The organism is Amycolatopsis sp. NPDC031561, from assembly GCF_055580625.1.
The window spans coordinates 223367-279304 of record NZ_JBVILA010000004.1 but is presented as its reverse complement, the minus strand read 5'-3'; the positions used below and the strand labels follow the sequence as shown (position 1 = coordinate 279304).

The window sequence follows — 55938 nt, the reverse complement described above, 5'->3', positions numbered from 1 at the left end:
TGGACAACCGCGACTTCGGGATCACTCCGGCGAACCGGGACTTCTAGCCGGGAAGCCCGGCTCCCCTGCCATCCTCCGGGGAGCCGGGCTTTCGCACCGCAGCGACGATCATCACACGGCGCCGTGCGTTGGCCGTCCGGACACCGCCCGTTCAGCGAGGCTCTCTAGCGTCCCGCCGGTGAACAGCGAAAAACCGGGCGTGGACCGCCGCGGATTCCTCAAGCGCGCGGGCCTCGTGTCCGCCGCGGCCGCGGGCGCGCCGCTCGCCGCCGCCACCCCGGCGGAAGCCCTCGACCTGGACCTCGGCCTCGAGCTCGACCTCGGCAGGCTCTTCGGCCGGAACCGCTACCGGTGGCTGGTGGGCGATCACCACATCCACACCCAGTACTCGTACGACGCGATGTACACAGTGGACGGAATCGCCGGCGGCGCCCGGCGGCACGGGGCCGACTGGGCGGTGATCACCGATCACGGTCACGCCTCGCACGAGAAGTCGTCGGTGGAGCGCACGAACGCCGCGATCCGGGCGGCACAGCGCGAGCACCGCGATCTCCTGCTGTGGCAGGGCATGGAGTGGAACGTGCCGGGAGCCGAGCACGCGACGCTGTTCTTCCAGGCGGGCGCGAACCAGGCCGCGAAGCTGCGAGAGTTCGAGCGCGCCTTCGACTGGCGGCTGACCGGGACCGAACCGGGCACCCCCGACAACGAGGCGCTGGCCGTCAAGGCGATCCGCTGGCTCGCCACCGAAGAGCGGGCGCGCCGGATCCACGCGCCGGTGGTGGTGATCAACCATCCGCTGCGCAACGGCCGGATCGCCCCGCACGAGATCCGCGCGCTGCGCGACGCCGCGCCCGGCATCGTCATCGGCATGGAAGGCGCGCCGGGAGCGCAGGCCGACGGCTTCCCGAAACCGCTCGGGAGCGGCGGTGGCGCGCGCGGCGGATACGGCAACTCCCCCGGTTCGAACTCGTGGCCGGGTTTCCCGGAGTCGGCCTACCGGACCTACGGCGGGTTCGACTGGAGCACCGCGACCGTCGGCGGGCTGTGGGATTCACTGCTGGCCGAGGGAAGGCCGTGGTGGATCACCAGCAACTCCGACTCGCACTACAACCGGGGTGACACCCTTGTCCGGCCCGGCGTCCCCGACGGCTACTACGACGAGCACGGCGGCTACCCGGACCCGATCGACACCGGCGTCCCGCAGACTCTGCCCCCGTACGCGGACTTCGCCCCCGCCGAATTCAGCCGGACCGTGGTCGGTGTGACGAGCCGGAGCCACGAAGGCGTGCTGGAAGGCCTGCGCGCGGGACGCGTCTGGGTGGTTCACGGCGGGCTCGCGCAGGAGCTGGAATTCGGCGCGTACAGCGGTTGGAACTCGGCCACGATGGGCGGCAGGCTGCGGGTCCGGCGCGGGGACGACGTCACGGTCGTCGTCTCGGCGACGCTGGCGGCCCGGCCGAACGGCGGCGGCACGATCCCCCGGCTCGCGCGGCTGGACCTCGTCTCGGGGCCGGTCACCGGGCCTGCCACCGACCGTGATGCCCAGACAGCGCCGGGTACGAAGGTGGTGCGGTCGTTCGAACCGCGGTGGGCGCCGGGGCGGCGGGTCGCGTTCCGGCACACCTTCCGCAACGTGCGCGAGCCGTTCTTCGTGCGGACGCGCGGGACGGACGGCAGGAAGCACGTGCCCGGCGGGATCGAGCCGAGCGCGGACGTGATCGGGCAGTCGAATCCGTTCGAAGACCTGTGGCTCTACGGGAATCCGATCTTCGTCGACGTCCGGTAGGCGTAGGGTTCCGCCATGCTTTCCCTGAGCAGGCGACTGCTCGTGCGTTCACTCATGGCCGCCCTCCGGTTCCTGCTCGGTCTTCCGGAACCTTTGCTGCGCCTGGTCGCCGGCCGTCCCGTCCGCCTGGACGGTCAACGGCTGGCGACCAGTTCGCAGGTGCTGATCAAAATGTCCAGATTGGCGCCGTTCGACTACCCGCACCGCAACGGGAGTGTCGAAAAGGCACGCGCGGAGCTGAACCAGGCGGGGGAATTGGCGGGCGCGGGGATCGGCGGGGACATCCGCAGCGCGGACCACTCGTTCACCGGCCCCGCCGGGCCGGTGCGGATGCGGATCTATGAGCAGGAGGGGGCCGCTTCGCCGAGTCCGGCGCTGATGTTCTTCCACGGCGGCGGATTCGTGCTCGGCGGGATCGAAACGCACGAAGGCGCCTGCCGCTATCTCGCCGAGGAAGCCGGGATACGCGTGGTCTCGGTGGACTACCGACTGGCTCCGGAATGCCCGTTCCCCGCCGCCGTCGAGGACGGCATCGCCGCCTTCGCCCACGTGCACGCGAACGCCGCCCACTACGGCCTCGACCCGGCGCGGATCGCGGTCGGCGGGGACAGTTCCGGCGGCAACCTCGCCGCCGTCGTCGCGCACGCGGGCGCCCGCGGCGAAGTCGCGCGGCCCGCGTTCAGCCTTCTGCTGAACCCGGTGACCGACGCGTTCGGCACGCATCCGTCGCATGAGCTGTTCGGACTCGGTTTCCGGCTGGACACCGAGGAACGCGCTTGGTACCGCGACCGTTACCTCTCGGACGCGACGCTCTACCGCGACCCGCGCGCTTCGGTGCTGTACGACGATGTCGCGGGCCTGCCGCCGACCTACATCGCGACGTCGGGCTTCGACCCGCTGCGCGACGAAGGCGAGGCCTACGCGCGGAAACTGGCCGAGGCCGGGGTCCCGGTGATCCACCGGCGGCATCCCGGGCAGCTGCACGGGTTCGCCAGCAGGGTGGGAGTCGACCCGTCGGCACGGCAGGCACTCCTGCACGCGGCAGGTGTGCTTCGGGCGGGCCTGGCGCTGGCAGCTCGCAACTAGAGGACTACTTGCGGGGTCAGGCGCCCAGCGTGTCCGGGTCCGGTCCCAGCCGCTTTCCCTGCTCCAGCGTCGCGATCGCGGCACCGTCGTGCGCGTCGAGCGCGAAGTCGAAGACGTCCATGTTCGCCTTGATCCGTTCCGGCGTGACGGATTTCGGGATCACCAGGTGGTTCATCTCGATGTGCCAGCGCAGGACGACCTGCGCGGGCGTCTTGCCGTGTTTCTCAGCGATCGTGGTGATCTTCTCGTCGCTGAGCAGGTCGCCGCCGCGCGCAAGCGGACCCCACGCCTCGGTGACGATCTCGTGCTTCTCGTGGAAGTTCCGGAGCAACGGCTGCTGCAGCCACGGGTGGCACTCGATCTGGTTCACCGCGGGGACGGTCCCGGTCTCCTCGATCAGCCGTTCCAGATGCGGGATCTGGAAGTTCGAGACGCCGATCGCCTTCGCCCGGCCGTCGGAGGCGATCTTTTCCAGCGCCCGCCACGTTTCCACGTACTTGTCCTGTGACGGCAGCGGCCAGTGGATCAGGTACAGGTCGACATACTCGAGCCCGAGCTCGCTCAAACTGGTGTCGAAAGCGCGCAGAGCGGAGTCGTGGCCGTGCTCGGTGTTCCACAGTTTCGTGGTGACGAACAGTTCCTCGCGCGGCAGCCCGCTGGTGCGGACGGCCTCGCCGACACCGCGTTCGTTGGCGTACAGCGTCGCCGTGTCGATGGCGCGGTAACCCGCCTCGATGGCGGTGCGGACCGCGCCCTCGACCTCGTCGTCGCCGATCTTGTACACCCCGAACCCGAGCTGGGGAAGGGACGTTCCGTTGTTCAGCCTGATGCTGGGGACCATCCTCGAACCGTAACCCCCGCGACCGGTCAGGGCAGAGCGGGCAGGTGGACGGTCACCGAAAGACCGCCGCCCACAACGGGTTCCGCGGCCACCATGCCCCCGTGGGCCTGGACGGCGGCCCGCACGATCGAGAGTCCCAGCCCGGCACCGGTGCGGGCGGTCCTGGCGATGCCGGCGCGGCGGAACGGTTCGAACAGTTCGGGGACCGTGGCCGGGTCGAGCAGACCGCCGGACGACCGCACCCGCAGCACCGACCACTGTGGACCGGCTTGCGTGACGACGTCCAGCCAGCCGCCCTCGACGTTGTGCCGCACGGCGTTCTCCAGCAGGTTGCCCGCGATCCGTTCCAGCAGCGCCGGATCGCCGAACGTCGGCGCGCCCGGGGTCGCGAATTCGGTGCGAATGCCGCGTTTCTCCGCTTCCACCCGCACCGCGCGCCAGGCACTCCCGACGATCACCGCGAGATCGACCGGTTCCCTGGCCACCAGTCCGGCGCCGTCCGTGCGCGCGAGCAGCAGCAGCGAACCGACCAGCCGCTCGGCCCGTTCGGTCGCGTCGCGGACCACGCCCGCCATCCGCCGCAGTTCGGCTTCGTCGGCTTGCTCGTCGGCCAGGGTGACGTCGAGTTCGGTACGGATGACCGCGAGCGGCGTCCGCAGCTCGTGACTGGCGTTCGCGACGAAATGCCGCTGCGCGTCGAACGCGGCCTGCAGCCTGTCGAGCATGTCGTCGAAGGTCTCGGCCAGTTCGGCGAGTTCGTCCTTGGTGCGAACCTCACCGATCCGCTCCCCCATCGATTCGATCGACAGCCGTCGCGCCGTTCCGGTGATCTCACGCAGCGGCTGCAGGACCCGCGCGGTGAACGTCCACGCGAGGATCCCCGCCGCCAGCACGACGAAACAGAACGCGGCCGCGCCGAACAGCAGCACCCGGTTCCGGGCGTACACCCGCAAATGCTCGGTGACTGCGGAAGCGTCGACGTCCACGCCGTCGACGCGGACCGTGGTGCCCGGCGGAAGCTGCGGAACGGCGGAAACCGCGTCGCCGACCAGATTCCAGGTCAGCCAGAGCAACAGGAGGCTGACCAGTGCCACCAGCCCGGTCGCGAGCAGCGTGACCCGCGCGCGCAGGCTGCGGGCGTTCACCCGCGTGCGGTCCCCTGCTCCGGCACCCGGTAGCCGGAGCCGACGACGGTCTCGATGATCCCCGGCTCGCCCAGCTTCTTCCGCAACGTCATCACGGTGACCCGGACGGTGGTGGTGAACGGGTCGGCGTTCTCGTCCCACACGCGTTCGAGCAGTTCCTCACTGCTGACCACCGAACCGGCGGCCGACAGGAGCACCTCCAGCACGCCGAACTCCTTGCGGGTCAGCTCGACCGGACCGCTCGCACGGCGGACGGTCCGCCTCGCGGGATCCAGTTCGACGTCGCCCGAAGTCAGCAGCGGCGGCGCGGCCGGTGTCGCGCGGCGGCCCAGTGCCCGCACCCGCGCGACGAGTTCGGGGAAGGCGAACGGCTTGGCGAGGTAGTCGTCGGCGCCGAGGGAAAGGCCGTCCACGCGATCCGAAACGGAACTGCTCGCGGTGAGCATCAGCACGCGGGTCAGCTCCCCGGACGCGACGATCTCGCGGCACAGGTCGTCACCGGACATCCCGGGCAGGTCGCGGTCGAGCAACACGACGTCGTACCGGGTGACGGCGGCCTTCTCGTGCCCGTCGTCACCGGTGAGCGCGATGTCCACCGCCATGCCCTCGCGCCGCAGGCCGCGTGCGATCGCGTCGGCGAGGGGTTCTTCGTCTTCGACTACCAGAATCCGCACGACCCTACGTTGCCACACATTCCTGAGAGTGACCTTATTGGACCAACCGGCGGTGGCCGTTCGGTACAAGTGGTCGTGAGTGGCGTTTCAGGTTAGAGCGGACCGGTATCTGCCTACCTACGTGTGACCAGAAGGAATTGGGACGTCGAGTGTCCCGATTCCTTCATCGTCGAGGGGGGTCGGTCCGGTCTGGGTGCTTGATCGACGGAGGATCGGGGACACTCAACGTCCCCGATCCTCCGTTGATCAAGACCGTGCCATCCCCGTGACCTCGCGGACGGCAGCCGAGCGGGGAAGATTTGAGACGTTCAGCGTCCCCAATCCTCCCCACTCACCCAGGATCCAGTGGGTAGGCAAATACGGGTCCACTAGAACCCGAAACGCCACTCACGACCAGCGCAGGGCGAACCACAGCCGCATCCGGATCTCCGGATCCGCCAGGTCCACCTCCAGCGCCCGTTCGATCTGCCCGATCCGGTGCCGGACGCTGTTGCGGTGCACGCCGAGTTCGGCGGCCGTCCGGTCCCAGCCGCCGTGGTGCGCGAGCCAGGTGCGCAGCGTCTCGACGAGTTCGCGGTCGCCTTTCCGGTCGAGTTCGCGCAGCGGCGCCAGCGCTTGGGCGGCGAACCCGGCCGCCGCGTCCGGCGCGATCAGCGCGTCCAGCCCGGACCCCGCCACCTCCGCCACCACGGGCCGCCCCAGCGCGCGGGCGCGGGTCAGCAGCAGTTCCACCTCGGTGGCCGCCTCGGGGAGCCGATCGGGCGGAACGGGTGAGCTCACCACCGCGAGCCAGCCGTCGGCGCGGAGCCTGTCGAGGTCACCGATCTCCGGCGCCTCACCGACGATCGCGTCGAACCGCGGCCCCGGCGACAGTCGCACGAGCGGAGTGTCGAGCCGGGCGCGCAGCCAGTCGTAGCGCGCGGCGGCCTCGGCGGGGCCGCGGCGGTAGGCGATCCCGCCGACCAGGCGGCGTTCGTCCCCGCCGGCCACGCCGGTCTCCCCGAGCAGCAACGCGGTGGCGGTGGCACCCAGTCCCGCCGCGTCCGAACCCGCGCGGCCCGCCAGCCCGAGCAGCGCCGCCCCGACCGACAGGATCGAGCGGTCCGCGCCGTCGAACCGCGCGATCCGGCCGACCACGACCAGATGCGACGCCGTCGCCTGCGGGTACACCGGTTGCGCGACGACGTGCGTGCCGTCGGCCAGTTCCGTCGTCGCGCTGCGGATCCCCCGGCCCGCCCGCAGCGTGGCGACCAGTTCCCGGACCTCGTCGGGCAGGGGCGACGGGGCGCCGTGGTCGGCGGCGAGGACGTCGCCGACGCCGACCAGCGCCACCCACGCCCGCAGCCGCCCGGCCAGCGCACCCGCCAGTTCGCCGAGCCCGTCACCGGCCGCCCTGGTCAGTGCCTCGCGCGCGACCGCGATCCGCCGCTGTTCGCGCTGCCCGGCCTCGGCGAGCGCGACCGAAACCGCCCGGCTGATCGCCAGGAACGGCGTCCGCGGCTGGACGATCAGCAGGGGCAGGCCGTACCGGACGCAGGCCGCCCGCAGCGACGGCGGCAACGTCTCGTAGGCGCCGGGGGTCAGCCCGAACCCCAGCGCCGAGATCCCGCTGTCGGCCAGCCGCCGGACGTAGCGGTCGACCTCCGGCGGCTCCGACGGCAGGTTCACCCCGGCGGTGAGCAGCAGTTCCGCCCCGAGCAGGTACGGCGCGGGGTCCCGCAGCTCGCTGACGTGCGCCCAGCGCACCGGGGCGTCGAGCGCGCCCGGCCGCACCGTCTCCACGACCGGGTCGAGTGCCAGTTCCGGGTTGCCGACCACGGCCCGTAACGGGACATTCACATCCGAGTCGAGCGGATCGTGGGTTTGGGTCATTCCATCCTCGCTTCAAGGCAACCTTGGATGGATCATCCCATGTCGTTCAAGGTGCGAACGAACCTACGGTGACCCGAACGAAGCGAACAGCCCCAAGTCAAGGAGGACACCGTGGCCGGTGATTACGCGGTGATCGCGCTCTACATAGCGGGCATGATCGGGGTCGGCTGGTTCGGGCTGCGGCTCGCCAAGACCAAATCCGACTATCTCGTCGCGGGCCGTCGCCTCGGCTGGTTCATGTACTCGGGCACGATGTCCGCGGTCGTCCTCGGCGGCGCTTCGACGGTCGGCGGGGTGAAGCTCGGCTACACCTACGGTATCTCCGGCGCCTGGCTCGTCATCGCGATCGGCGTCGGCATCCTGGTCCTGCACACGCTGTTCGCGCGACGGCTGGTGAAACTGCGCGTCTACACCGTCGGCGAGATGCTCGACCTGCGCTACGGCGGCTCCACCAGCGCCATCTCCGGCGTCGTCATGTGGGGCTACACGCTGATGCTGACCGTCACCTCGACGCTGGCGTTCGCCACCATCTTCAAGGTCCTCTTCAACGTCCCGAGCTGGGTCGGCATCGCCATCGGCGGATCGATCGTGGTGCTCTACTCGGTGCTCGGCGGCATGTGGTCGATCACGCTGACCGACATCGTCCAGTTCGTCATCAAGACCATCGGCATCCTGTTCATCCTGCTGCCGGTCTCGATCGTCTCGGCGGGCGGTTTCGACGGGATGGCCGCGCGGCTGGACGAGAGCTACTTCGAACTGACCGCCATCGGCGGCGACACGATCTTCACCTACTTCCTCATCTACAGCTTCGGGCTGCTGATCGGCCAGGACATCTGGCAGCGCGTGTTCACCGCGAGGACGCCGGGCATCGCCACCGGCGGCGGCGTCATCTCCGGCGTCTACTGCCTGGTCTACGGCCTCGCCGGCGCGCTGATCGGCACCGCGGCCAAGGCGCTGTACCCCAACCTCGCCAGCGCGCAGGACGCGTTCGCGACCATCGTCGAGGAGCAGCTGCCCGCCGGGATCCGCGGCCTGGTGCTCGCGGCGGCGCTGTCGGCGATGATGTCGACCGCGAGCGGCGCGCTCATCGCCTGCTCGACGGTCAGCACCTCGGATCTGCTTTCCAAACTGGGCCTCAAGAAAGCCGTCGACGAAGTCCGCAGGAACCGGGTCACCACGCTGGTCCTCGGCATCGTCGCGATCGGCATCGCGATGGTCGTGGACGACGTCGTCAACGCGCTGACCATCGCCTACGACATCCTCGTCGGCGGCCTGCTGGTCGCGATCATCGGCGGGCTGGCGTGGAAGCGCGGCACACGCCAGGGCGCGCTCGCGTCGATGGTCGTCGGCACCGTCGTGGTCATCACGTTCATGTTCGTCGACGGCGTCGAGGCCAACAGCCCGATCTACTGGGGGCTCGGCTCCAGCCTGGCGGTGTACCTGCTGGTCAGCTTCTTCACCCCGCGGACCTCGGACGAGATCCTCACCGTGTGGACCCGCCGCCTGAACGGCAGCGCGGTCGCCGAAGAAGAAGAGGCGAAACTCGCCGCTTCGAAATCCTGAAAACCCTTACACCCAAGAAGGAGACACAGTGGCTGAGCAGAGCCCGATCGGACCCGTCGACTCGTCGAGGGTGCCCCGGTTCGCCGGTTTCGCGACCTTCGCGAGGCTGCCGCGGATCGATCAGGTCGAGCACGCCGACGTCGCCGTCGTCGGGGTGCCGTTCGACGCCGGGGTGTCCTACCGTCCCGGCGCGCGGTTCGGCCCCTCCGCGCTCCGTGAGGCCAGCAGGCTCCTTCGCCCGTATCACCCGGAACTCGACGTCTCCCCGTTCGCCGAAAAGCAGGTGGTCGACGCCGGTGACATCGCGCTCAACCCGTTCAACATCGGGGAGGCGATCGAGACCCTGCAGCAGGAGGCGGAGGCGCTGACCGCGGGCGGGACGCGGCTGGTGACCGTCGGCGGCGACCACACGATCGCGCTGCCGCTGCTGCGTGCGGCGGCGAAGAAGCACGGACCGGTGGCGCTGCTGCATTTCGACGCGCACCTCGACACCTGGGACACCTACTTCGGCGAGCCGTACACCCACGGCACCCCGTTCCGGCGGGCGTCCGAGGAAGGCCTACTCGACACCGAAGCGCTGTCCCACGTCGGCACGCGCGGCCCGCTGTACGGCAAGCGGGATCTGGAAGAGGATCGCCGCCTCGGATTCGGCATCGTCACCTCCGGCGACGTCATGCGCCGCGGGGTCGCCGAGACCGTCGACGCGCTGCGCCAGCGCATCGGCGGCCGCCCGCTCTACATCTCGGTCGACATCGACGTGCTCGACCCCGCGCACGCGCCGGGCACCGGCACCCCCGAGGCGGGCGGGATGACCAGCCGCGAACTGCTGGAGATCCTGCGCGGGCTGCGCGACTGCAACCTCGTCGGAGCGGATGTCGTCGAGCTGGCCCCGGCTTACGATCATGCCGAGATCACCGCCATCGCGGCTTCCCATGTCGCCTACGACCTGGTGAGCCTGCTCAGTTTGGGGAAGGGCGAATGACCAGCACTGAACGGATAGGCGGCGACGTAGTCGTCGAAACCCTCCGCGCGCTCGGCGCCGACACCGTGTTCGGCCTGCCCGGCCAGCACGCGCTCGGCCTGTTCGAAGCTCTCCGGCGCAGTTCCGAACTCCGCGTGATCAGCTCGCGGGTGGAGAACAACCTGGCGTTCGCGGCCGACGGGCACGCCCGTGCCCGGCTCGCGGCGGACCCCGAGGGCCCGGTCCCGGTGACCCCGATGATCGTGTCGACCGGTCCCGGCGCGCTGCTGACTTTGGCTTCACTGCAGGAATCCCGGGCCGCGTCGGTGCCGGTGCTCGGCATCTCCAGCCAGATCCCGGTCGCCGGTCTCGGCGGCGGACGGCACGGCTACCTGCACGAACTGCCCGACCAGCAGGCCAGCTTCCGCGATGTCGTGAAGTCCGTGCACGTGGTGCGGACCGTCAGCCAGATCCCGACGGCGCTGCGCGAGGCCTGGGAGTCCGCTGCGACGGCACCGTACGGCCCGGTGTGGGTCGAGATCCCGCAGGACATCCTGCTGGCGCCGACGGACCTGCCGCGGATCACGTCGGTGACGGCGAATCCCGCGCCGCTCGCGCCGTTGCCGGAACTGCTCGCCGAAGCCGCGGATCTCCTCGGTGCGGCGAAGAAGCCGGTGATCCTCGCCGGTGGTGGTGCCCTGCGCTCGGGTGCGCACGCGGAGCTCAAAGCGCTCGCGGAGGCCTTGCGCGCGCCGGTGTTGTCGACGTTCGGCGGCAAGGGTGTCTTCGGCTGGGACCACGAGCTTTCCGGGCAGTCGTGGCTGGAGGACTGGCACAGCACCGAGTTCCTGTCGGACGCGGACGTACTGCTGGTGCTGGGTTCCGGGCTCGGCGAGCTGTCCAGCAACTACCGCGAGTTCGCCCCGTGCGGCCGGATGATCCAGGTCGAGGCCGATCTCGGGAAACTGGAGTCGAACTATCCGGCACTGGGCATCCACGCCGACGTCCGTCTCACCCTGCAAGGACTTCTGGAGCAGGTTCCGTTCCGCCAGAGCGACGGTGTCGCCGAAAAGGCGGTCGCTGAGCTGCTGGGAAAGGTACGCGAACGGCTCGACGGCCAGGCGCTCGAAACCGAGCGCAAGCTGATCGACGACATCCGCGCGGCGGTCCCCGAGGGCACGCAGACGTTCTGGGACATGACGATCGCGGCCTACTGGGCCTGGTCGGCGTGGAACCCCGAGGGCGCGCCGATCCACACCGCGCAGGGCGCGGGCGGGCTCGGCTACGGCCTGCCCGGCGCGCTCGGCGGCGCGGCCGCCACCGGCGGTCCGGTGCTCGCGGTGTCCGGTGACGGCGGCGCGATGTACGGCGTCGCGGAGCTGGCCACCGCGGTCCAGCACCAACTGGACGTCACGTGGCTCGTCGTCGACGACGGCGGGTACGGCATCCTGCGCGAATACCTGACCGGCGCCTTCGGCCAGTCCACCGCCACCGAACTCGCGCGACCCGATTTCGCCGCGCTGGCGAAGTCTTTCGGTGTCTCCGCCACCGTGTCCTCTTTGGACACCGTCGGGAAGGACCTGGCCGACGCGCTGGGCACGCCCGGCCCGTCGGTGGTCGTCCTCCCCGCCCTGCTGAAGATGTTCGAGCCGACCCACCTGGAGAAGAAATGACTCAGGTCCTGAATTTCGTCGACGGCGCCGAGGTACCGGCGGCGGGCTCGCGGCCACTAGACCTGGTGGACCCCGCCACCGGTGAGGTCTTCGGCACCAGCGTGCTGTCCGAGCAGTCCGATGTGGACGCCGCGCTGGAGGCCGCCGAACGGGCGTTCAAGGTGTGGCGCAAGAGCACGCCCGCCCAGCGTCAGCTCGCGCTGCTGAAGATCGCCGACGCGGTGGAGGCGCGCGCGGAGGAGTTCGCCGAGCTCGAAATCCGCGAGACCGGCAAGATCCGGGCCGTCGTGCTGGAGGAGGAGATCCCGGAGTGCGTCAGCGCGCTGCGGTTCTTCGCCGGCGCGGCCCGGCAGCTCGAAGGCACCGCGTCCGGCGAGTACCTGCCGGGGCACTCCTCGGCGATCCGCCGTGAACCCGTCGGCGTCTGCGCGCAGATCGCGCCGTGGAACTACCCGCTGATGATGGGTGTCTGGAAGATCGCCCCGGCGCTGGCGGCGGGCAACACCGTCGTGCTGAAGCCCGCGGAGACCACGCCGTCGACGGCCGTGCTGCTGGCGAAGGTCGCGGCGGAGTTCCTGCCCCAGGGCGCCTTCAACGTGCTGTGCGGCGACCGCGACACCGGCCGCGCGCTGGTGAAGCACCCGATCACCGAACTGGTGTCAATCACCGGGTCGACCCGCGCGGGCATCGACGTCGCCACCGTCGCGGCGGCCGACCTCAAGCGCACGCACCTGGAACTCGGCGGGAACGCGCCGCTGCTGGTGTTCGGCGACGTGAACCTCGCCGAGGCGGCTGAGGGCATCGTCGGCGCGGCGTTCTACAACGCCGGGCAGGACTGCACCGCGGGCAGCCGGGTACTGGTGGACGCGGCGATCCACGACGAGTTCGTCGCGGAGCTGACCAAGGCCGCCGCCGCGCAGGCACCCGGCCGGGACTTCGGCCCGCTCAACAGCGAGGCGCAGTTCGGCCGGGTTCGCGGCCTCGTCGAGCGGCTTCCCGCCCACGCCCGCGTGGAGACCGGCGGCTCGCCCGCCGGTGACCGCGGTTTCTTCTTCTCCCCCACCGTGATCTCCGGCCTGAAGCAGGACGACGAGATCGTGCAGGAGGAGGTCTTCGGCCCGGTGATCACCGTCCAGTCCTTCGCGGACGAGGACGAGGCGGTGCGCCTGGCCAACGGCGTCCCCTACGGGCTGGCGTCGTCGATCTGGACCCACGACCTGGCACGCGCGACCCGCGTTTCGGGCGAACTCGACTTCGGCTGCGTCTGGGTCAACACCCACGGGCCGCTGGTCTCGGAAATGCCCCATGGCGGCTTTGGGCACTCGGGCCACGGAAAGGACCTCTCGTCCTACTCCTTCGCCGAGTACACCCGCGTCAAGCACGTCATGACCCGCTTCGCCTGAAGCAGCACCGGAGGTCCCTATGGGTGAGAAGATCACCGAAGTCGAACAGCACGGCATCGCGCCGATCCCGCCGGAAGAGCAGACCTCGCGTCCGCGCGACCTGTTCCGGATGGCGTTCGGCGGCGCGAACACCTTCGCCACCATCATCCTCGGGACCCTCCCGATCGCCTTCGGCCTGAGCTTCTGGGCGGCGGTGGCGGCCACGGTCGCCGGGGTGGTCGTCGGCGCGCTGGTGCTCTCGCCGATGTCGTTGTTCGGCCCGCTCACCCGGACCAACAACGCGGTCTCCTCCGGCGCGCACTTCGGCGTCGTCGGCCGTTGTGTCGGCTCCTTCCTCTCCCTGCTGACGGCGATCACCTTCTTCGCCATCTCGGTCTGGGTGAGCGGCGACGCCGTCGCCGGTGCGGCACAACGGCTTTTCGGCTTCGACGGCGGCGAAGTGCTGCGCGGCGTCGCGTACGGCGTCATCGCGATCGCCACACTGGTGGTCTGCATCTACGGCTACCGGTTCATGCTGCTGGTGAACCGGGTCGCGGTCACCCTGGGCACGGCGATCATGCTGCTCGGGATCGTGGCCTACGGCGGCACGTTCGACCCCGGGTTCGCCGGCACCGGCGTCTACGCGCTCGGGGACTTCTGGCCGACCTGGATCCTGGCCGCGCTCACCACGATGGCGAACCCGACCTCGTTCGGCGCCTTCCTCGGCGACTGGACGCGCTACATCCCCGCGCGCCACAGCCGCCGTTCCCTGCTGGCCGCGCCGTTCCTGGCGCAGGTGGCGACCCTGCTGCCATTCGGGTTCGGCATCGCCACCGCGACCCTGGTCGCGGATCCGGCCGACTACATCACCGGCCTGACCGCGATTTCCCCGCTCTGGTACGCGATCCCGCTGATCGTGGTCGCGCTGATCGGCGGGCTGTCCACCGGCACGACGTCGCTCTACGGGACCGGCCTCGACTTCAGCTCGATCTTCGTGAAGCTGAGCCGGGTCCAGGCGACACTGCTGATCGGCTCGCTCAGCGTCGTGTTCATCTTCGTCGGCAATTTCGTGCTGGACATGGTTTCGAGCATCAACGCCTTCGCCACGCTGATCGTGCTGTGCACGTCGCCGTGGATGGTGATCATGATGATCGGATTCGTGCTGCGGCGCGGGTTCTACGACCCGGACGACCTCCAGGTGTTCAACCAGGGCCGCAAGGGCGGGCGCTACTGGTTCACGCGCGGGGTGAACTGGCGCGCGATGGCCGCGTGGATCCCGGCGACGACGCTGGGCCTGCTGACCGCCAACACCCCGATGATCGCCGGGCCGTTCAAGGACATCGCGGGCGGCGTGGACGTCAGCATGGTGGTGACGCTCTGCACGGCGGCGATCGCGTATCCCGTGCTGGTCAAGCTCTTCCCCGAGCCGCCGGAGGTCTACTCGTACGCGGAGCCCGTCACGGAACCGGCTGTCGCGGTCTAGGCGAAGCGGCGCAGCGCACCGAGGAACAACGCGTCGAAGGCGCGGTCCGGGAGCACCCGGCGCACGAACAGGATCGGCTTCGCCCCGAGTCCCGCGGCGTAGCGGGTCTTCGGGCGCCGGGCCTGGACCGCCTTCAGGATGACGTCGGCGATCACCTTCGGGTGGGAGCCGCGCGCGGCCTGGTCGAAGAACTTGGCCAGCGCCTTGGCCTGCGGAGCGTAGGCGGTGTCGCCCGAGGTCTTGAGCAGGTTCTCGACCGCGATGCCGCCCCATTCGGTCTTGATGGCGCCGGGTTCGATCACCACGACGTCGATGCCGAACGGCTTGAGCTCCAGCCGCAGGGAGTCGCTCAGGCCTTCGACGGCGAACTTCGTCGAGTGGTACCAGCCGCCGAGCGGTTCGTAGATCTTGCCGCCGATCGACGAGATGTTCACGATCTTGCCCGAGCCCTGGGCCCGCATATGCGGCGTGGTCAGCTGGACGAGCCGCGCGAGGCCGAAGACGTTGACCTCGAACTGGTACTTCCCCTCCGAAAGCGGCACGTCTTCGAAGGCGCCGTACGAGCCGTAGCCCGCGTTGTTGACCAGGACGTCGATGCGGCCGGACTCCTCGATGATCCGCTCGACGCCGGCGACCATCGACGCGTCGTCGGTGACGTCCATCGCGAGGATCTTGATCCCGCGTTCGGCGAGCCCCGCCATCCGGTCGACGCGCCGCGCGGCGCCGTAGACCGTGTAGCCGGCTTCCTGCAGCGCGAGCGCGGTGGCTTCGCCGATGCCCGCGGAAGCGCCCGTGACCAGTGCGACCTTCATGTCGAACTCCCTAACTAACTGGTTGGTTGCTAAGTCAGGTTGCCACGGGACCGGACTGGCTGTCAACCAACCAGTTAGTTAGACTGGGTCACATGGTCAGGGACAAGGAAGCGACCAAGCGGAAGCTGCTGGACGCGGCGACGACCGAGTTCGCGACGTACGGCATCGCGGGCGCGCGGGTGGATCGCATCGCGAAGAACGCCGGTGCCAACAAGGCGCTGATCTATGCCTATTTCTGCAGCAAGGAATACCTTTTCGAGACCGTGGTGCAGGAACAGGTGGACGCCGCGATCAAGTCGGTCCCGATCACGCCCGACGATCTGCCCGGTTACGCGGGGCGGCTGTTCGACCGGTATCTGGAGCACCCCGAGGTCCTGAGGCTCATGGGCTGGCTCCGGCTGGAGCAGGGCTTCGACGCGGCACCGGAGGCCGAAGTCCGGGCGCACGCGGACAAGGTCGCCGCGATCCGGGAAGCCCAGCGCGCCGGGACCGTGCCGGACCACTTCGACGCCCAGGAACTGCTGAGCCTCGTCGTGCACCTGTCGATCCTGGGTTTCTCCTCCCCCGCCGCGACGCGTGATCTCGTCGTCCGCTCGGTCTCCCGGCTCACGGGAACCTGAGCCGGTTTCCACGCGACCACTGGGTAAATCACCTGGGAGGTCGTCTTGCAACGCCGAACTTTTCTGCGTGCTTCAGCCTTGTCCGCCGGTGTGGCCGCCGGAGTCACCGTGCCCGCCGCCACGGCCGCGTCACCTTTGCGCGTTCACATCCTGATGTTCGACGGCGTGGAGGAACAGGACTTCATCGCGCCCGTCGAAGTACTCGGACTGGCCGGGAAACTCACCGGCGGCGCTGTGGTCACCTCGCTGGTGAGCGCGGGACGGCCCGGACCCGTGCGCTGCACCTACGGCACCACCGTCGACGTCCCCCGGAGCTGGTCACCCGGCGAGGCCGACGTCCTCGTGGTGCCGGGTGGCGGTTACAAGGACCGGAACGGTCCGGGCGTGCACCGGCTCAACGCCGATCAGGGTTTCCTGCGTCGACTGAAGGCTTCGCGGGCGCTGCCGGTCGGGATCTGCACCGGGACGATGGTGCTGTCCGCGGCGGGCCTGACCAAGGGACGCAACGCGACGACACACAGCGGCGCGAAGGCGGATCTGGCCGCACAGGGCGCGAAGGTGATCGACGCGCGCGTCGTCGACGATGGCGACCTGATCACCGGCGGCGGGATCACCTCGGGACTCGAGGTTTCGCTCTGGCTCGTGGAACGGGTTCTGGGCGCGAAGGCGGCTCAGCGGGCGGAGGTCGTGCTGGAGTACGAGCGTCGTGGCACTGTCTGGCGGGCGTAAGGCGTGCTTTGCACAGCCACTCGCGCTGATAGCAGGGTAAGGGGATTTCGGGTCATCTAACGACCTCGAATCACGCACCCTTCCCGTCGACAACACGTGCTCGCGCGACGACCCGGCTCACGGTCGCCTGGTTCACCTGGCCGTACTTGGCGATTTCGCGCTGTGGCATCCCGTCAGCGAACAGCTCGCACATCAAGTCATTTCGCTGACGTGTCCGAGTCGCGATCTCGTCCGCCGCCAGCAGAAGCCGTCGCACCTTGTCATTCATTAGCCCATGATGCACCAAGCATCACAGTCGGCGTCCGGTGGATCTAGCGCGTGTCATGAAAGGGTCTTTCAAGACAGATTTCGTCTTGAAAGACCCTTTCATGACACAACTCAGCGGTGCGTGTCCTCCGGCGCGGGCGTCCGGCTCGCCAGGTTCGCGGACCACTCGGTGACCCGCCGCGCGACGTCCTGCGCGGTGAGCCCGACGCGGGCCAGCACCTCCTCGCGCGAGCCGTGGTCGTGGAACACCTGCGGCACGGCCAGATCCCGCAGCGGCACGTCGCATTCGGCGTCGCGGAACAGCGCGGCCAGCGCGGAACCGAAACCACCGTGGCGGCCGCTGTCCTCGACGCTCACGACCAGCTTGTGCTGCTCGGCCAGCGCCACCAGTTCGGCGGGCGCCGGGACGACCCAGCGCGGGTCCACCACGGTCACGCCGATGCCCTGGTCGGCCAGCCTGTCCGCGGCGGCGAGCCCGAGCATCGCGAACGCGCCCACCGCGACCAGCAGGACGTCGGCGTCGCCGGACGGCTTGCGCAGCACGTCCACCACCCCGACGCGTTCGACGGCGGGAACGGAGTCGATCACGCCGCCCTTGGAGAACCGCAGCGCCGTCGGCCCGTCCTCGACGGCGACGGCCTCGCGCAGTTCCTCGCGCAGCGTGCCGGCGTCACGCGGCGCGGCGACCCGCATGCCCGGCACCATGCCCAGCAGCGAGAGGTCCCACATGCCGTGGTGGCTCGGCCCGTCCGGCCCGGTGATCCCGGCGCGGTCCAGCACCAGCGTCACCGGCTGGCGGTGCAGCGCGACGTCCATCAGGACCTGGTCGAACGCGCGGTTCAGGAAGGTCGAGTAGACCGCGACGACGGGGTGCTTGCCGCCCATCGCGAGACCGGCGGCCGAGGTCACCGCGTGCTGCTCGGCGATGCCGACGTCGTACCAGCGGTCCGGGTACGCCTCGGCGAACTTGTGCAGCCCGGTCGAGCGCAGCATCGCCGCGGTGATCGCGACGACGTCCTCGCGGTCGGCACCGATCTTGACCAGTTCGTCGGCGAAGACACCGGTCCAGCTCGGGCCCTTGACCGGCGGCAGGCCGGTTTCCGGGTCGATCGGGTCGGTCTGGTGCATCTGGTCGGCCTGGTTGGTCACCGCGGGCTCGTAGCCGTGACCCTTTTCGGTGACCACGTGCACGATGACCGCGCCGCCGAAGTCACGGGCGCTCTGGAAAGCCTTCTCCAGCGCGCCGAGGTCGTGCCCGTCGACCGGCCCGAGGTACTTGAGGCCGAGGTCGGAGAACATCATCTGCGGGCTCAGCGCGTCCTTGAGCCCCGCCTTCGCCGCGTGCAGCGCCGCGTAGATCGGCTTGCCGACGATGGGCGTGTGCCGCAGCAGTTCCTTGCCGCGGTCCAGAACGCGCTCGTAACCCGGCTTGAGCCGCAGCGCCGCGAGGTGATCCGCGACGCCGCCGATGGTCGGCGAGTACGAGCGGCCGTTGTCGTTGATGACGATGACGACCGGGCGCCGCGGGTTCGCGGCGATGTTGTTGAGCGCCTCCCAGCACATGCCGCCGGTCAGCGCGCCGTCGCCGACGACCGCGATCGCGTGCCTGCCGCCACCGCCGAGTTCGAACGCCTTCGCCAGACCATCCACATAGGACAGAGCGGTCGACGCGTGACTGTTCTCGACGAGGTCGTGCTCGCTCTCGCAGCGCGCCGGGTAGCCGGTGAGGCCGCCGAGCTGGCGCAGCTTGCCGAAGCCGTCGTGCCTGCCGGTGACGATCTTGTGCACGTAGGCCTGGTGACCCACGTCCCACACGATGGCGTCGTTCGGCGAGTCGAAGACCCGGTGCAGCGCCATGGTCAGCTCGACCACACCCAGGTTCGGGCCGAGGTGACCACCGGCGAGCCGCACCTTCTCGACCAGGAAGTCGCGGATCTCCGCGGCCAGCTCGCCGAGCTGTTCCTGGTCCATCCGCTTCAAGTCGGCCGGTCCGTGCACGGACTCGAGCAACGTCACTCTCCCACCTCGCCTGGTTCCTCATTCCGCCGTTCCAGCCAGTCTACGGAGGGCGCCTGAGAGTCTTCCGTCCCCCGCGTCACGGGTCACATGTCAGAAAATCACCACACGGCACCCGACGGTGTGAACATGGTCTCGTTTGCCAAGTAGCGGTCACGTCGGGTGGCCGCGATAATCGCTGATCAACGGTTGAGCAGGAGCCGGTTTCGGAGGGCTTGATGGCGGACTTTTTCATCGGTGGCGAGTGGGTCGACGCGATCGGCGGTGGTCGCAGGGAGATCCGCTGCCCCGCTGACGGGTCGCTGGTCGCGGAAGTCGCCGAAGGCACCCGTGAGGACACCGAAGCGGCCATCGCCGCCGCGAGGAAGGCCTTCGACACCGGCCCTTGGCCGAACACCCCCGCCCCCGAACGCGGTGACCTGCTGCTGAAGGTCGCGGACCTGCTCGACCGCGACGCCGAGGCCTTCGCCCGCGCCGAGTCGCTCGACACCGGGAAACGGCTGGTGGAGAGCAAGTACGACATGGCCGACATCGCCGCGTGCCTGCGTTACTTCGGCAAACTCGCCGCCAACGACGCGGGCCGGGTGGTCGACACCGGCAACCCGGACGCGTTCAGCCGGATCGTGCACGAGCCGGTCGGCGTCTGCGGGCTGATCACGCCGTGGAACTACCCGCTCCTGCAGACCATCTGGAAGGTGGCCCCCGCGCTCGCGGCGGGCAACACCTTCGTCCTCAAACCCAGCGAACTGACGCCGCACACCTGCATGATGCTGATGAACCTGCTGACCGAGGCCGGGCTGCCCGGCGGCGTCGCGAACCTGGTGCTCGGCGCCGGCGCGCAGGCCGGGGCGCCTCTTTCGGAGCATCCGGATGTCGATCTCGTCTCGTTCACCGGCGGGCTCGCGACCGGGAAGATCATCGCCGCGTCCGCCGCCGCGACGATCAAGAAGGTCGCGCTGGAACTGGGCGGCAAGAACCCGAACGTCGTCTTCGCCGACTCGGACTTCGACACCGCCGTGGACTACGCGCTGACCGCGGTGTTCCTGCACTCCGGCCAGGTCTGCTCGGCGGGCGCGCGGCTGATCGTCCAAGAGGAGTGGCACGACAGGTTCGTCGACGAACTCGTCCGCCGTGCCGAACTGATCCGACTGGGTGGACCTTTCGACCCGAAGGCTGAAACCGGTCCGCTGATCTCGGCCGCCCATGTGGAAAAGATCGAACGGTACGTCGCCGCGGCTCTCGAAGAAGGCGCTGTCCTGCGCACCGGTGGCAAACGCCCCGACGATCGCGAGCTCGCGAAGGGGCACTACTACCTGCCGACCATCCTCGACAACGTGAAGCAGGGCAGCAGCGCCGTCGTCGACGAGTCGTTCGGCCCGGTGCTCACCGTCGAGACCTTCACCGACGAGGACGACGCCGTCCGCATCGCCAACGACACCCACTACGGCCTCGCGGGCGCTGTCTTCACCTCGGACGCCTCCCGCGCGCAGCGGGTCGCGAACCGGCTGCGGCACGGCACGATCTGGATCAACGACTTCCACCCGTACCTGCCGCAGGCGGAATGGGGCGGCTACAAGCAATCCGGCTTCGGACGCGAGCTCGGCCCGACCGGTCTGGCCGAGTACGTGGAGGCGAAGCACATCTACCAGAACCTCCGGCCCGAACCACAGCGCTGGTTCTCAGGGGAGCCGGCGTCCAACTAAAGACGGGAAGTGCCGATGAGTACTCCTTCCGACGACGGCCTCGCCGGTTTCGGCTACAAACAGGAACTCGAAAGAACGCTCGGCAATTTCCACACCTTCGCCGCCGGGATCAGCTACATCTCGATCCTGACGGGCACCTTCCAGCTGTTCTACTTCGGCTTCAGCTTCGGCGGGCCCGCCTACTGGTGGTCGTGGCCGATGGTGTTCGTCGGCCAGCTGATGGTCGCGCTGTCGTTCGCCGAACTGGCCGCGCACTACCCGGTCGCCGGATCGATCTACAACTGGTCGAAACGGCTCGGCAGCCCGCACGTCGCCTGGATGGCCGGGTGGATGATGCTGACCGCCTCGATCGTCAGCATCGCCGCCGTCGCGCTGGCATACCAGATCACGCTCCCCCAGATCTCGTCGTTCTTCTCGTTCTCCGGCGACAGCGCGGTGAACGCGGTCATCCTCGGCACCCTCCTGATCCTGTTCACCACGCTGGTGAACGCGTGGGGCGTCAAGCTGATGGCGCGGATCAACAGCGCCGGGGTGTTCATCGAACTGGTCGCCGCGGTCCTGCTGATCATCGCGCTCGCGGTGAACATCACGCGCGGCCCCGAGGTCGTCATGCAGACCAACAACACCGGCGCCGACCAGCCATGGGGCTACTTCGGGGCGTTCCTGGTCGCCTCGCTCGCGTCGACCTACGTCATGTACGGCTTCGACACGGCCAGCTCGCTCGGCGAGGAATCCCACGATCCGCGCAAGAACGCGCCCAAGGCGATCCTGCGGGCGCTGATCGCGTCGTTCGTCATCGGCGGGCTGATCCTGATCCTGGCGCTGATGGCCGTCGGTGACATCAACAACCCGGAGATCGCCACGGGCGGGCTGCAGTTCATCGTGAAGGACGTCCTCGGCAGCACGATCGGCACGATCTTCCTGCTGGCGGTCGTCATCGCCATCACGGTGTGCAACCTGGCCGTGCAGTCGGCGTCGATCCGGATGATGTTCGCGATGGGCCGCGACAACAACCTGCCCGCCGGGAAGCACCTGGCGCGGGTGTCGCCGAAGACGAAGACGCCGGTGATCCCCGCGATCGTGTCCGGCGTCATCGCGGTGCTGATCCTGGTGGTCAACGTCGGCCAGCCGCAGATCTTCACGGTGATCACCAGCATCGGCATCATCATGATCTACCTGGCGTACCTGCTGGTCACCATCCCGATGCTGGTCAAGCGTTTCCGGGGCCAGTGGCCGCCGCCCAAGGCCGAGGGCACCAAGTACTTCTCGCTCGGCAAACTGGGCCTGCCGGTCAACATCGTCGGCGTGCTGTGGGGCGGCGCGATCGTGGTGAACCTGGCGTGGCCGCGGCGCGAGGTCTACAACGCGACCGAGCCCTACCACTGGTACCTCGAATGGGGGGCCGTGCTGTTCGTCGGCGCGGTGGCCGTCGTCGGTTTCGCGTATTACTGGTTCGTCCTGCGGCACAAGAGCGGCGTCCTGGCCGATCACGCCGCGGAAGCACACCCCGAGGAGGCAGCACAGTGACCGGAGAGTTCGACTACATCGTCGTCGGCGGCGGGACGGCGGGTTCGGTGGTCGCGGCGAGACTCTCGGAAGACCCGGACGTCTCCGTGGCGCTCCTGGAAGCCGGACCGTCCGATGTGGACGACCCGGCGGTGCTGGAGCTGACGAAGTGGATGGCCCTGCTGGAATCCGGCTACGACTGGGACTACCTGGTCGAACCGCAGGACTCCGGAAACTCCTTCCTGCGCCACGCCCGCGCGCGGGTGCTCGGCGGCTGCTCGTCGCACAACTCGTGCATCGCGTTCTGGGCACCGGCGGAAGACCTCGACGAATGGGCGTCGCTCGGCCTTCCGGGCTGGTCCGCCCAGGACATTTTCCCGCTGTACAAGCGTCTTGAGACCAACGACGGCCCCGGCGACCACCACGGCCGCTCGGGCCCGGTGACCATCCGCTCGGTGCCGCCGAACGACCCGACCGGTGTCGCGCTGTTGCAGGCGTGCGAACAGGCGGGCATCCCGAGGACGGAATTCAACTCGGGCAAGACCGTCACGCACGGCGCGAACTGGTTCCAGATCAACGCGCGCGAAGACGGCACGCGGTCGTCGGCGTCGGTGTCCTACCTGCACCCGATCATCGGCAAGCGGCCGAACCTGGAGATCATCACCGGCGCTCGCGTCCGGCGGCTGCTGTTCGACGGCAAACGCTGCACCGGCGCGGAATACCTGGCCGACGACCTGATCCACGGCGTCAAGCTGCGCGCCCGGCGCGAGGTCATCCTGTCGTCGGGCGCGATCGACACCCCGAAACTCCTGATGCTGTCGGGAATCGGCCCGGCCGCGCATCTGCGCGAAGTCGGCGTGGACGTGCTGGTGGACTCCCCCGGCGTCGGCGAGAACCTGCAGGATCACCCCGAGGGCGTCATCCAGTGGGACGCGCTGCAGCCGATGACCACCGAATCCACGCAATGGTGGGAAATCGGCATCTTCACCAGCACGGAGGAAGGCCTCGACCGGCCGGACCTGATGTTCCACTACGGCTCCGTGCCGTTCGACATGAACACCCTCCGGCAGGGTTATCCCACCACGGAGAACGGGTTCTGCCTGACCCCGAACGTCACCCGGTCGCGCTCGACCGGGACCGTGCGGTTGCGCAGCCGTGACTACCGGGACAAGCCGAAGGTGGATCCGCGCTACTTCACCGACGAGCACGACATGCGCGTGATGACCTACGGCATCAAACTGGCCCGCAAGATCGCCGAACAACCCGCGCTGGACGAATGGGCGGGCACGGAACTCGCGCCCGGCAGGGACGTCAAGACCGACGACGAGATCGCGGACTACCTGCGCAAGACGCACAACACGGTCTATCACCCCGCGTGCACCGCGAAAATGGGCGGCGACGACGACCCGCTGGCCGTGCTGGACGCGCGGCTGCGGGTGCGCGGCGTCGAAGGCCTGCGGGTCGCCGACGGTTCGGCGATGCCGTTCCTGGTCGCGGTGAACCCGTGCATCACGACGATGGCGATCGGCGAGAAGTGCGCGGACCTGCTGAAGGAGGATGCGCGCGCTTAAAGGTGCTTGAGAAGGCCCCCTGGCTTCGGCTAGGGGGCCTTCGCTTGGCCCGAAAACCAGTGGAGCGGCCCCACCGGTGCCATTACCGTGCCTGCCTGCCACTCGCCCGCCGCCGTTGCCACGCGTGCGCGTCCGGTCGCTTCCGGGCGAGTGGCAAGTTCCGCGTCAACGCGAACCACAAGCTCATCGACGCCTGGCTCCTCGTGCTCTGCACCGCGTGCGGGGACACGGCGAAACTCACGATCCTGGAACGGACGAAGGTGCGCTCCGTCCGGCCTGACCTGCTGAACCGGCTGCACGTGTGATTGGAGCCGGATCACGGAGTTCGCCTTCTGATCACGCGAGATCCGGCTCCAATCACGCGAGTCACGCCCTCGCTCACCTTGAGTTCAGCCACAACGCCACCTTTGACTTACCCCTCGATAGGGGTTTGACAGACGACCGATGTGTTCCGGCGGCGGAGCCTTTGCGGCGTCAGACGCGGCCGGTCTCGTGGGCCCACATGGCGACCTCGACGCGGTTTCGGGCGCCGAGCTTTCGCATGAGGCTGGCGAGGTGGGCTTTGACGGTGCTTGGGGTGATATAGAGCTCGCCGGCGATCTCATTGTTGGTGCGGCCCCGGGCTACCGGCACGAGGACTTCCTCCTCGCGGGCGGTGAGCGGTTCTATCGGCTGCCTCGGTGGTGGGGTATGCGCCTGAGCGAACACCGCGAGCAGTCGGACGGTCACGCTGGGCGCGATCAGTGCGTCTCCGTCGGCGGCGGCGTGGATGGCCTGGGTCAGCAGGGCGGGTCCGGCGTCCTTGAGCAGAAACCCGCGGGCGCCGGCTTTGAGCGCCCCATGGACATACTCGTCGAGGTCGAAGGTGGTGATGACCACGATCGGCAGGGGGTCGGTGACGTCGGGGCCGGCGAGGCGTCGGGTGGCTTCGATGCCGTCCATCAGCGGCATTCGGATGTCGAACAGGCCGACGTCGGGGCGCAGCTGGAGTGCCAGGCGGACTGCCTCGCGCCCGTCGGCGGCCGCGCCGACCACTTCGATGCCGGGTTGGGCGTCGAGCAGCATGGTCAGCCCGGTGCGCACGATGGGCTGGTCGTCGGCGATGAGGACCCTGATGCTCATCGTGGCGTCCCGATTCGAGGCAAGACCGCCTCTACCCGCCAGCCCCGCTCGGCGGCGGGGCCCGCGTGGAAGGTGCCGCCGAGCAGTGAGACGCGTTCGCGCATGCCCACCAGGCCGTAGCCTGCCGGGGCGCGGCCGCCGGCGGCGGAGCCGTCGTCGTCGATGGTCAGCCGCACCTCGTCGGCGTCGCCTGTGACGGCGACGGTGACCTGGGTCGCGTGACGGGCGTGCCGTCGAGCGTTGGTGATGGACTCTTGGGCCAGGCGGTAGATCGCGGCCCCGACCGCCGGGCTGAGGTCGTCGAACTCGCCGAACAGCGTCACCTCGACGCAGGGACCCGTCTGGCCGTCGGTGGCGAGCTGCCCGACCTCGGCCACGCCGGGCTGCGGCGAGAACTCGGTGTCCTGTGCGGCACGGAGCACGCCGACGATAGCGCGCAGCTCGGTGAGGGTGCGGGTCGCCGCGTCCTCGATGACGGCCAGGGCCTCGACGGCACGCTCGGGGTGGGAGGCCGCGATGGCGCGTCCTGCCTGGGCCTGGATGGCGATGCCCGAGACGTGGTGGGCGACGGTGTCGTGGAGCTCGCGAGCGAGCTGTTCGCGTTCGAGGGCCTTGGCTTGGTCGATGTCGCGGATGCGGATCTTCGCGCGATAGCGGATCGCGGTGCCGAGCGCGGCGGCGAACAGGAAGAACGCATATCCCGCGACCGCCTCCGCCAGGGTGGTGGTGTCGGCGCCGAGGGTGATGATGACGGCCAGCCAGAGCAGGATGACGCCGAGGCCGCTCGCGGCTTCCCGGCCGGAGCCCCACCGGAACAAGGCGTAGGCCAGGATCAGCACCGCGATGCTGCTGTTCAGCAGGGCGCCTTGCGACCCGGTGAGAATTCTGACGAGGTCGACGCTCGTCAACGTGCCGAAGGAGACCACGACCGCGACGAGCGGGTGCGTACGTCGCCACAGCAGGGGGCCGAGGACCGCCAGCACCGCGATGAGCAACAGCGGGCGTGGCGCCAGGTCCTGGCGAAGCACCACTTCCACCACCGACCAGCAGATCAGTACTGCGACCAAAGCCCAGTCCCGCGGCCCCCGGCCCGGGGCATTCGCAGGTCGAGGTTCGGCCCACAGCGAGCGGAGCGCGTTGGTGGCCATCTGATCAGCCTAGGCAGCCCGCGTGCCCGGTGCCTCCGCCGAAAGTACAAGAGTCCGGCTGTGCCAACGGCCAGGTCGAACCAGGCTCCGCGGCCGATGTGCCCGCCACCGGCGTCCGTGAAGGTGAAAGCACCCACCCGAGCAAGCCAAGGAGCATCGTGATGAGAACGCCTCAATCCCGCACCGCACCAGAGAACGCGCCGTCCCAGAACACGCTGGAAGATCCGCGCATGCCCGTGCGGGCCAAACTCGCGGCGGCATGGACCAGCTTCATGTTCCTCTACATCTACGTCGACTACCTCGCCCTTTACAAGCCTGGCTTCCTCGACGGCCTCCTGGCCGGCATCGTCTACGAGTTCGACACCGGCCCGACCTTCGTCACCATCGCACTCGCGCTCATGGCCGTCCCGATCCTCATGATCCTGCTCTCCGTGACCCTTCCCGCCCGCGTTAGCCGTGCCGTCAACGTCGTCGTCGCAACGCTGTACATCCCCGTCTCGATTTTCAACGCGGCAGGGGAGACTTGGACCTACTCCTATTTCTACGGCCTCTCCATCGGACTCGAGGTGCTGCTCCTGGCCTTCATCCTGCGCTCCGCCTGGACCTGGCCACGCCGCACACCGCAGCAGGCGTGACTGTTCTCAGCGCTCACGAGAAACTGTGCGTCACAAGGTCTTCCGCGCCGATTCACCCTCTAGTGGTCAATGTGCAATAAGCGTTGTCGCTTAAAATTACGAACATTTGTTCGGGGGATTTCGGTATTGTGAAGGGGTGTCCGAGACCCTCATTCCCGAACTGCCGCAGGAGTTGTGGCGCGCCGGCAAGCTGGAGCTTGCCCACGGCGTCACACACCTGTTGCAGGTGATGAGGGTCGCCTCGGCCGGGCTGGGGAAATACCTGGCCGAGGTCGAAACGCGGGGCGCGGAAGACTTGTTCGGCTACGGGAGCGCGTCACGCTGGTTCGCTGACGTGGCCCGGATTTCCCACGGTGACGCGCAGGACGTGGTGAACCGGGCGCTGGCGCTCAACCCCGTCCCGGAGGTCGGTGGCACGGGAACGGTGTTCGCGCCCGCGACAGCCGCCGCGGCCGAGGACGGCGCGCTCGCCGAGCAGCACATCGACCTCATCCTCGGCTTTCTCCGCAGGATCCCGTCCGAAGTGCCCACGGACGAGCGCGACGGCGCGGAAAAGATCCTCGCCGACCTCGCCCGGAAAGCCGGGCCGAAAGAGATCACCGAAGCCGGCGCCGACCTGCTCGCCCGTCTGGACCCGGACGGGAACGAACCGAAGGATCCCGAACCCGCCCCGCCGCGGCGCGAGGTGTTCGTCGAGCGTCGCAAGGACGGCTTCTGGAAGCTCTCCGGACTCCTCGACCCCGAGACCGGGGCCCGCACCGCGGCCGTGCTGGACGCCCACGCCGGACGACGCCCGGTCGACGAGTTCGGCCAGGCCGACCACCGGACCCTGCCCCAACGCCGCGGCGACGCCTGGGCCGACGTGCTGGACCTCGCGATCGCCTGCCCCGACCAGCCCGGTACTTCCGGCTACCGCACCCTCGTGCACGTCACCATCGGCCTCGAGGAACTGAAGACCGGGATCGGGAACGCCTGTTTGGACTTCGTCGGCCGGATCACCGCCCGCGAAGCCAGACTGGCCGCCTGCGACTGCCTGATGATCCCCGCCGTCCTTAGCGCCGCCGGTGAACCCCTCGACGTCGGGCGGATGAGACGGTTCGTCACCCCCGGCCAACGCCGGGCGTTGAACATCCGAGACGGGGGCTGCGCGTTCCCCGGCTGTCATCGGGCGCCGAAGCACTGCCACGCCCACCACATCGATCACTGGGCGGACGGCGGCCCCACCGACCTCCGCAACCTCGTGCTGCTCTGCTCGTTCCATCACCGGCTCATCCACCACGACGACTGGCAAGTCCGGATGGCACCCGATGGCATACCGGAATTCGTGCCACCCCAGTACCTGGATCCGCTACGACAACCCCGGCGCAACGTCCTGCACCGCGTCACGTGACAACGGAACCGAGGAGCCTGTCGGCCACACTGGCGACGGGCCCCTCGGCATGCCCAGGGTCCTCAGGGAATCGAATCCGAAATGACCGCCGGTGTACCGCGGTCCCCGGAGATCTGGTTCAGCGCCCAGACCTGCCCGAACTCGGCCAGCGCGGGCCCCGACCAGTAGGCCCCTATGCTCACGCCCTTCCACAGCGGCATCTTCGGCCCGCTCAGAGTTCCGTGGCTGACCTGAACCTGGACGGCGCCCTCGCCCCAGGTGAAGACGAAATGGGCGTACATGAACACCCACGCCTGCCTGCCAAGAAGATCCCGGGTGAGCACCGGCCCGTCCGACACGTAGGGCGCCGTGTAGATGACCTGTTTCCGGCAGCTCCGGTAGCTGACCTCCTGTGTGGCGATACCGGGCGGAAGCATCGAGGGGAGCACGGGTCAGCCTTTTCCGCCGCGATCATCGATTACCAGAGCAAGAGATCTCGTTTCCCGAAATTCGAACACGAAACCCAGGATGACGAGCACCCGGCAACCGGACAAGCCGAAAGAAGCCGATCCATTCCGACGGTCTACAAATAGGCCGTTATTGCAACAACGCAACGCATTCGACGTGCTGCGTCATCGGGAACGCGTCGAAAGCGCGCAGGTCCACCAGCCGGTACCCGTGCCCGGCGAACAACGCGATGTCCCTGGCCAGTGCCGCCGGGTCGCACGCGACGTAGACGATCCGGTCCGGCGAACCTTCCACAATGGACTCGACGACGGCCTTGCCCGCGCCCTTGCGCGGCGGGTCGAGGACGACGACGTCGACGGGTTTCGGGGCGTCGGCCAGCAGGTGTTCGACGCGGCCGGAGCGCCAGCGGACCTGCGGGAGGTCGGCCAGGTTCTCCTCGCCGTCCGACACGGCGCGGCGGCCGGATTCGATGGCCAGGACACGTCCGCGCGGGCCCACCTGCGAAGCGAGCACCGACGCGAAGAGGCCGACACCGGCGTACAGGTCCCACGCCACGCCATCGCGCGGGGCTTCGGCCCATTCCGCGACGACGGCGGCGAGCGTGTCGGCGGCGGCCGGGTGGACCTGCCAGAAGCCGTGGGCGTCGAGGCGCCAGTCGCGGCCGGCGGCGTGCTGGACGGCGAGGCCGCCCGCGAGCTGCCGCGACTTGGTCTTCCCGTGGACCGTCGACAGGTCGCGAAGGTGCACGTGTCCCTCGCCGTCCTTGGTGACCTCGATTTCGCTGCCGGGCCGCCATTTGCGCGAAACCACGTCGTCGAGCGCGCCGGGGACGGTGATCGGGCAGTCGTCGATCGGGATCACGCGGTGACTGTGGTGTGCCCGGAAGCCCGCGCGGCCGTCCTTGCCCGCGACGAGCCGGACGCGGCTGCGCCAGTCCAGCGGGCCGCCCTCGAGTGCCTCGACGACGACCTCGCGCTCGATCCCGGCCAGCCTCTTCAGCTGCTCCATGACCACCGCGGCCTTGAGTTCACGCTGATGAGAGGGGGTGGCGTGCTGCCAATCGCAGCCGCCGCACTCCCCCGGCGCCGCGAGCGGGCACGGCGGCTCCACGCGTTCCGGTGAGGCCTCCAGGACCTCGATCGCGTCGGCGCGGCAGAACGCGCCGCCCTTGTCCTCGGTGACCGAGGCCAGCACCCGCTCGCCGGGCAGCGCGTGCCGCACGAACACGACCCGGCCCTCCGCCCGCGCGACGCAGTGCCCGCCGTGCGCCACCGCGCCGACCTCCAGCTCGATCGTCCGTCCGAGCCACGTACCGGTCGACGCGTCCACACTCATTCTGATTTTTCCTTGTCCTTCGGCTTTTCGGTCTGCTTGACCACGGGGGAGAAACCGCGCCGCACGTCGCCCGCCGCGGGGCGCGCCTTCCGGTCGCGTTTGATCGCCTTTTCCGACGATTCGAGCTGCCAGGGCACGCTGGTCACCATGACACCGGGCTGGAACAGCAGGCGTCCCTTGAGCCGCAGCGCGCTCTGGTTGTGCAGCACCTGCTCCCACCAGTGCCCGACCACGTACTCGGGGATGAACACGGTCACCACGTTGCGCGGATTGTCGCCACGGACGCGCTTCACGTAGTCCAGCACGGGCTTCGTGATCTCGCGGTACGGCGATTCGATCACCTTCAGCGGCACCTTGAAATTGTGGTCGTCCCATTCCTGGACGAGTTTGCGCGTCTCCAGGTCGTCGACGTTCACGGTGACCGCTTCGAGGACGTCGGGCCGCACGGCCTTGGCGTAGGAAAGCGCACGCAGGGTCGGCAGGTGCAGTTTCGAAATCAGCACGATCGCGTGGTTGCGCGAAGGCAGTACGACCGGTTTCCGGTCCATTTCGCGCAATTCCTCGGCGACCCGGTCGTAGTGCTTCCGGATCGCGGTCATCAGGATGTAGATCGCCACCATCGCCGCGATCGCGATCCAGGCGCCGAGCAGGAACTTCGTGATCAGCACGATGATCAGCACGGTTCCGGTCATCGTGAGCCCGACGGCGTTGACCGTCTGCGAACGCCGCATCCGCCGCCGCACCGCCGGGTCGGTCTCCCTCGCCAGCAAGCGGTTCCAATGCCGGATCATGCCCGCCTGGCTGATCGTGAAGGAGACGAACACGCCCACGATGTAGAGCTGGATGAGCTTCGTGACCTCGGCGTCGAACGCGATGATCAGCACCAGCGCGAACGCCGCGAGGAACAGGATGCCGTTGGAGAACGCCAGCCTGTCGCCGCGGGTGTGCAACTGGCGCGGCAGGTACCGGTCCTGCGCGAGGATCGAGCCGAGCACCGGGAAGCCGTTGAACGCGGTGTTCGCGGCCAGCAGCAGGATGATGCCGGTGACGAAGGAGATGTAGTAGAACGCCGGTGTGAAGTCGGAGAACACCGCCTGCGCGATCTGCGCGACGATCGTCTTCTGCTCGTAGCCCGCCGGGGTGCCCGTCAGCTGGGTTTCCGGGTGCTCGGCGAATTTGACGTCGGTGATGATCGCCAGCGTGATGATGCCGACCAGCATCGTCACCGCGAGCACGCCCATCATCAGCAGCGTGGTCGCGGCGTTCTTCGATTTCGGCTTCCGGAACGCGGGGACGCCGTTGCTGATCGCCTCGACCCCGGTCAGGGCCGCGGCGCCGGAGGAGAACGTCCGCAGCAGCAGGAAGAAGAACGCGAAACCGGTCAAGGAGGCTTCTTCGTGCAGCTCGAAGGAGGAGCTCTCGGCCCGCATGTCGGCGCCGGAGGCCGCCTCGATCAGCCCCCAGATCACCATGCCGAGAATGCCGATGATGAATCCGTAGACCGGGATGGCGAAGGTTTTGCCCGATTCGCGAACTCCGCGCAGATTCAGCGCGGTCAGCACGACCACGATGACGACGGCGAAAATCACCTTGTGCTGCGCCACCCACGGGATGGCCGAACCGATGTTCGCCACGCCGGACGACGTCGAAACCGCCACGGTGAGCACGTAATCGACCAGCAGCGCGCTGGCCACGGTGAGCCCGAATTTGCCGCCGAGGTTGGTGTTGGCGACTTCGTAGTCACCGCCGCCGCTGGGATAGGCGTGCACGTTCTGCCGGTAGGAAGCGACCACGACCAGCATGACGAGCGCGACGGCGACCCCGATCCAGGGCGCGAACGCGTACGCGGACAAGCCGGCGACGCTGAGCGTCAGAAAGATTTCCTCAGGCGCGTAGGCGACGCTCGACAACGCGTCGGACGCGAAAATCGGCAGCGCGATGCGCTTCGGCAGCAGCGTATGCGAGAGGCGGTCACTCCGGAATGGACGTCCGAGGACGAGCCGCTTCAATACGGTCGGGAACTTCGACACCGCAGAAGCGTAACGGGCGGTGCTCACGGTAGGTTCGGCGCTGGTGTGTCTGGGTACCTGCGGACGGGTGAAACGTCCGCGAACTAAGGAGGCAGGGCGTGCACGTGGTGATCATGGGATGCGGCCGGGTCGGCGCATCCCTGGCCGCGGCGCTGGAGCGACTGGGGCACGAGGTCGCCGTCATCGACAAGAGCAGGCAGTCGTTCCGGCGGCTCGGGAGTGATTTCCACGGTCAGCAGGTGGTCGGCGTCGGATTCGACCGCCAGGTGCTGATCGAGGCCGGGATCGAACGCGCGGGTGCTTTCGCGGCGGTGTCCAGTGGCGACAACTCCAACATCATCTCGGCGAGGGTGGCCAGGGAGAACTTCGGCATCGACAAGGTCGTCGCCAGGATCTACGACCACAAGCGCGCGGCGGTCTACGAACGGCTGGGCATCCCGACCGTGGCGACCGTCCCGTGGACGACCGACCGGTTCCTGCGAACCCTGCTTCCCGACGGCGTCGCCTCGGAGTGGCGGGACCCGTCCGGCAGCGTCGCGCTGCTGCAGCTCCCGCTGCACGAAGGGTGGATCGGGCACAGCGTGCGCGATCTGCAGGACACCACCGGCGCGCGGGTCGCGTTCATCATGCGGTTCGGCACCGCCGTACTGCCCGACGCCAAGGCCGTGATCCAGGCCGACGACGTCGTGTACGTAGCCGCGAAATCGGGCACTGTCAGCGACGTGACCACCGTCGCCGCTCGCGAACCGGAAGAGGAGAACTGATGCGGGTCGCGATTGCCGGGGCGGGCGCGGTGGGCCGGTCGATCGCCGCGGAGCTGATCGACGGGCGCCACCAGGTGATGCTCATCGAGCGCGAGGCCGACCAGTTCGAGCCGCACACCGTCGAGCAGGCGGACTGGGTGCTGGGCGACGCGTGCGAGGTGTCGATCCTCGAGGAGTCCGGGATCGAGCAGTGCGACGTCGTGATCGCCGCGACCGGTGACGACAAGGCGAACCTGGTGGTGTCGCTGCTGGCGAAGACCGAGTTCGCGGTGCGCCGGGTGGTGGCGCGGGTGAACAACCCGGCCAACGAATGGCTGTTCAACGACGCCTGGGGCGTCGATGTCGCCGTGTCGACCCCGCGGATGCTCGCGGCGATGGTCGAGGAGGCGGTGAGCGTCGGCGATCTGGTGCGGCTCATGACGTTCCGGCAGAGCCAGGCGAACCTGGTCGAGCTCACCCTCCCGGAGGAGACCCCGCTGGCGGGCAAGGCCGTCAGCGAGATCAACTTGCCGCGTGACGCCGCACTGGTGACGATCCTGCGCGGTGACCGGGTGATCGTGCCGCAGCCCGAAGACCCGCTGGAGCCGGGTGACGAGCTGCTGTTCGTGGCGACGTCGGACGTGGAGCCGGAGATCCGGACCGCTCTGGGTTACTAGAAAGCAGGGTTACTAGGCCGAGTCGGGCGCCTGCGCGTACTTGGCGCGCAGGCGCGCCTCGACCTCTTCGTCGGTCTCCTCGGCGGGTGCTTCTTCCGCGAGGGCCTTGAGGTGCTTGTCCGACCGCCGCACCGCCCAGACGACGGCGAGCAGGCCGAGCGCGTACAGCGGGTACCCCATCGCGATCTTCGCGAAGGCCAGCCAACCGGTGTAGTCCTCGTCGTAGAGCCAGCGCTGGACGACGAACCGGGCGCCGAAGATCAGTGCCATCGCACCGGTCGCGATCGAATAGGCGATCAGCGACTTCTTGTCCTTGCGCCAGGCGTGGCCGCTGCCGTTGAGCGCGTTCCACACCACGCCGGCCAGCGGCCAGCGGACGACGATCGACAGCACGAAGACCCCGAAGTAGACCAGGCTCGTCCAGATGCCGAACAGGAAGAAGCCCTTGGCCGATCCGGTCCGGTAGGCGATGAACGCCGCGATCGCCACCCCGAAGAACCCGGAGATGGCGGGCTGCAGCGGCTCCTTGCGGACGATCCGCAGCACGGTGATCGCCACCGCGCTGCCGACCGCGGCCCAGATGCCCACCGTGAGACCGAAGATGGCGTTCGCGATCACGAACACGATGACCGGCAGCGAGGAATAGAACAGCCCCGACAGCCCACCCATCTGTTCCAGCAGGGTGGGCTGAGGCTTTTTGTCGTCGTCGTCCGGTTTCCCGGTGTTCTTCTGCTCGCCGCCGGCGGGTTCAGTCACGATACGGGATCAACTCACAGGGCTCTGAAGTTCGTAATAAGGGTTGTAAAGCACCTTCTGACCATCACGTTCGGCCATCCGGCCGCGCACCTTGATGGTTCGCCCGGGTTCGATTCCGGGGATCCGGCGGCGTCCGAGCCAGATTAGCGTCACACCCTGCGTGCCGTCGAACAGCTCGGCCTGCAGTGTCGCGGCCTCGTTGGTCGGGCAGAGCTCCACGCTGCGGAGTCTGCCGAGCACCGTCACCTCTTGACCCGACCGGCAGTCACAGGCGCGCTGCGCGCCGCCGGCCTCGGATTCTTCGGACAGGTCGTCGGCGTCGAGATCCTCGACGTCGCTGGTCAGCTTGCGAACCAACCGGCTGAAGTAGCCGCCGTCTTTGGCGGACATAACGGTGCTCCTGTGCTCCGGGGCCCCCGACTTGAACGGCCCGTGCGTAATCCAGCGTAACTGTGTACCGACCAGGACAACCGGTTTGGGAGAAGATCGCAACGTGACCTCCGCTATTCCGCCTACGACGGCAGTAGTACTCCCCGGCACCGGGTCCGACGAAGTGTTCGTGCGCAGCGTGTTCTCCGGTCCGCTGCGGGCTCTGGGCATCCGGTTGCTCGCCCCGCCGCCTCCCCCGGGAGACCGTCTCGCGGACGGCTATCTCGAGGAGCTGGACAGGCTGGCCGGCGAGCACGGTCCGCTGCTCGTCGGCGGCATCTCGTTCGGCGCGCATCTCTCCGCGGAGTGGGCGGCGCGCAATCCGGGCCGCTGCACCGGCCTGCTCGCCGCGCTCCCGGCCTGGAACGGCCCCGCCGGGCAAGCACCCGCATCGCTCGCCGCGCGACTGTCAGCGGATCTGGTGGCCGAAAACGGGGTCGACGGCGCGCTGGCGAAATCGGCGGACGGCGTGCCGGAGTGGCTTTCGGCGGAACTCGGCCGCGCGTGGCGGCGGCACGGTGCCGGACTGGCGGCGAGCTTGCAGACGGCGGCGGCCCATCCCGCCCCGGCGCTCGAAGACCTGAAAGGCCTCGACGTGCCCGCGGGGATCGGCGCGTGCGTGGACGATCCGATCCATCCGGCCGGGGTCGCCCGCGCCTGGGCGGACGCCCTGCCGCGCGCCGAGGTCGGCGAGTCGACGCTCACCGCCCTCGGCGCGGACCGGGAATCACTGGGCCGGGCGACCGTGCTGGCCTGGCTGCGGGCCCGTTCTTAAGCCTGCTGCTCGGCGATGTGCTGCGCGACGGCGTCGGGCAGCGTGATGGTCAGCGGGGTGCGGACCGGCATCGGCGCGTCACCGCGGTCGATGATGGTGTGCCGCACGATCTCGCGCAGCACCGCGGGCGCCTGCGACGCCTGCGACTGCGGTCCGGCGATGACACCGCGGAGCATCCAGCGCGGTCCGTCGACCCCGACGAACCGCAGCGCGACGTCACCGACGATCGCGGACAGCTCCAGTCCCCACTCCCCCATGCCGACCGAGACCTTGGCGCCGTCGGCCCGCAGCTGCTCGGTGAGCTCGGTGCTGACGTCCTTCCAGAGGCCGCCGGACCGGGGTGCCGCGTAACCGCTGACGGTGATCTGCCCCTGTTCGGTGACGACGTGCACCGCGCGGACGCCGCCGCTGTCCGGGTCCATCTCGACCTGGACCTGGGAACCGTCGGGTACCGGCACCTTGACCGAGCCGAGGTCGATCCTCGGGATGCCGTCCTCGGGCGCGTCCGCGACGTCGAAGGGGCCGTCCGCGGTCTCCGACAGCTGGGCCTCGATCTCCTCGCCGCTGTCCGCGCTGTCGACGCCGGGGCGGTCCTCGGCCTCGGGCGCGGCGTGCCGTCCGCTGGGCTTGGCCTCGCGCTTGCGTCCGAAAATCCCCACTAGTTCTCCGTTCCTTCCCTGGCTCCGGCTCCCAGTGTGGCGTGTCCGCCCGTGGAGCCATACCCTCCCTCGCCGCGCTCGGACGGCTCGAGTTCGGCGACCTCGACGAATTCGGCCTGTTCGACCCGTTGCACGACCAGCTGCGCGATCCGGTCGCCGCGGGTGAGCACGACCTTCTCGGAGAGATCATGGTTGATCAGGCAGACGCGGATCTCACCGCGGTACCCGGAGTCGATCGTGCCCGGGGTGTTGACGACCGAGAGGCCGACACGGGCCGCCAAGCCCGAGCGAGGGTGGACGAAACCCGCGAACCCGGGCGGGAGGGCGATCGCGACGCCCGTTCCGACCACGCCGCGTTCACCGGGCGCGAGGACGAGATCCGAAGTGGTGACGAGGTCGGCGCCCGCGTCGCCGGGGCGCGCGTAGGCGGGAAGGGGGACCGAAGGATCGATCCGGGAAAGCAGTACCTGAACGGTGGACACGGGCGGCGAGACTACCCTGAACACGTGGGTGAAAGCGTGAACACGGCCGAAGGCGGCGCCGTCAAGCATTCAGAGCGGCTCTACGTCCCGTGGTGGGGCTGGCCGTTGCCGCTGCTGGGCGGCGGGCTGCTGGCGGCGGAGATCGACATGGGTTATCCCGGGCTCCGCGGCTGGCTGCCGTACGTGGTGCTGATCCCCGCGGTGATCGCGCTGATGGTCTCGCTCGGCCGGTCCCGCGTGCGGGTGACCGGAGGGGACGAGCCCGAGCTGTGGCTGCGCGACGCGCATCTGCCGCTGAAGTTCGTCGGCGACGTCGACGTGATCGACAAGGAAGCGAAGCGGAAGGCGCTCGGCCGCGACGCGGATCCGGCGGCCTTCGTGCTGCACCGGGGCTGGGTCGGCCCGGTCGTGCGGGTCTGGCTCACCGATCCCGACGACCCGACGCCGTACTGGCTGTTCAGCACCCGGAACCCGGAGAGGGTGGCCGCGCTGCTCCGCCAGCCCGCCTCGAAGTCCTAGAAAACACCCTGGCACAGGAAAGGGGGCCGGCCTCGCGGCCGGCCCCCTTATTCCTGTTCAGATCCCGAAACCCCTGTCGCGCCGTCCCCTGTGCCCGTAGGCTCAGGCGCAGTCGCGGCAGATGAGCCGTCCGCCACTCTCCTCCGCCAGCCTGCTGCGGTGATGCACCAGGAAGCAGACGGAGCAGGTGAACTCGTCGGCCTGCTTGGGCACGACCTTCACGGTCAGGTCCTCACCGGAAAGTCCGGAGAGGTCCGCGCCCGGCAGTTCGAAGTTTTCGGCGGTCGCGTCCTCGTCGACGTCCACGACGCCGGACTGGTTTTCGTTGCGCCGTGCCTTCAGCTCTTCCAACGAGTCTTCGGCCAGCTCGTCGGCTTCGCTGCGGCGCGGAGCGTCGTAGTCGGTCGCCATTTGTCCCTCACCCCTGCGATGCTTTCGATGTCAGATGGCCCGGACCCTCGAGCGCGCGGCTCGTGAGTCCTTCGTGCCGCTGGTTAACGTCCCAGCGCCCCTGTTTGTGCCCGACTGGGCAGTGAGCGAGGTCTCTCTTTTGCGCCTCTTACTGCCGCCTGAGCCCGCGAAGGGTAGCTCACGCCGATACCGGCTCTGCAACGAGTCAGACATTGCTGCGATTACGTCACCCAACAGGGGGAACCCGGTCTTGAGACGCCTGTCGTCCGAATGGGTTGCCCCCGCGTCGGGAACCTCACCCCATGGGCTCGGCCGCTTGCCCGGAGCGGTCGTCACGTGGTGCTATCCGGAGGCCCGCGCCGCTCAGCTTCGCCGCAACGCCTAGGCTGATCGGACACGATGGTGAGATGAAGCACCGTCCGGGGATCCGGGCTTTGGGGAAGGGACTGGCAGGTGGCGTCGGGGAACGGCATCGGGGACCGCGGGGCGAGGCCGTACCGCAAGCACAAGCCGCTGCCCGCACTCATCGTGATCGGGGTGCTGGCGCTCGGCGCGGTGATCGTTTGGGTGAATGTCGTGGCGGGCAGGTCCGATATCGACACCAGGGTCCGCTGCGATCCGCCGCCCGTGCCGCAGCAAGGTGTCACCTACTCGCAGATGGCGCACGACGGACTGGACGACCGCGCGCCGGTCCCGCCGGACAAGGTCGCCGTCCAGGTGCTCAACGGCTCCCAGGTCCGCGGACAGGGCGGCATCGCCACCAACACGCTCAGGGAGCTGGGTTTCTCCCAGATAGTCGAACCCGCCAGCGACCCGGCCTACAAGGACGCGGAAGCCAAATGCCGCGGCCAGATCCGCTTCGGCGAGAACGGCGCGGCCGCGGCCCGCACGCTGAGCCTGGTGGTCCCGTGCGCCGAACTGGTCAAGGACAACCGCAAGGACGCTTCGGTCACGCTCACCACCGGCACCCTGCTCGGCGACATCCGCCCGAAGGCGGAGGCCCGCAAGGTCCTCGACCAGCTCACGCAGTGGTCGAAGGCGCAGCAGGGCAGCGGCGGCGGTGAGCAGTCGGCGGGCGGCGGCGCGCCGGTGATCGACCAGGCTTTGCTGAAGGCCGCTCGCGAAGCCCCCTGCTGAGCCCTCAGATCACGCCCACTCCAGAATCGATCAGCGCCTGACGTAGCGGCGTCGCGATCGAAGGCGCCACCGCGAAGGTCGCGTCCGGTCCCAGCTCGGCGTCTTCACCCGGAAGAGAGACCAGAGCTCCCGCCTCGGCGGCAATGAGCGCTCCCGCGGCCCAGTCCCATTGCCCGAGGCCGTGCTCGACGTAGGCGTCCAGCCAGCCCGCCGCGACCGCGCACAGGTCAAGCGAGGCAGCTCCGTTGCGCCGGATGTCGCGGACCCGGGTGGCCAGTTCCGCCACGAACCCGGCCTGCTTCGTACGCCGTTCGACCTTGTAGGCGAATCCGGTGCCGACGAGCGTCAGATCGAGCCGATCCGGGGAGTTCACCGACAGCGGCCGCCCGTCGAGGAACGCGCCCTGCCCGCGCGCGGCGGTCCAGCGGCGCCCGCTGACCGGTTCGACGACGGCGCCCGCCACCGACATCCCGCCGACCTGCGCGGCCACCGACACGGCGAACCACGGCAGGCCGTAGAGGAAGTTCACCGTCCCGTCGATCGGGTCGACCACCCACGTCACCCCGTCGCCGGCGACCCCGCCGCCCTCCTCGCCGAGCACGGCGTCGTCCGGGCGCAGTTCGGCGAGCCGCGCGCGCACCAGCCGTTCCGACTCGTGGTCCACCGCGGTCACCACGTCGGTGTCGGCGGACTTGGTGTCCACTCGCACCTCGCGGCCCGCGTTCATCCCGGTCCAGGCCTCGTGGACCAGTTCGGCGGCCTCGCCCGCGACACGCTCGGCGACACCCTTCAGCAACGTCTCGTCAACTCCCACGTCCGCCATGTCACCACATCCGGTTAAAGTCTCCGAGGCAGGCTTCTGAATCGTGCGAGAAGGGACCACGTCCGTGGTGGAGGCGACCCGAGGTTTCGGTATCGACATCGGCGGCAGCGGGATCAAGGGCGCGCTGGTCGACTTGGCGGAGGGACAGCTGATCGGCGACCGGATCCGGTTCGACACGCCGAAGCCGTCGACGCCCGAGGCGGTGGCGGACGTCGTCGCGGAGATCACCGGCCAGGCGGGCTGGGACGGGCCCGTCGGAGTCACGCTGCCCGCGGTGGTCAAGAAGGGCGTCGCGCACACCGCGGCCAACATCGACCACAAGTGGATCGGCACCGACGCCGACGCCCTGTTCGCCAAGCGCCTCGGCCGCGGCGTGGACGACATCGCGATGCTGAACGACGCCGACGCCGCGGGCATGGCCGAGATCCGCTGGGGCGACCCGGTCGCGCGGCGTGGCGTGACGGCGCTGCTGACCTTCGGCACCGGCATCGGCAGCGCGGTCTTCCAGGACGGCAAGCTCGTGCCCAACACGGAGTTCGGCCACATCGAGGTCGACGGTTTCGACGCGGAGAAGAAGGCCGCGGCGTCGGTGAAGGACAACGAGGACCTGTCGTATCCCCAATGGGCGGAACGGGTGAACAGGTATCTCACCGTGCTGGAAAACCTGATCTGGCCGGATCTGTTCATCGTCGGCGGCGGGGTCAGCAAGAAGTCGCACAAGTGGGTCCCGCTGCTGGACATCCGCACGCCGGTGCTCGTCGCGTCCCTGCAGAACAACGCGGGCATCGTCGGCGCGGCGGCCGCCGCCGCGGAGGGCATCGAGCACTGACGCGCCCGTGCTGACATCCGTCCCACGGATGTCACTTCGGCGGGTCGGACGGCGTGTCGCGCCCGCCGGGTGGTGATCCGCGCCGCGACGCTGTCACGTATCGTCGTTACAATGGAACACGGCCCACGGCGGCGGCACCCACGAGAACGAGGGAAACCGCAGGCCGAGGGGTGTTCCCCGAAGTTTGAGGCAGCCGAGACCATCACGCCTCGGCTCGTCATGTTCGACCGCTGCGAAAGGGCGTAAGTGGCAGCCGCAAGAACCGCAACCCGAAGCGGGACGAAGACAGCGACCGCAACCGGCGAGCCGGCCGACGAGGCAGCCACCGGCGAGGCGAAGCCCGCTGCGCGCAAGACCGCCGCCAAGGCGGCAGGCGCGAAGAAGGCCCCGGCGAAGAAGGCTCCGGCCAAGAAACCCACCACCAAGGGCGCCAAGACCGAAGACGGCGAACCGGAAGACGGTCCTGGCGAGCTCGACGAAGCCGACCTCGAAACCCCGGATCTGTCCGACCTCGAAGAGGTCGAGGTGGACGTCGTCGATGCGACCGTCACCGAGGAGACGGAAGAGGACGCGGAGTCCGAGGAGGACGTCGAAGAGACGCCTCCCCGCGGTCGCCGCACCTCGACCGACAAGAACGCCGGAAAGACCTCCGACAACCCGGACTTCGTCTGGGACGAGGAAGAGTCCGAGGCGCTGCGCCAGGCCCGTAAGGACGCCGAGCTCACCGCTTCGGCCGACTCGGTCCGCGCGTACCTCAAGCAGATCGGCAAGGTCGCCCTGCTGAACGCCGAGGAGGAGGTGGAGCTCGCCAAGCGCATCGAGGCCGGGCTCTACGCCGCCGAACGCGTCCGCAACGCCGAGGAGGAGGGCGAGAAACTCGTCACCCAGATGCGGCGCGACCTCAAGTGGATCGTGCGTGACGGTGAGCGGGCGAAGAACCACCTCCTGGAGGCGAACCTCCGGCTCGTGGTCTCGCTGGCCAAGCGCTACACCGGTCGTGGCATGGCGTTCCTGGACCTGATCCAGGAGGGCAACCTCGGTCTGATCCGCGCGGTCGAGAAGTTCGACTACACCAAGGGCTACAAGTTCTCCACGTACGCCACCTGGTGGATCCGTCAGGCGATCACCCGCGCGATGGCCGACCAGGCCCGCACCATCCGTATCCCGGTGCACATGGTCGAGGTCATCAACAAACTCGGCCGTATACAGCGTGAGCTGTTGCAGGACCTCGGTCGCGAGCCCACCCCCGAAGAGCTCGCGAAGGAAATGGACATCTCCCCGGAGAAGGTCCTCGAGATCCAGCAGTACGCCCGCGAGCCGATCTCGCTCGACCAGACCATCGGCGACGAGGGCGACTCGCAGCTCGGTGACTTCATCGAAGACTCCGAGGCCGTCGTCGCGGTCGACGCGGTGTCGTTCACGCTGCTGCAGGACCAGCTCCAGTCGGTGCTGCAGACGCTGTCCGAACGTGAGGCGGGTGTGGTGCGGCTGCGGTTCGGCCTCACCGACGGCCAGCCGCGCACGCTCGACGAGATCGGCCAGGTGTACGGGGTGACCCGTGAGCGCATCCGGCAGATCGAGTCGAAGACGATGTCGAAGCTGCGTCACCCGTCGCGTTCGCAGGTGCTGCGCGACTACCTGGACTAGGTCCCAGGCTCACGAAGAACCCCGTCACCGTTTTCCGGTGACGGGGTTTTCGCGTTTCGCTCGTAACGTCACTCGATCTTCCACCGACTCGTTGTGCAACGACGGGGAGGTGCATCTGTGGCAGGCAATCGGGAAACGGCAGCTCAACGCCGCAGGAAGCTGGCTGTGGTCGGCCCGTGTAGACCAATCAGGCAGAAGAAAACCAACGCCGCAAATGACAATGCGTCCGCTGACCGCGGTATCACTTCCAAACCGGTCCCGATCAAGCGCATCCGCGCCGTGCTCGACAGCTACTGTCAGCCTCCACGCGTACAGGCACAACGCGGCTTGAAGAGGGCAGCTCTCCTCGCAGAACTATGCCGACTCACCAGGCAAAAGGATGCGGCTTCCGCGATGCACGTCGCACGAGACCTGATCGAGCGCACGCGGAAGAGCACAAGACCAGCCAGCCTGGCGGCAGCCGACACCCGGAGAGTCAACTTCGGAGAACGCTGCACTCGTGTCCGCTCGGTTGTCGTCAATCCAGTCGGCAACGGCAAACGCCGTTGAGTTCCCGGTGTGTCGCGCCGAACCCCAAGCCGTTTTTCGCGTTCGCTGTCGATTCGCGGCCCGCCCGTTCGACGCGTGGGTATGACGAAACCTCACGCGACCAAGAACCTCGACCGCCACGGCTCCGCGGAATTGCCCTGGAGCCGTCCCCGCGACATCCTCGCCGAGGACACCCCCACCGCCGACCTGACCTTCTTCGTGACGACCGTGCGACCCGACGGGCGGCCGCATTCGGCGGGTGTCGGGGCCGTCTGGGTGGACGACACCCTGTACTTCAAGGGCGGGCCGGGCACCCGCCGGTCCCGCAACCTGGCGGTGAACCCGGCATGCGCCGTTTCGGTGCGCCTGCGGGGAATCGACCTCACGCTGGAAGGCGAGGCGCACCGGGTCACCGACACCGCGACGATGGAGCGGGTGGCGGCGGTCTACCGGACGGGCGGCTGGCCCGCGACGGTGGAGGGCGACGCGCTCACGGCTCCTTTCAGCGCGCCCAGCGCGGGAGCCCCGCCGTGGCACCTGTACCGCCTCACCCTGCACCGCGCCATCGGCGTGGCGGGTGCCGAACCGTACGGCGCCACGCGCTGGGACTTCGCCCCATGAGCTCAGGGCCTGCCGCTACTTCCGCAGGCTGTCCTGAAGGCCACCTTTGAGACGGTCAACGTCTCAAAGGTGGCCTTCAGGACACGGGAACACGTCACGGTCGATGCCCTCAGTGCCCCCAATGTGGCATTGGGGGCATCAGCTGGGCGCAGGCGTCCTTCACCCCATGAGCTCAGGGCCTGCCGGTCAGCGTGGTCCACGGGACGTGCACGGTCACCCGTTCCCGGAGCTGCTCGTTCATCAGCCACAGCTCCCCCGTCGCCGGCCAGTACGACAGGTTCTGGGAGTTCACCGGAGCCTTCCCGCTCAGCCGCGACGTCGAGGTGCCGCCGACGCCACCGTGCAGGCACGCCGGATGGTCGCCCGCCACCCCGGCGTACTCGGGGCAGGTGCCAGTCATCACGAAGTACCCGTTGCGCGCCACCGTTCCCTGCATGCCCCACACCGGCGACACGAATCCTTCCTTCGCGTGCACGGTGCCGTCGGCCGACAGCTTCGGCAGGCCGGTCGCGCGGTCGAACGGCCACCGCAGCACCCGGCTGCCCGCCGCCTTGGGCACGTGTTCGGAGGTCACGATCGAGCTGTCACCGTGGTCGAAAGACATCGTCGACAGACACGGCCGCGGCCCGGTCGCGGTGGTGCACGTTCCGCCGCCGGGGTACCAGTAGGCCCCGACCTGCGGCATCGCGTAGTCGTAGAACGCCGCGTGGTACTTGCCGTCCGGGCCCTTCCCGACGACACCGGAACTGTCGTCGACCTTCCAGAAGTGCGTCGTGTCGAAGACCCGCACCACTCCCCCGGTCGTCGCGACGAACAGCCGGTTCCCGATCCAGGTCATCCCGTGCCCGTGTCCCTGCACGACGGCGAAGTTGTCGTCCGACGTGGGCTCGACGAGCAGGACGTGCCGGTACCCCAGTCCGGTCGCGTCCACAAAGGACAGCCGGACCATGGTGTCGCCGGGGGTGTGCCAGGACGTCGCCACGACCCGCTTGCCGCCGACCTTGCCGGTCGCCGCGTCGGCGTCACCGGAACCGGTCAGTCCCTGCGGGATCCAGTCGTTGGTCTTGTCGTCGCCCGCGTCCTCCCAGCAAAATCCCGCCGGTTTCAGCGCGGCCGCGAGATACGTGCCGTGGCACAGCGGCCGCGCCTTCCGGTTGGCCGACGACAGGATCTCCGGCAGGCCGCGCGGCGGGAGCTTTTTCTCCAGCGCGGCGATCCGGGCGCCGTAGACGTCGAAGGCCGAACCCGGCGTCCAGCGGTAGCCGTCGACCGTGGCCGCGTCCATCCTCGGGAACGCGGCCGCGGCGGAGGCGACCCCGGGGACGAGGGCGAACACCAGCAGAAGTGAAGCGAGTAGTCCCAGCCTCTTCATGTCCGCGAGCCTCCCGGCCGCGCGCATACTTTCGATACAAACGCGTCAGGACACGGAAAACCCGCGTTCGGCCAAGGATTCCTCGACCCGCAGCCGCTCGATCCCGCGGTCGAAACCCTCCGGCAACTCGTCCAGCCGATGGTCGACCTCGACCTCCCGGCATGCCTGGACGAGCAGCGCGTCGTACGCCTGCCGGGTGCCGTATCGGCGGACAGCGGAGGTGCCGGAAGGCAGCTCCGCCAGCAGCCGGTGCACGCGGCGGAGATCGGCGGCGAGTTTCTCGATGGGCGGCCCGGCCGGGATCTCCGGTTCGCGGCGACGGCGCCACCAGCGCAGCACGGCGGGTGCTTTGAGCGCGCACCAGAAAAGAACCGACGGCGCCACGGCGACAACGGTGTACAGCGCGACAGGCCCGGTGGCCACGCCTCATGGTAATCCCGCGCGGAGGGCCGGAGAACCCCGCGAATCCGGCTATATTCGCGACGTGCTGACCGAGAGCTACCGCTACCCGGACACCGGCGACCACGTCACCGGGACGTTCATCCGACGGCACGAGCCCTACGACGGCTACTGGACGGCCAGTGAGGACCGCGCGCTCGGGAAGGTCGCCGGGAAGCTCGCCGGGATCCTCGGCCCGCGCGAAAAGGTCAAGGCGCTCGACGCGGGCTGCGGCGAGGGCCGCCTCCTCCCCTGGCTCGCCGGTTTCTCCGCGGACATCACCGCCGCGGACCCCGACCCGGACAGGCTCGCGAAGGCGAGCGAGACCGTCGTCGAGGACACCGCGTTCTCCTTCACCGTCTCACCGATCACCGAGCTGGGCGGCGGTCCGTACGACCTCGTGATCTGCAGTCACGTCATCCAGCACGTGCCGACGCCGGACGTCGTGCCGATCCTGCGACGGCTGGCCGCGATCACCGCGCCCGGCGGCGCGCTGGTGCTGGCCCACAGCCGGTCGCCGATCGGGCAAGGCGCGTTCAGCCTCGACAGCGTCGAGGCCGGTGGAGAGGTCCGCTCCCGCCGCGTGTCGCGCGAAGAGTTCGACAAGGCGTTGCGTGACGGCGATGGCCCGGCGCTCCCCGTCCACTACCTCGACCCGGCGGAGGTCACCGCCGACGCCACCGCGGCGGGCTGGCGCACCGAGTGGGAGTGGACCTACCACGTCCTCGACGACCTCGGTCCCACCGACGAGCACATCGACCGCGACGAGCTGGTCAACGCCTCCGGCCCGCTGCGCCGCCATCTCGGCCGGGATCTGGTCACCCTGCTGCGCCGCGAACGCGCGTGACCGCGGTACTCCTCACTTTCGCCTGGGCTGTCCCGCTGTCCGAGCGGGAGGCGGCGAAGGTGCTGGACGGCGGCCGGGATCGCGGCCTGCTGGTCCACCTCGACGGGAAGCTCGGCGAAGAATGGGCGGCCGCGGAGAACTTCCTCACCAGCTACACCACTCCGCCGCTCCGTCGCGTGCTACGGAAGCGCACCGGCGGTTCGCGGCTGTCGATCCGTGTCGGCGGGGTCAGCCTGCCGTGCGAACTCGTCGTCACCTGGCATCCGGCCTATCACGCGATGACGCTGGTCCTCGCCACCACGGTCACCGGACCGGCCGTGGACGGGCCCGCCGCCGAATTCGATCTCGCCATCGCCGTGCTGCAGAGCCTCCAAGGCCGCGAGACGACGAACGGGGAGGCCGGGCTGCACGGCGGCTACGGCGAGAAGTCCTTCCCCTCGCTGCTCAAGGCCGTCACCCACATCTTCGAGGACCTGACCAAGGGCTGCGGCCTGAGCGAGGGGCTCGGCCGCAAGGGCTGGTGCGTCGAGCTGCGGTCCCACGACGGGCATCCGCCCGCCCAGCGGGTCGCCGCCGATCCCCGGCCGTACTACGGGATGGCGACCAGCGACGAGGGCTGGCGATTCGTACCCCGCGAGGTCGCCAGGGACGCGCTCGGCCCGTCTTGGGGCACGCGGTCCTTCGTCGCCGCGTACACGATGGCGGGCGGGATCGTCTGCCTCAACAGCAAGGATTCCGAGTACGTCGAGCGCCAGGACGAGCTGATGCGCGGCCCGTTCGGCGCGGCCGAACCGTACTTCGGCATCGACAGCGACATCGGCGGGCTCGACCACGGGATGCTCTTCATCCTCGAACGGGTCCTGATCCGGATGGCGCTGGCCGACCAATGGCTGGCGTCGATCAGGAAGGGCGCGAGCCGCACCCGGCTGCTCCGGGGCTCACTCGACGACATCCTCGAAATGCTGCATTCGGTGCTCCCGCCCGAGGTCGACTCGCTGGAGCGCCGCCTGGTCACCAGCATGGGCGTGGAGCGGATCATCGCCCAGCTCGACCGCCAGGCCGAGGCGATGGACGAGGAGACCAGGTACGCCTACGAGAACACGGTGAGCGCGCGGGTCACGCGGCTCACCGTGGTGACCGTCGTGCTGACGGTCGTCACCATCGTCCTCGGCGTCCTGCAGGTGCTCGTGTCACTCTGACCGGCGGCGCTGCTTGCGGGCGCGTTCGGAGAACAGCACCCCCACGCCCGCGGCCACCATCAGCGCGCTCGCCACGACGTGCATCCCCGGCGGGAGCAGATGGAGCTGGACGAACCAGCTCGGGTTGCTGCTGCCCAGCAGCCGGTTGATCAGCCCGCCCCCGCCCTGCACCAGCAGGAGGATTCCCAGCAGCTCGATCATCGTCGCGCCCCTTCCTTGACCCGGTCGTCGTCCTTGGGGGACAGCTCCTGCCACAGCGGGCCGGTGGCGAACCAGATGGCCGTCACGACGCCCAGCCTCGGCAGCCAGCCCCACAGCGGGTCGACCTGCTCGGTGTCGCCGACCATGGCGATCAGCAGGAGCAGCACCCCCGCGGCGAGCCCGCAGGCCAGCACGCATTTGAACCAGTCATGCCATTCGGCACGCGCCTTCGCCCGGCCCCTCGGCTTGGGCGGCGGTGGCGGCCCGCCCGCGAACCGGTGGGCGAAGCGCACGTCGGCCCACTTGATCATCGAGTGCCCGAACACCACGCTGAAGCCCAGGTACACCGCGGCGAGACCGTGCACGAAGTTCGCCTTCGCGCCGTTTTGCAGATCGATGACCGTCGCGACCAGGACGACGAGGTCGATCACCGGGGTCAGGAGCAGGAGCACGATGCTCGTCCGCTTCAGCTTGAACAGATAGCGGGCCACCAGGCCGGCGACGATGGCGACCCAGAAGCCGATCTCCCCGCCGGCGACCACGGCCGCCATGGGGTTTTCCGCGATGAAGTCCAGGATCTTGTTCACGGTCCGAGTCTGGCTCGCGTCCGGCGGCTCCGCGTCGGCGTACGGCACGAGATCACCGTCATCAGTTAGTAGGACCCCGCCGCGCGGCCCGGTGTGCTGGGATGGACGGGTGCCCACGTTCTTCCCGCGCCTGCGCCACCTTCCCCTGTGGAAGCAGGACCTCGTCATCGCGGCGGGTACGTGGGTGCTCGGGGTCCTCGTCTACCTCAGCGGGATGCAGGTACTGCTCAACGGCCCGGACACGACGCCACTGTGGATCCGGCTGACCGAACTGACCGTGCTGTGCTCGCTGCAGGTCCTGCGCCGCAGGGTCCCGCTGGCACTGCTGTGCTCGCTGGTCGTGGTCGGCGTGGACGCCACTTTCGGCCCCTCGCTGCCGATCATCGTCGTCTTCACGGACTTCCTGTACGCGGCGACGCTCTACGGTTCGCGGCGCACCAGCAGGCTGATGATCGGGATCGCCGCGCTGGGGACGCTCGGGGTGGTCTGCCTGGCGCTCCTTTTCACCGCGCAGTGGCGGACCGCGGTCATCGTCGCGTTCGCGCTGCTGCCGTTCCTGGTCACCCCGGTGTGGTGGGCGGCGAACGTGCGGCAGCAGCGGGACATCGCCGAGAACGAACGGGCCAACGCGGTGCAGCTGGCCAAGATCGGTGAGATGGACCGGAAGGTCGCGGTGGCCGGGGAACGCTCCAAGATGGCGCGGGACCTGCACGACGTCATCGCCGGACACCTGTCGGCGATCGCCATCCAGTCCGAGGCCGCCCTGACGATGTCCACCGCCGACCCGCAGCTGTCCAGGAAGGTGCTGGAATCGGTGCGGGAGAACAGCGTGAGCGCGCTGGAGGAGATGCGCGCGATGATCGGGCTGCTGCGCGCGGATCCCGCCACCGGGAACCCCGAGATCGAGGCGACCGCGCCCGCCCGGCTGGCCGAACTGTCCAAACTGGTCGAATCGGCGCGCGCCAGCGGGCTGGCGGTCGAGGTCGGGTCCATCGTGGACGAGTCCCCGGCCCTTCCGGCGGCGATCGATCTGACCGCGTACCGGATCGCGCAGGAGGCGCTCACCAACGCGGCCAAGCACGCCGCGGGCGGGCGGGCGCTGCTCGACATCCGCGCGCACGGAGGCATACTCACCGTCGAAGTGCGCAACGATCTCCGTCCCGGCTCCGGCTCGGGTGACGACGGCGGGACCGGACTCGGCCTGCTGAACATGCGGGAACGCGCCGCCGCGGTGGGCGGCACTCTCGCCGCCGGGCCGTCCGGCGGTGGCTGGCTGGTCCGCGCCGAACTGCCTCTGGAGGGGTCTTGAGCGACGGGAACATCAAAGTGCTGGTCGCCGACGACCACGGCGCGATCCGTGCCGGGTTGATGATGATCCTCGGCAACGCCGAGGGCATCGAGGTGATCGGCGAGGCCGCGGACGGCGCCACCGCCGTCCGGCAGGCGAAGGCGCTGAAGCCGGACGTCGTGCTGATGGACGTGCGAATGCCCGGCGTCGACGGCATCGCGGCCACGCGGGAACTGATCGCGGAGGGCTTGTGCGAAGTCCTCGTGCTGACCACCTTCGACCTCGACGAGTACGTCCACGCCGCGCTGCGGGCCGGAGCGGCCGGGTTCCTGCTGAAGTCGGTGGAGGCGTCGCGGCTGATCGAGGCGGTGAAACTGGTCGCGGCGGGCGAAGGGGTGCTCGCCCCGCAGGTGACGCGGAAGCTGATCGCCGCGTTCGCCGCGGGGACCCGCGAACCTTCCCTCGTCCCCGACGGGCTCGACGACCTGACCGAACGCGAGCGTGAGGTCCTGGCGTGCCTGGGCGGCGGCCTGTCCAACGCGCAGATCGGCACGCGGCTGCACATCGGCGAGACCACGGTGAAAACGCACGTTTCGCGGGTGCTGACGAAACTGGAGCTGCGGTCGCGGGTGCAGGCGGCGATCCTGGCGCAGGAGAACGGCGTCGTCCTGGAGGACTAGCGCGTCCCACCGATCTGCGAGGTGGGCGGCGATCTTCTAGCGTGACCCTTCATGCGGCGAACTCTGGACGTGGACGAAGTCCTGAAGCGACAGGACTCGGGTGAGCTGAAACGACGCCTGCACGGGCGCGATCTGATCGGTTTCGGGGTCGGCATCATCATCGGCACCGGGATCTTCACCCTCGCCGGTGTCGAGGCGAAGACCCACGCGGGCCCGTCGGTCACGCTGTCGTTCGTGCTCGGCGCCGTCGTGGCCGGGCTGGCCGCTCTCTGTTACGCCGAACTCGCCTCCAGCGTGCCGACGGCCGGAAGCGCGTACACCTACGCATTCGCCACGCTCGGCGAGACGTTCGCCTGGATCATCGGCTGGGATCTGCTGCTCGAGTTCGCCCTCGGCGCGGCCGTCGTGTCGCGCGGCTGGTCCGGGTACCTCGCGAATCTGATGGGACTTTCGCCCGACTGGTTCGGCGAAGACGCGAAAGTGAACATCGGCGCGGTCGCGATCATCGCCGTGCTGACCGTGATCGCCGTCATCGGGATCAAGGAATCGGCGCGGGTGACGAATCTGCTCGTGCTGGTCAAGGTCGCGGTGTGCGTGCTGATCCTCGGGGTCGGCGTGTTCTACATCCGCGGCGAGAACCTCACGCCGTTCATCCCGTCCGCCCAGCCGCCGACGGAGACTGCGGGGGCGCTGCACCAGCCGATCGTGCAAGCCGTCCTCGGTCTCGAACAGTCCGTCTACGGCATCGCCGGGATGGTGACGGCCGCCGCGGTCGTCTTCTTCGCGTACACGGGTTTCGAGGCGCTCGCCAACCTCGGCGAGGAGACCGTGAACCCCAAACGCGATCTGCGGGTCGGGATCCTCGGCGCGCTCGGTGTCTGCGCCCTGCTCTACATCGGGGTCTCACTGGTGCTGACCGGGATGGTGCCGTTCGCCGAAATCGACACGGGTGCCCCGCTGGCCGACGCCTTCGACCGGGTCGGGCAGCACTGGGTGGGCGCGCTGATCTCGCTCGGCGCGGTCACCGGGCTGACGTCGGTGATGATGGTGGAACTGGTGACGATCGGCCGGATCGGGTTCGCGATGGGCCGCGACGGCCTGCTGCCGAAGAAGTTCGGCACGGCGCATCCGCGCTGGGGAACCCCGCACCGGATGACCATCGCCGGCGCCGTGCTGATCGCGCTGCTGGCCGCGTTCGTGCCGATCTCCGAACTCGCCGACATGGTCAGCATCGGCGCGCTGTCGGCGATGATCATCGTCGCGGTGGCGGTCCCGGTGCTGCGGAAGCGCCGCCCCGATCTGGAGCGCCCGTTCACCGTGCCGTTCTCGCCCTACCTGCCCATCGTGGCGGCGCTGGCGTGCTTCTACCTGATGCTCAACCTGGACGTGATGACCTGGCTGCGGTTCGCCGCGTGGATGGCGCTCGGTCTGCTGATCTACGTCCTCTACGGCCGCAAGCACTCCCGCTTCGCGAAGGACGATCTCAGCTCCACAGACCTGCCGTCGTGATCGCGGCGACGGCGGTCCCTGTGTCGCCGTCGGCCACCACGATCAGCATCCGGTACAGCGCCGCGGCCAGCCATTCCACCGGCTGGTCGTGCAAACCGTTGTCCCCCAAGGACGGATAACCGTCCATGATGGACACCAGGGTTCCTTCGGCGCCGATCCGCATCCCGGCGACCAGTACGGAATGCGCGGTCGCCGGGCGCCAGCGGGACGACCACAGCGGCGGGACGCCCGTGTCGAGGTAGTCGAGCAGCGCTCGCGCCGGGGTGTCGTGCGCGCCGAATTCGGCCGGGTCGACCTCCGCGATCAGCGCGACCCGCGGCAGAGGCCAGAGCGCGGCCAGGAGCATGAACAACGACTGCGGCGCCCAGTCACCGGTGGCGGGCACCGCGACGAGCCGTCCTCCCGACAGCGTCCCGATCGCCCGCGCCAGACCTTCTTGGGTGGTGCCCCCGAGAGCCGCGACCTCGTCCTGGTCCGCGACGCCGAAACCCGCCGCGCGCAGGGCGGCCAGTGTCGCGAACGGCCCGGCGAGCCCGTCCTTCTGCGGGAGTTCGGCTCGTGCGACGGCGACGAGATGCTCGCCGCCGGGCAGCCAGCGGCGACCGGACAGACCGGTCCGGTCGCCGTCGATTCCGGAGGACATCAGTCTTCGAACGTCCACGACTGCATGACGAACCGCCCTTCGTTCGCCGCACCGGCCGAAGCGTAGGTCGCCAGCGCGGCCTCGTTGTCCGTTTCGACGCCGACCCACATCCCCCGGCAACCGCGTTTCCGCGCGACCCCGGCCAGCGCGTCGACCAGATCGCGGCCGATCCCGCGCCGCTGGTAGTCCGGGCTGACGTCGAGTTCGTTGAGGAACATCTCGGTGCCCTTGTCCGGATGCGTCACCTCGGTACCGGTGATCATCCCCGCGGGTTCACCGTCCTCGTAGGCGATCAGCAGGTGGTTCTCCTCGCCCGCGAGGAACTTCTCGGACGCCGCCCGGTCCGCGGGGCCGTCGAACAGGTGCTCGGCGGCGACGACCTCTTCGACGGTGCCGGCCCGCCGGATCTCGGCCACTGGTCCTCCTGATGGTGGTAGCGCCACAGGCTGGTCAGTATCCCGCTCAGAGCGGCGCCGAGCCATCGTCTTTCCTCGGCGAGCGCAGCGCCACCCCGGCGACGACGGCCAGTGTGCCGAGCGCCTCGGGCAGGGCCGGGACCTGCTTGAGCCACAGGAAGCCGACCACGCCCGCCGTGACCGGCAGCAACGCGAGCAGCAGCGCGAACCGCGCCTGCCCGGCCTTGCGCAGGACCACCTGGTCGAGGGCGTACGGCACGACGGTCGAGAGCACGCCCACCCCGATGCCCAGCAGCAGCAGACGTGGCGAACCCCACACCGCGCCGGTGCCGAACGCCAGCGGCGACAGCACCACGGTGCCGACGGCGAACCCGACGGCCAGCCCGTCGATCCCGTTCCCGCCGACCGCCACCCGCTTCCCGAGCAGGATGTACCCGGCCCAGGCAGCGGCCGCGCCCAGCGCGAAGAGCACGCCGAGCAGGCTGCCTTCGAGCCGGACGTCCGCGATGGCGATCACCCCGGCCACCACCAGCAGCAGCGCGAAGACGTCGCGACGGCTCCGCGAACCGAAAGCCGCCACCACGACGGGCCCGGCGAACTCCAGCGCCACCGCGGTGCCGAGGGGCAGCCGCGCGATCGCCTCGTAGAAGAGCACGTTCATCCCGGCGGTGACGATGCCGAACGCGCCCGCGAGCAGGAACGTGCGGCCGGTCCACGCGGAACGGGGTGGCCTGCGCCACGCCAGGAGGACCACGGCGGCACCGAGACAGCGGAGCCATGCCACCCCCGCGGGTGAGGCGACCGAAAAGAGACCTACGGCGACGGCCGCACCGGCGTACATCGAAATTCCGCTGAGAACGAACAAGACCGGAGCCGGCATGGCCGAGAGGCGGCTCCGGACGACTGCGATACCCACCCTCGCATGGTGCCTGACGTGGGAAAAGGCGGTTCGGCGGGGAGTCTTCTCCTACGTTGCGTGATTACGCTACGGCATCCGAGGTAATTACCAGTGACAAATGAGACACCCGCACGGGAACACTTGCGGGTCGCCAAACGTCTGGAAGAGTGGAAGCACGAACACGGCGGGGCCGGGAACGAACGTTTCCGGCATCAGTGCCGAAGTGGTCGTAGCTGGATCGATGGCACCGGGTCACCGGTGCCGGGACGGAGGGAGACTCCAATGACTTCACCGACGCTCACCCGCCCCGAACTGACCGCTGCCGACCGATGCGACCGGTGTGGAGCTGCAGCCCAGGTTCGAGCCATTCTCAGCACCGGTGGCGAGTTGCTCTTCTGTGGTCACCACGCCCGCGCACACGAAACGAAGCTCAAAGAAATGTCCGCGGACATTCAGCGGTAGTCCACCAGTCCACGACCACCGGCGGCCGGCTACTCCCCAGGGAGAGAGCCGGCCGCCCTGTTTTTACTCTAGAAATACATACATACAGAATGTATGTTAGCGGCATGACGACCAGCGACCTCCTGGGCGAGGTGCACGAGGTGGACCTCGGCGCCGCCCGTATCCGCTACCGCGACCGCGGCGAAGGCCCTCCCGTGGTCTTCGTGCACGGACTGCTGACCAACGGCCTGCTCTGGCGCAAGGTGGTCCCCGCGGTCGCGGATGCCGGCTTCCGCTGCCTGACCCCGGACTGGCCGCTGGGCTCGCACGACCTCCCGGTCCCCGGCGCCGACCTGAGCCCGCCCGGGGTCGCCGCGCTCATCGCGCGGTTCCTCGAAGCGCTCGACCTGACCGACGTCACCGTGGTCGCGAACGACACCGGCGGCGCGCTCACGCAACTGCTCATGACCACGGCCCCGGACCGGGTGGGCCGGGTCGTGCTGACGCCGTCGGACTGCTTCGAGCGGTTCCTGCCGCCGATGTTCGCGGCGCTGAGCCCGCTGGCGCGGATCCCCGGCGGCACCTGGTCACTCGTGCAGGTGATGCGGTCACGAGCGCTGCTGAAGGCCACGAACTTCGTCTGGGCGATCAAGCATCCGGCGCCCGGGCACATCCTCGATGCCTACCTGCTGCCCAGCAGGCGGAGCCCGGAGATCCGCGACGACCTGCGCCGCTTCATGGCGGGCATCGACAAGCGCTACACGCTGGCGGCGGCTGAACGGCTGCCCGCGTTCGAGAAGCCGGTGCTGCTGGTCTGGGCGCCCGAGGACCGGCACTTCCCGCTGTGGCTGGGCCGCAAGCTCGCGGATGTCCTGCCGAACGCGGAACTGAAGACGATCGAGGACTCGTACACCTTCGTGCCGGAGGACCAGCCGGAGCGGCTGAGCGGCATGGTGGTGGAATTCCTGCGTGCCCACGCCACGACGTAGCCAGACCGAACGATCGCAGTCGACGCAGACCGCGCTCATCACCGCGGCGCGGACGCTGTTCGCCGATCCGGGTTACGCCGCCGTGCCCGCCGACGAGATCGTCCGGGCCGCGGGTGTCACCCGTGGCGCGCTGTATCACCACTTCGGGGACAAGCAGGGGCTGTTCCGCGCCGTGATCGAGCAGATCGAAACGGAGATCACCGAGGAGCTCCAGGACGTCCTGCGCTCGACGGACGACCCGTGGGCGGCGGCGCTCGGCGCGCTGAGCCGCTTCCTCGACCTGTGCCTGCGGCCCGAGGTGGTGCGGATCTCGCTCACCGACGCCATCTCCGTCCTCGGCTGGCAGGAATGGCGCGAGCTGGAGAACCGGTACGGGCTGGGCCTGATCACCGAGATCCTGGAAGGCGTCGCCGCGGACGGGCGGCTGATCGAGGCGCCGATCCCGGAGCTGGCGCAATTGGTGCTGAGTGCCTGCGCGGAGGCCGCGCTGATGATCGCGCACGCCGAAGACCCCGAAGCGGCGAAGGAGAAGTCCCTCGCCGCTCTGGTGGCCCTGCTCTCCGGTCTTCTGCGGACCTAGACCGTGTCCAGGATCATCTCGAAGGCCGCCTCGGCGGCACCCAGCAGCTTCACGTCGGCACCCAGCGCGGAACTCACGATCTGAGTCCCGCCCACGGCGCGGCTGACGAGACTCCGCCGCCGGACCTCGGCCGCCACCGACCGCACGACCGAATCGGGCAGCACGGTGAGCAGGTCGCCCAGCACCACCAGCTGCGGGCCGAGCAGGTTGACCACGTTCACCAGGCCCAGCGTCAGCCATTCCGCGAACTCCGAGAGCCGCTCTTCGGCCGCGTGCGGGTCCCGGCCCAGTTCCCGCAGCTCGAACAGGATCGCCCCGCGCGGGGTGTCCTCGGGCAGGTCGAGCGCGCGGCACAGCGCGGCCTCGCCGACCTCGGTCTCCCAGCAGCCGCTCGACCCGCAGTAGCAGGGACGGCCGCCCGGACGGATCGCCATGTGCCCGATCTCGCCGACGTACCCGGAGCCGCCGCGCAGCGACGAGCCGTCCGCGATGATCCCTCCCCCGACCCCGACGTCGGCGGAGACGTACACGGCGTCGGAGGAGCCCCGCGCGGCACCGCGCAGGTGTTCGGCGATGGCGCCGAGTTCGGCGTCGTTGCCGACCAGGACGGGGACGCGCAGCACACCGCCGAGCCGTTCCCCGAGCGCCACGTCGGTCCAGCGCAGGTTGGGCGCCTCGTGGACGTGCCCGTCGCCCCGGCGGACGACGCCGGGCACGGACACCCCCACGGCGATCGGCTGCACGCCGAGGTCGCCCGCCAGCATGGTGGTCGACTCGATCACGTGCGTGATCACCTCGTCGGCCTCCCGCATCCGGCCGCGGAGGTTCCAGCTGTTGCGCCCGAGGATCTGGCCGCCGAACCCGACCAGCGCGATCGCCACGTGTTCGACCTGGAGGTCGACCGCGAGCACCACCGCCGCGTGCGGCTGGGGCAGCACCAGGAGCGAGGGGCGGCCTGCCCCTCGTCCCGGCCTGGGGACCCTCTCCTCGACGACGCCCGCTTCCGCGAGGCCGTCG

57 protein-coding genes (1 of these 57 running past the window's edge) are annotated in these 55938 nt (G+C 69.1%); 31 read left to right on the top strand and 26 right to left on the bottom strand.

The genetic code is table 11. From position 1 onward, the window contains the following. Positions 1-178 precede the first annotated feature (178 nt). The gene (locus ACZ5IK_RS12920; RefSeq protein WP_465487857.1) at positions 179-1786 is read left to right on the top strand and encodes a CehA/McbA family metallohydrolase domain-containing protein; all 1608 of its coding nucleotides are present in this window, start codon (positions 179-181) and stop codon (positions 1784-1786) included. 15 nt (positions 1787-1801) lie between these two features. Beyond that, positions 1802-2872 carry an alpha/beta hydrolase gene (locus tag ACZ5IK_RS12915; RefSeq protein WP_465487856.1) on the top strand — a complete coding sequence of 357 codons (1071 nt, stop codon included), beginning with the start codon at positions 1802-1804 and terminating at the stop codon, positions 2870-2872. 16 nt (positions 2873-2888) lie between these two features. Here the strand turns inward: ACZ5IK_RS12915 and ACZ5IK_RS12910 are convergent, their stop codons facing one another. The 4 genes from ACZ5IK_RS12910 to ACZ5IK_RS12895 all read right to left on the bottom strand — a co-directional run bounded on the left by ACZ5IK_RS12910 (position 2889) and on the right by ACZ5IK_RS12895 (position 7404). Continuing rightward, positions 2889-3713 (bottom strand): aldo/keto reductase, encoded by an 825-nt coding sequence (locus ACZ5IK_RS12910; RefSeq protein ID WP_465487855.1) that lies wholly within the window; start codon positions 3711-3713, stop codon positions 2889-2891. A 26-nt stretch (positions 3714-3739) separates the two neighbouring features. Continuing rightward, positions 3740-4858, bottom strand: a complete 1119-nt coding sequence (locus ACZ5IK_RS12905) for a sensor histidine kinase (protein ID WP_465487854.1) — start codon at positions 4856-4858, stop codon at positions 3740-3742. Continuing rightward, complete coding sequence (locus ACZ5IK_RS12900; RefSeq protein ID WP_007033550.1) at positions 4855-5532, bottom strand: response regulator transcription factor; 678 nt, start codon at positions 5530-5532, stop codon at positions 4855-4857. The genes ACZ5IK_RS12905 and ACZ5IK_RS12900 overlap by 4 nt, the downstream gene beginning before the upstream one ends. Positions 5533-5919: 387 nt before the next feature. Further along, a complete protein-coding gene (locus ACZ5IK_RS12895; protein WP_465487853.1) occupies positions 5920-7404 on the bottom strand; it encodes a PucR family transcriptional regulator in 1485 nt (494 codons plus the stop codon). 111 nt (positions 7405-7515) lie between these two features. Between ACZ5IK_RS12895 and ACZ5IK_RS12890 the strand changes: the two genes are divergently transcribed. From ACZ5IK_RS12890 to ACZ5IK_RS12870, 5 genes are read left to right on the top strand one after another with little or no spacing between them, the layout of a single operon-like run. Continuing rightward, complete coding sequence (locus tag ACZ5IK_RS12890; protein WP_465487852.1) at positions 7516-8967, top strand: sodium:solute symporter family protein; 1452 nt, start codon at positions 7516-7518, stop codon at positions 8965-8967. A 28-nt stretch (positions 8968-8995) separates the two neighbouring features. Further along, positions 8996-9949: an agmatinase gene (speB, locus tag ACZ5IK_RS12885; RefSeq protein WP_168214273.1), complete on the top strand. Its 954-nt coding sequence runs from the start codon at positions 8996-8998 to the stop codon at positions 9947-9949. Continuing rightward, complete coding sequence (locus ACZ5IK_RS12880; protein WP_465487851.1) at positions 9946-11601, top strand: thiamine pyrophosphate-binding protein; 1656 nt, start codon at positions 9946-9948, stop codon at positions 11599-11601. The genes speB and ACZ5IK_RS12880 overlap by 4 nt, the downstream gene beginning before the upstream one ends. Further along, positions 11598-13004, top strand: a complete 1407-nt coding sequence (locus tag ACZ5IK_RS12875; protein WP_465487850.1) for an aminobutyraldehyde dehydrogenase — start codon at positions 11598-11600, stop codon at positions 13002-13004. Before ACZ5IK_RS12880 ends, ACZ5IK_RS12875 begins: the two co-directional genes overlap by 4 nt. A 19-nt stretch (positions 13005-13023) precedes the next feature. After that, entirely contained in the window at positions 13024-14466 is a 1443-nt protein-coding gene (locus ACZ5IK_RS12870) for a purine-cytosine permease family protein (RefSeq protein ID WP_465487849.1), read from the top strand. Here ACZ5IK_RS12870 and ACZ5IK_RS12865 read toward each other — a convergent pair. Further along, positions 14463-15278: an oxidoreductase gene (locus ACZ5IK_RS12865; protein ID WP_465487848.1), complete on the bottom strand. Its 816-nt coding sequence runs from the start codon at positions 15276-15278 to the stop codon at positions 14463-14465. The genes ACZ5IK_RS12870 and ACZ5IK_RS12865 overlap by 4 nt on opposite strands. Positions 15279-15370: 92 nt before the next feature. On the opposite strand from ACZ5IK_RS12865, the gene ACZ5IK_RS12860 reads away from it, so the two are divergent. Both ACZ5IK_RS12860 and ACZ5IK_RS12855 read left to right on the top strand, forming a co-directional pair. Continuing rightward, on the top strand, positions 15371-15898 hold the full coding sequence (locus ACZ5IK_RS12860; protein WP_465487847.1) for a TetR/AcrR family transcriptional regulator: 528 nt from the start codon (positions 15371-15373) through the stop codon (positions 15896-15898). Positions 15899-15976: 78 nt separating this feature from the next. Further along, a complete protein-coding gene (locus ACZ5IK_RS12855) occupies positions 15977-16627 on the top strand; it encodes a DJ-1/PfpI family protein (protein ID WP_465487846.1) in 651 nt (216 codons plus the stop codon). 70 nt (positions 16628-16697) lie between these two features. On the opposite strand, the gene ACZ5IK_RS12850 is transcribed toward ACZ5IK_RS12855, so the two are convergent. Next, entirely contained in the window at positions 16698-16895 is a 198-nt protein-coding gene (locus tag ACZ5IK_RS12850) for a hypothetical protein (protein WP_465487845.1), read from the bottom strand. 110 nt (positions 16896-17005) lie between these two features. Beyond that, on the bottom strand, positions 17006-18910 hold the full coding sequence (dxs, locus tag ACZ5IK_RS12845; RefSeq protein ID WP_465487844.1) for a 1-deoxy-D-xylulose-5-phosphate synthase: 1905 nt from the start codon (positions 18908-18910) through the stop codon (positions 17006-17008). Positions 18911-19128: 218 nt separating this feature from the next. Between dxs and ACZ5IK_RS12840 the strand changes: the two genes are divergently transcribed. The 4 genes from ACZ5IK_RS12840 to ACZ5IK_RS12825 are packed head-to-tail and all read left to right on the top strand — an operon-like array spanning position 19129 to position 23995. Further along, positions 19129-20613: an aldehyde dehydrogenase family protein gene (locus tag ACZ5IK_RS12840; protein WP_465487843.1), complete on the top strand. Its 1485-nt coding sequence runs from the start codon at positions 19129-19131 to the stop codon at positions 20611-20613. A gap of 15 nt (positions 20614-20628) precedes the next feature. After that, entirely contained in the window at positions 20629-22140 is a 1512-nt protein-coding gene (locus ACZ5IK_RS12835) for an APC family permease (RefSeq protein ID WP_465487842.1), read from the top strand. Next, entirely contained in the window at positions 22137-23690 is a 1554-nt protein-coding gene (locus ACZ5IK_RS12830) for a GMC family oxidoreductase (protein ID WP_465487841.1), read from the top strand. Before ACZ5IK_RS12835 ends, ACZ5IK_RS12830 begins: the two co-directional genes overlap by 4 nt. 44 nt (positions 23691-23734) lie before the next feature. Then, positions 23735-23995 (top strand): DUF1062 domain-containing protein, encoded by a 261-nt coding sequence (locus ACZ5IK_RS12825; RefSeq protein WP_465487840.1) that lies wholly within the window; start codon positions 23735-23737, stop codon positions 23993-23995. A gap of 169 nt (positions 23996-24164) precedes the next feature. On the opposite strand, the gene ACZ5IK_RS12820 is transcribed toward ACZ5IK_RS12825, so the two are convergent. Next, positions 24165-24812: a response regulator gene (locus tag ACZ5IK_RS12820; protein WP_465487839.1), complete on the bottom strand. Its 648-nt coding sequence runs from the start codon at positions 24810-24812 to the stop codon at positions 24165-24167. Further along, positions 24809-25960 carry a sensor histidine kinase gene (locus tag ACZ5IK_RS12815; RefSeq protein WP_465487838.1) on the bottom strand — a complete coding sequence of 384 codons (1152 nt, stop codon included), beginning with the start codon at positions 25958-25960 and terminating at the stop codon, positions 24809-24811. Before ACZ5IK_RS12815 ends, ACZ5IK_RS12820 begins: the two co-directional genes overlap by 4 nt. Before the next feature lie 161 nt (positions 25961-26121). Between ACZ5IK_RS12815 and ACZ5IK_RS12810 the strand changes: the two genes are divergently transcribed. Both ACZ5IK_RS12810 and ACZ5IK_RS12805 read left to right on the top strand, forming a co-directional pair. Further along, a complete protein-coding gene (locus tag ACZ5IK_RS12810) occupies positions 26122-26595 on the top strand; it encodes a DUF6326 family protein (RefSeq protein WP_465487837.1) in 474 nt (157 codons plus the stop codon). A 136-nt stretch (positions 26596-26731) separates the two neighbouring features. Continuing rightward, the gene (locus ACZ5IK_RS12805) at positions 26732-27985 is read left to right on the top strand and encodes an HNH endonuclease signature motif containing protein (protein WP_465487836.1); all 1254 of its coding nucleotides are present in this window, start codon (positions 26732-26734) and stop codon (positions 27983-27985) included. Positions 27986-28047: 62 nt separating this feature from the next. Here the strand turns inward: ACZ5IK_RS12805 and ACZ5IK_RS12800 are convergent, their stop codons facing one another. The 3 genes from ACZ5IK_RS12800 to ACZ5IK_RS12790 form a co-directional block, all read right to left on the bottom strand. Further along, positions 28048-28401 (bottom strand): hypothetical protein, encoded by a 354-nt coding sequence (locus ACZ5IK_RS12800; protein WP_465487835.1) that lies wholly within the window; start codon positions 28399-28401, stop codon positions 28048-28050. A gap of 160 nt (positions 28402-28561) precedes the next feature. Beyond that, positions 28562-29767 carry a class I SAM-dependent RNA methyltransferase gene (locus ACZ5IK_RS12795; protein WP_465487834.1) on the bottom strand — a complete coding sequence of 402 codons (1206 nt, stop codon included), beginning with the start codon at positions 29765-29767 and terminating at the stop codon, positions 28562-28564. Continuing rightward, the gene (locus tag ACZ5IK_RS12790) at positions 29764-31797 is read right to left on the bottom strand and encodes an APC family permease (RefSeq protein WP_465487833.1); all 2034 of its coding nucleotides are present in this window, start codon (positions 31795-31797) and stop codon (positions 29764-29766) included. Before ACZ5IK_RS12790 ends, ACZ5IK_RS12795 begins: the two co-directional genes overlap by 4 nt. Before the next feature lie 98 nt (positions 31798-31895). On the opposite strand from ACZ5IK_RS12790, the gene ACZ5IK_RS12785 reads away from it, so the two are divergent. Then, entirely contained in the window at positions 31896-32561 is a 666-nt protein-coding gene (locus ACZ5IK_RS12785; RefSeq protein WP_465487832.1) for a potassium channel family protein, read from the top strand. Next, complete coding sequence (locus ACZ5IK_RS12780) at positions 32561-33217, top strand: potassium channel family protein (protein ID WP_007033567.1); 657 nt, start codon at positions 32561-32563, stop codon at positions 33215-33217. The genes ACZ5IK_RS12785 and ACZ5IK_RS12780 overlap by 1 nt, the downstream gene beginning before the upstream one ends. A gap of 12 nt (positions 33218-33229) precedes the next feature. Here ACZ5IK_RS12780 and ACZ5IK_RS12775 read toward each other — a convergent pair whose 3' ends face one another. Beyond that, positions 33230-33973, bottom strand: coding sequence for a DUF3159 domain-containing protein (locus ACZ5IK_RS12775; RefSeq protein WP_101606606.1), 744 nt, complete (start codon positions 33971-33973; stop codon positions 33230-33232). Positions 33974-33982: 9 nt separating this feature from the next. Then, positions 33983-34363: an OB-fold nucleic acid binding domain-containing protein gene (locus tag ACZ5IK_RS12770; protein WP_192745386.1), complete on the bottom strand. Its 381-nt coding sequence runs from the start codon at positions 34361-34363 to the stop codon at positions 33983-33985. A gap of 103 nt (positions 34364-34466) precedes the next feature. Here ACZ5IK_RS12770 and ACZ5IK_RS12765 point away from each other — a divergent pair, with 103 nt between their 5' ends. Beyond that, the gene (locus tag ACZ5IK_RS12765) at positions 34467-35177 is read left to right on the top strand and encodes an alpha/beta fold hydrolase (protein WP_465487831.1); all 711 of its coding nucleotides are present in this window, start codon (positions 34467-34469) and stop codon (positions 35175-35177) included. Here the strand turns inward: ACZ5IK_RS12765 and ACZ5IK_RS12760 are convergent. Both ACZ5IK_RS12760 and dut read right to left on the bottom strand, forming a co-directional pair. Beyond that, positions 35174-35836, bottom strand: a complete 663-nt coding sequence (locus tag ACZ5IK_RS12760; protein ID WP_410602058.1) for a DUF3710 domain-containing protein — start codon at positions 35834-35836, stop codon at positions 35174-35176. The two genes, ACZ5IK_RS12765 and ACZ5IK_RS12760, sit on opposite strands and share 4 nt — an antisense overlap. After that, positions 35836-36318 carry a dUTP diphosphatase gene (gene dut, locus ACZ5IK_RS12755; RefSeq protein WP_465487830.1) on the bottom strand — a complete coding sequence of 161 codons (483 nt, stop codon included), beginning with the start codon at positions 36316-36318 and terminating at the stop codon, positions 35836-35838. The genes ACZ5IK_RS12760 and dut overlap by 1 nt, the downstream gene beginning before the upstream one ends. A gap of 24 nt (positions 36319-36342) precedes the next feature. Here dut and ACZ5IK_RS12750 point away from each other — a divergent pair, with 24 nt between their 5' ends. Then, positions 36343-36837 (top strand): DUF3093 domain-containing protein, encoded by a 495-nt coding sequence (locus ACZ5IK_RS12750; protein WP_465487829.1) that lies wholly within the window; start codon positions 36343-36345, stop codon positions 36835-36837. A 102-nt stretch (positions 36838-36939) separates the two neighbouring features. Here ACZ5IK_RS12750 and ACZ5IK_RS12745 read toward each other — a convergent pair whose 3' ends face one another. Continuing rightward, a complete protein-coding gene (locus ACZ5IK_RS12745) occupies positions 36940-37248 on the bottom strand; it encodes a DUF4193 domain-containing protein (RefSeq protein WP_005164528.1) in 309 nt (102 codons plus the stop codon). Between the two features lie 453 nt (positions 37249-37701). Between ACZ5IK_RS12745 and cei the strand changes: the two genes are divergently transcribed. Further along, positions 37702-38385 carry an envelope integrity protein Cei gene (gene cei, locus ACZ5IK_RS12740; protein ID WP_465487828.1) on the top strand — a complete coding sequence of 228 codons (684 nt, stop codon included), beginning with the start codon at positions 37702-37704 and terminating at the stop codon, positions 38383-38385. Positions 38386-38389: 4 nt separating this feature from the next. On the opposite strand, the gene ACZ5IK_RS12735 is transcribed toward cei, so the two are convergent. After that, complete coding sequence (locus ACZ5IK_RS12735) at positions 38390-39208, bottom strand: inositol monophosphatase family protein (protein ID WP_465487827.1); 819 nt, start codon at positions 39206-39208, stop codon at positions 38390-38392. A gap of 67 nt (positions 39209-39275) precedes the next feature. On the opposite strand from ACZ5IK_RS12735, the gene ppgK reads away from it, so the two are divergent. The 3 genes from ppgK to ACZ5IK_RS12720 all read left to right on the top strand — a co-directional run bounded on the left by ppgK (position 39276) and on the right by ACZ5IK_RS12720 (position 42833). Beyond that, positions 39276-40037, top strand: coding sequence for a polyphosphate--glucose phosphotransferase (gene ppgK, locus ACZ5IK_RS12730; RefSeq protein ID WP_168214538.1), 762 nt, complete (start codon positions 39276-39278; stop codon positions 40035-40037). Between the two features lie 246 nt (positions 40038-40283). Next, entirely contained in the window at positions 40284-41684 is a 1401-nt protein-coding gene (locus ACZ5IK_RS12725; RefSeq protein ID WP_101606600.1) for an RNA polymerase sigma factor, read from the top strand. 630 nt (positions 41685-42314) lie between these two features. After that, positions 42315-42833, top strand: coding sequence for a pyridoxamine 5'-phosphate oxidase family protein (locus tag ACZ5IK_RS12720; protein WP_465487826.1), 519 nt, complete (start codon positions 42315-42317; stop codon positions 42831-42833). Between the two features lie 172 nt (positions 42834-43005). On the opposite strand, the gene ACZ5IK_RS12715 is transcribed toward ACZ5IK_RS12720, so the two are convergent. Further along, on the bottom strand, positions 43006-44205 hold the full coding sequence (locus ACZ5IK_RS12715; RefSeq protein WP_101606598.1) for a hypothetical protein: 1200 nt from the start codon (positions 44203-44205) through the stop codon (positions 43006-43008). A gap of 45 nt (positions 44206-44250) precedes the next feature. Continuing rightward, the gene (locus ACZ5IK_RS12710) at positions 44251-44628 is read right to left on the bottom strand and encodes a hypothetical protein (RefSeq protein WP_465487825.1); all 378 of its coding nucleotides are present in this window, start codon (positions 44626-44628) and stop codon (positions 44251-44253) included. A 61-nt stretch (positions 44629-44689) separates the two neighbouring features. Here ACZ5IK_RS12710 and ACZ5IK_RS12705 point away from each other — a divergent pair, with 61 nt between their 5' ends. Next, positions 44690-45490: a class I SAM-dependent methyltransferase gene (locus ACZ5IK_RS12705; protein WP_465487824.1), complete on the top strand. Its 801-nt coding sequence runs from the start codon at positions 44690-44692 to the stop codon at positions 45488-45490. Beyond that, the gene (locus tag ACZ5IK_RS12700) at positions 45487-46689 is read left to right on the top strand and encodes a hypothetical protein (protein ID WP_465487823.1); all 1203 of its coding nucleotides are present in this window, start codon (positions 45487-45489) and stop codon (positions 46687-46689) included. Before ACZ5IK_RS12705 ends, ACZ5IK_RS12700 begins: the two co-directional genes overlap by 4 nt. Here the strand turns inward: ACZ5IK_RS12700 and ACZ5IK_RS12695 are convergent. Beyond that, complete coding sequence (locus tag ACZ5IK_RS12695; RefSeq protein WP_101606595.1) at positions 46681-46890, bottom strand: hypothetical protein; 210 nt, start codon at positions 46888-46890, stop codon at positions 46681-46683. The genes ACZ5IK_RS12700 and ACZ5IK_RS12695 overlap by 9 nt on opposite strands. Continuing rightward, positions 46887-47477, bottom strand: a complete 591-nt coding sequence (locus ACZ5IK_RS12690) for a hypothetical protein (RefSeq protein ID WP_101613062.1) — start codon at positions 47475-47477, stop codon at positions 46887-46889. Before ACZ5IK_RS12690 ends, ACZ5IK_RS12695 begins: the two co-directional genes overlap by 4 nt. A gap of 109 nt (positions 47478-47586) precedes the next feature. Between ACZ5IK_RS12690 and ACZ5IK_RS12685 the strand changes: the two genes are divergently transcribed. The 3 genes from ACZ5IK_RS12685 (at position 47587) to ACZ5IK_RS12675 (ending at position 50954) form a co-directional block, all read left to right on the top strand. Next, positions 47587-48786, top strand: a complete 1200-nt coding sequence (locus ACZ5IK_RS12685) for a sensor histidine kinase (RefSeq protein ID WP_465487822.1) — start codon at positions 47587-47589, stop codon at positions 48784-48786. After that, entirely contained in the window at positions 48783-49445 is a 663-nt protein-coding gene (locus ACZ5IK_RS12680) for a response regulator (RefSeq protein WP_465487821.1), read from the top strand. The genes ACZ5IK_RS12685 and ACZ5IK_RS12680 overlap by 4 nt, the downstream gene beginning before the upstream one ends. Before the next feature lie 69 nt (positions 49446-49514). Then, entirely contained in the window at positions 49515-50954 is a 1440-nt protein-coding gene (locus ACZ5IK_RS12675) for an APC family permease (RefSeq protein ID WP_465488018.1), read from the top strand. Here the strand turns inward: ACZ5IK_RS12675 and ACZ5IK_RS12670 are convergent. The 3 genes from ACZ5IK_RS12670 to ACZ5IK_RS12660 are packed head-to-tail and all read right to left on the bottom strand — an operon-like array spanning position 50929 to position 52854. Next, positions 50929-51597 carry a DUF6885 family protein gene (locus ACZ5IK_RS12670; protein ID WP_465488017.1) on the bottom strand — a complete coding sequence of 223 codons (669 nt, stop codon included), beginning with the start codon at positions 51595-51597 and terminating at the stop codon, positions 50929-50931. The two genes, ACZ5IK_RS12675 and ACZ5IK_RS12670, sit on opposite strands and share 26 nt — an antisense overlap. Then, a complete protein-coding gene (locus tag ACZ5IK_RS12665) occupies positions 51597-52013 on the bottom strand; it encodes a GNAT family N-acetyltransferase (RefSeq protein ID WP_465487820.1) in 417 nt (138 codons plus the stop codon). Before ACZ5IK_RS12665 ends, ACZ5IK_RS12670 begins: the two co-directional genes overlap by 1 nt. Positions 52014-52059: 46 nt before the next feature. After that, the gene (locus ACZ5IK_RS12660) at positions 52060-52854 is read right to left on the bottom strand and encodes an EamA family transporter (protein WP_101606590.1); all 795 of its coding nucleotides are present in this window, start codon (positions 52852-52854) and stop codon (positions 52060-52062) included. A gap of 339 nt (positions 52855-53193) precedes the next feature. Between ACZ5IK_RS12660 and ACZ5IK_RS12655 the strand changes: the two genes are divergently transcribed. The 3 genes from ACZ5IK_RS12655 to ACZ5IK_RS12645 all read left to right on the top strand — a co-directional run bounded on the left by ACZ5IK_RS12655 (position 53194) and on the right by ACZ5IK_RS12645 (position 54921). Next, positions 53194-53373, top strand: a complete 180-nt coding sequence (locus tag ACZ5IK_RS12655) for a DUF7455 domain-containing protein (RefSeq protein WP_016332937.1) — start codon at positions 53194-53196, stop codon at positions 53371-53373. Between the two features lie 104 nt (positions 53374-53477). Beyond that, entirely contained in the window at positions 53478-54341 is an 864-nt protein-coding gene (locus ACZ5IK_RS12650) for an alpha/beta fold hydrolase (protein ID WP_465487819.1), read from the top strand. Next, complete coding sequence (locus ACZ5IK_RS12645; RefSeq protein WP_465487818.1) at positions 54322-54921, top strand: TetR/AcrR family transcriptional regulator; 600 nt, start codon at positions 54322-54324, stop codon at positions 54919-54921. The genes ACZ5IK_RS12650 and ACZ5IK_RS12645 overlap by 20 nt, the downstream gene beginning before the upstream one ends. Here ACZ5IK_RS12645 and ACZ5IK_RS12640 read toward each other — a convergent pair. After that, a protein-coding gene (locus ACZ5IK_RS12640; protein WP_101606588.1) for an ROK family transcriptional regulator crosses the window boundary here: on the bottom strand, positions 54918-55938 show its 3' portion. 161 nt of this gene lie beyond the right edge of the window; the window shows 1021 of its 1182 coding nt (coding positions 162-1182); its start codon lies beyond the right edge, outside the window; its stop codon occupies positions 54918-54920. The two genes, ACZ5IK_RS12645 and ACZ5IK_RS12640, sit on opposite strands and share 4 nt — an antisense overlap.

Bases quoted from the DNA above. Each gene is read 5' to 3' on its own strand.
- ACZ5IK_RS12655 (WP_016332937.1), top strand. From the start codon at position 53,194: ATGACTTCACCGACGCTCACCCGCCCCGAACTGACCGCTGCCGACCGA.
- ACZ5IK_RS12815 (WP_465487838.1), bottom strand. From the start codon at position 25,960: ATGGCCACCAACGCGCTCCGCTCGCTGTGGGCCGAACCTCGACCTGCG.
- ACZ5IK_RS12770 (WP_192745386.1), bottom strand. From the start codon at position 34,363: ATGTCCGCCAAAGACGGCGGCTACTTCAGCCGGTTGGTTCGCAAGCTG.
- ACZ5IK_RS12870 (WP_465487849.1), top strand. From the start codon at position 13,024: ATGGGTGAGAAGATCACCGAAGTCGAACAGCACGGCATCGCGCCGATC.
- ACZ5IK_RS12810 (WP_465487837.1), top strand. From the start codon at position 26,122: ATGAGAACGCCTCAATCCCGCACCGCACCAGAGAACGCGCCGTCCCAG.
- ACZ5IK_RS12800 (WP_465487835.1), bottom strand. From the start codon at position 28,401: ATGCTTCCGCCCGGTATCGCCACACAGGAGGTCAGCTACCGGAGCTGC.
- ACZ5IK_RS12835 (WP_465487842.1), top strand. From the start codon at position 20,629: ATGAGTACTCCTTCCGACGACGGCCTCGCCGGTTTCGGCTACAAACAG.
- ACZ5IK_RS12650 (WP_465487819.1), top strand. From the start codon at position 53,478: ATGACGACCAGCGACCTCCTGGGCGAGGTGCACGAGGTGGACCTCGGC.
- ACZ5IK_RS12910 (WP_465487855.1), bottom strand. From the start codon at position 3,713: ATGGTCCCCAGCATCAGGCTGAACAACGGAACGTCCCTTCCCCAGCTC.
- ACZ5IK_RS12915 (WP_465487856.1), top strand. From the start codon at position 1,802: ATGCTTTCCCTGAGCAGGCGACTGCTCGTGCGTTCACTCATGGCCGCC.
- ACZ5IK_RS12865 (WP_465487848.1), bottom strand. From the start codon at position 15,278: ATGAAGGTCGCACTGGTCACGGGCGCTTCCGCGGGCATCGGCGAAGCC.
- ACZ5IK_RS12795 (WP_465487834.1), bottom strand. From the start codon at position 29,767: ATGAGTGTGGACGCGTCGACCGGTACGTGGCTCGGACGGACGATCGAG.
- ACZ5IK_RS12670 (WP_465488017.1), bottom strand. From the start codon at position 51,597: ATGTCCTCCGGAATCGACGGCGACCGGACCGGTCTGTCCGGTCGCCGC.
- ACZ5IK_RS12745 (WP_005164528.1), bottom strand. From the start codon at position 37,248: ATGGCGACCGACTACGACGCTCCGCGCCGCAGCGAAGCCGACGAGCTG.
- ACZ5IK_RS12860 (WP_465487847.1), top strand. From the start codon at position 15,371: ATGGTCAGGGACAAGGAAGCGACCAAGCGGAAGCTGCTGGACGCGGCG.
- ACZ5IK_RS12850 (WP_465487845.1), bottom strand. From the start codon at position 16,895: ATGAATGACAAGGTGCGACGGCTTCTGCTGGCGGCGGACGAGATCGCG.
- ACZ5IK_RS12895 (WP_465487853.1), bottom strand. From the start codon at position 7,404: ATGACCCAAACCCACGATCCGCTCGACTCGGATGTGAATGTCCCGTTA.
- ACZ5IK_RS12720 (WP_465487826.1), top strand. From the start codon at position 42,315: ATGACGAAACCTCACGCGACCAAGAACCTCGACCGCCACGGCTCCGCG.
- ACZ5IK_RS12695 (WP_101606595.1), bottom strand. From the start codon at position 46,890: ATGATCGAGCTGCTGGGAATCCTCCTGCTGGTGCAGGGCGGGGGCGGG.
- ACZ5IK_RS12820 (WP_465487839.1), bottom strand. From the start codon at position 24,812: ATGAGCATCAGGGTCCTCATCGCCGACGACCAGCCCATCGTGCGCACC.
- ACZ5IK_RS12875 (WP_465487850.1), top strand. From the start codon at position 11,598: ATGACTCAGGTCCTGAATTTCGTCGACGGCGCCGAGGTACCGGCGGCG.
- ACZ5IK_RS12735 (WP_465487827.1), bottom strand. From the start codon at position 39,208: ATGGCGGACGTGGGAGTTGACGAGACGTTGCTGAAGGGTGTCGCCGAG.
- ACZ5IK_RS12780 (WP_007033567.1), top strand. From the start codon at position 32,561: ATGCGGGTCGCGATTGCCGGGGCGGGCGCGGTGGGCCGGTCGATCGCC.
- ACZ5IK_RS12880 (WP_465487851.1), top strand. From the start codon at position 9,946: ATGACCAGCACTGAACGGATAGGCGGCGACGTAGTCGTCGAAACCCTC.
- ACZ5IK_RS12715 (WP_101606598.1), bottom strand. From the start codon at position 44,205: ATGAAGAGGCTGGGACTACTCGCTTCACTTCTGCTGGTGTTCGCCCTC.
- ACZ5IK_RS12840 (WP_465487843.1), top strand. From the start codon at position 19,129: ATGGCGGACTTTTTCATCGGTGGCGAGTGGGTCGACGCGATCGGCGGT.
- ACZ5IK_RS12660 (WP_101606590.1), bottom strand. From the start codon at position 52,854: ATGTACGCCGGTGCGGCCGTCGCCGTAGGTCTCTTTTCGGTCGCCTCA.